The organism is Agromyces excoecariae, assembly GCF_051715505.1.
Classification (GTDB): Bacteria; Actinomycetota; Actinomycetes; order Actinomycetales; family Microbacteriaceae; genus Agromyces.
The window spans coordinates 54,063-109,813 of sequence record NZ_JBPSLA010000009.1; the positions used below are offsets into that span (position 1 = coordinate 54,063).

Annotated in this window: 53 protein-coding genes, 2 tRNA genes and 1 pseudogene (1 of these 56 only partly in view); 18 read left to right on the top strand and 38 right to left on the bottom strand. The window is 71.5% G+C overall.

The window, feature by feature from the left end; translation table 11 throughout:
- On the top strand, positions 1-215 hold the 3' portion of the coding sequence (locus ACSJD1_RS09705; RefSeq protein WP_438855106.1) for a CPBP family intramembrane glutamic endopeptidase. The gene continues 568 nt to the left of window position 1, outside the view; only the last 215 of its 783 coding nucleotides appear in the window; its start codon lies beyond the left edge, outside the window; the stop codon is at positions 213-215.
- A gap of 357 nt (positions 216-572) precedes the next feature.
- On the opposite strand, the gene ACSJD1_RS09710 is transcribed toward ACSJD1_RS09705, so the two are convergent.
- From ACSJD1_RS09710 to ACSJD1_RS09725, 4 genes are all read right to left on the bottom strand, one after another.
- Positions 573-908, bottom strand: a complete 336-nt coding sequence (locus ACSJD1_RS09710; protein WP_438855107.1) for a hypothetical protein — start codon at positions 906-908, stop codon at positions 573-575.
- A 63-nt stretch (positions 909-971) separates the two neighbouring features.
- The gene (locus tag ACSJD1_RS09715) at positions 972-1,385 is read right to left on the bottom strand and encodes a hypothetical protein (RefSeq protein ID WP_438855108.1); all 414 of its coding nucleotides are present in this window, start codon (positions 1,383-1,385) and stop codon (positions 972-974) included.
- A gap of 62 nt (positions 1,386-1,447) precedes the next feature.
- The gene (locus tag ACSJD1_RS09720; protein ID WP_438855109.1) at positions 1,448-2,431 is read right to left on the bottom strand and encodes an Abi family protein; all 984 of its coding nucleotides are present in this window, start codon (positions 2,429-2,431) and stop codon (positions 1,448-1,450) included.
- Positions 2,432-2,582: 151 nt separating this feature from the next.
- Positions 2,583-3,257, bottom strand: a complete 675-nt coding sequence (locus ACSJD1_RS09725) for a hypothetical protein (RefSeq protein ID WP_438855110.1) — start codon at positions 3,255-3,257, stop codon at positions 2,583-2,585.
- A gap of 708 nt (positions 3,258-3,965) precedes the next feature.
- Between ACSJD1_RS09725 and ACSJD1_RS09730 the strand changes: the two genes are divergently transcribed.
- Positions 3,966-5,099, top strand: a complete 1,134-nt coding sequence (locus ACSJD1_RS09730) for a tyrosine-type recombinase/integrase (protein ID WP_438855111.1) — start codon at positions 3,966-3,968, stop codon at positions 5,097-5,099.
- Positions 5,100-5,140: 41 nt separating this feature from the next.
- Here ACSJD1_RS09730 and ACSJD1_RS09735 read toward each other — a convergent pair.
- The 7 genes from ACSJD1_RS09735 to hisS form a co-directional block, all read right to left on the bottom strand.
- A tRNA-Leu gene (locus ACSJD1_RS09735) sits at positions 5,141-5,214 on the bottom strand.
- Between the two features lie 45 nt (positions 5,215-5,259).
- Complete coding sequence (locus ACSJD1_RS09740) at positions 5,260-6,681, bottom strand: NAD(P)/FAD-dependent oxidoreductase (protein WP_438855112.1); 1,422 nt, start codon at positions 6,679-6,681, stop codon at positions 5,260-5,262.
- Between the two features lie 37 nt (positions 6,682-6,718).
- Positions 6,719-8,038: a S8 family serine peptidase gene (locus ACSJD1_RS09745; RefSeq protein ID WP_438855113.1), complete on the bottom strand. Its 1,320-nt coding sequence runs from the start codon at positions 8,036-8,038 to the stop codon at positions 6,719-6,721.
- A complete protein-coding gene (locus ACSJD1_RS09750; protein ID WP_438855114.1) occupies positions 8,035-8,571 on the bottom strand; it encodes a DUF501 domain-containing protein in 537 nt (178 codons plus the stop codon). Before ACSJD1_RS09750 ends, ACSJD1_RS09745 begins: the two co-directional genes overlap by 4 nt.
- Positions 8,568-9,257: an FtsB family cell division protein gene (locus ACSJD1_RS09755; RefSeq protein ID WP_438855115.1), complete on the bottom strand. Its 690-nt coding sequence runs from the start codon at positions 9,255-9,257 to the stop codon at positions 8,568-8,570. The genes ACSJD1_RS09750 and ACSJD1_RS09755 overlap by 4 nt, the downstream gene beginning before the upstream one ends.
- A gap of 74 nt (positions 9,258-9,331) precedes the next feature.
- Positions 9,332-10,612 (bottom strand): phosphopyruvate hydratase, encoded by a 1,281-nt coding sequence (gene eno, locus ACSJD1_RS09760; RefSeq protein ID WP_438855116.1) that lies wholly within the window; start codon positions 10,610-10,612, stop codon positions 9,332-9,334.
- 109 nt (positions 10,613-10,721) lie between these two features.
- Positions 10,722-11,984, bottom strand: a complete 1,263-nt coding sequence (gene hisS, locus ACSJD1_RS09765; RefSeq protein WP_438855117.1) for a histidine--tRNA ligase — start codon at positions 11,982-11,984, stop codon at positions 10,722-10,724.
- Positions 11,985-12,163: 179 nt separating this feature from the next.
- Between hisS and ACSJD1_RS09770 the strand changes: the two genes are divergently transcribed.
- Complete coding sequence (locus ACSJD1_RS09770; RefSeq protein ID WP_438855118.1) at positions 12,164-13,087, top strand: ABC transporter ATP-binding protein; 924 nt, start codon at positions 12,164-12,166, stop codon at positions 13,085-13,087.
- A complete protein-coding gene (locus ACSJD1_RS09775; RefSeq protein ID WP_438855119.1) occupies positions 13,084-14,163 on the top strand; it encodes an ABC transporter permease in 1,080 nt (359 codons plus the stop codon). The genes ACSJD1_RS09770 and ACSJD1_RS09775 overlap by 4 nt, the downstream gene beginning before the upstream one ends.
- 47 nt (positions 14,164-14,210) lie before the next feature.
- On the opposite strand, the gene ACSJD1_RS09780 is transcribed toward ACSJD1_RS09775, so the two are convergent.
- A complete protein-coding gene (locus ACSJD1_RS09780) occupies positions 14,211-14,921 on the bottom strand; it encodes a MazG family protein (protein WP_438855120.1) in 711 nt (236 codons plus the stop codon).
- 171 nt (positions 14,922-15,092) lie between these two features.
- Here ACSJD1_RS09780 and nhaB point away from each other — a divergent pair, with 171 nt between their 5' ends.
- Positions 15,093-16,625: a sodium/proton antiporter NhaB gene (gene nhaB / locus ACSJD1_RS09785; RefSeq protein WP_438855121.1), complete on the top strand. Its 1,533-nt coding sequence runs from the start codon at positions 15,093-15,095 to the stop codon at positions 16,623-16,625.
- A gap of 169 nt (positions 16,626-16,794) precedes the next feature.
- The gene (locus ACSJD1_RS09790; protein WP_438855122.1) at positions 16,795-17,994 is read left to right on the top strand and encodes a Na+/H+ antiporter NhaA; all 1,200 of its coding nucleotides are present in this window, start codon (positions 16,795-16,797) and stop codon (positions 17,992-17,994) included.
- Between the two features lie 75 nt (positions 17,995-18,069).
- Here ACSJD1_RS09790 and ACSJD1_RS09795 read toward each other — a convergent pair whose 3' ends face one another.
- Positions 18,070-18,744: a LysE family translocator gene (locus ACSJD1_RS09795; protein ID WP_438855123.1), complete on the bottom strand. Its 675-nt coding sequence runs from the start codon at positions 18,742-18,744 to the stop codon at positions 18,070-18,072.
- A 22-nt stretch (positions 18,745-18,766) separates the two neighbouring features.
- On the bottom strand, positions 18,767-22,444 hold the full coding sequence (gene mfd, locus ACSJD1_RS09800) for a transcription-repair coupling factor (protein WP_438855124.1): 3,678 nt from the start codon (positions 22,442-22,444) through the stop codon (positions 18,767-18,769).
- Between the two features lie 135 nt (positions 22,445-22,579).
- Between mfd and ACSJD1_RS09805 the strand changes: the two genes are divergently transcribed.
- Both ACSJD1_RS09805 and ACSJD1_RS09810 read left to right on the top strand, forming a co-directional pair.
- Positions 22,580-23,287 carry an RNase H family protein gene (locus ACSJD1_RS09805; RefSeq protein ID WP_438855125.1) on the top strand — a complete coding sequence of 236 codons (708 nt, stop codon included), beginning with the start codon at positions 22,580-22,582 and terminating at the stop codon, positions 23,285-23,287.
- Between the two features lie 17 nt (positions 23,288-23,304).
- Positions 23,305-23,805 carry a hypothetical protein gene (locus ACSJD1_RS09810; protein ID WP_438855126.1) on the top strand — a complete coding sequence of 167 codons (501 nt, stop codon included), beginning with the start codon at positions 23,305-23,307 and terminating at the stop codon, positions 23,803-23,805.
- A gap of 207 nt (positions 23,806-24,012) precedes the next feature.
- On the opposite strand, the pseudogene ACSJD1_RS09815 reads toward ACSJD1_RS09810, so the two are convergent.
- The 4 genes and pseudogenes from ACSJD1_RS09815 to ACSJD1_RS09830 form a co-directional block, all read right to left on the bottom strand.
- A pseudogene (locus tag ACSJD1_RS09815) lies at positions 24,013-24,318 on the bottom strand (MerR family transcriptional regulator); the annotation flags it as partial.
- Entirely contained in the window at positions 24,318-24,788 is a 471-nt protein-coding gene (locus tag ACSJD1_RS09820; RefSeq protein WP_438855127.1) for a hypothetical protein, read from the bottom strand. The gene ACSJD1_RS09820 and the pseudogene ACSJD1_RS09815, both read right to left, overlap by 1 nt.
- Positions 24,789-24,835: 47 nt before the next feature.
- Positions 24,836-25,465, bottom strand: a complete 630-nt coding sequence (gene pth / locus ACSJD1_RS09825) for an aminoacyl-tRNA hydrolase (protein ID WP_438855128.1) — start codon at positions 25,463-25,465, stop codon at positions 24,836-24,838.
- A gap of 106 nt (positions 25,466-25,571) precedes the next feature.
- On the bottom strand, positions 25,572-26,207 hold the full coding sequence (locus ACSJD1_RS09830; RefSeq protein WP_438855129.1) for a 50S ribosomal protein L25/general stress protein Ctc: 636 nt from the start codon (positions 26,205-26,207) through the stop codon (positions 25,572-25,574).
- Positions 26,208-26,444: 237 nt separating this feature from the next.
- Between ACSJD1_RS09830 and ACSJD1_RS09835 the strand changes: the two genes are divergently transcribed.
- On the top strand, positions 26,445-27,305 hold the full coding sequence (locus tag ACSJD1_RS09835) for a UbiA family prenyltransferase (protein WP_438855130.1): 861 nt from the start codon (positions 26,445-26,447) through the stop codon (positions 27,303-27,305).
- A gap of 24 nt (positions 27,306-27,329) precedes the next feature.
- Here ACSJD1_RS09835 and ACSJD1_RS09840 read toward each other — a convergent pair whose 3' ends face one another.
- On the bottom strand, positions 27,330-28,064 hold the full coding sequence (locus ACSJD1_RS09840) for a hemerythrin domain-containing protein (RefSeq protein WP_438855131.1): 735 nt from the start codon (positions 28,062-28,064) through the stop codon (positions 27,330-27,332).
- 208 nt (positions 28,065-28,272) lie between these two features.
- On the opposite strand from ACSJD1_RS09840, the gene ACSJD1_RS09845 reads away from it, so the two are divergent.
- The 6 genes from ACSJD1_RS09845 (at position 28,273) to ACSJD1_RS09870 (ending at position 32,206) form a co-directional block, all read left to right on the top strand.
- Positions 28,273-28,740: an SRPBCC family protein gene (locus ACSJD1_RS09845; RefSeq protein WP_438855132.1), complete on the top strand. Its 468-nt coding sequence runs from the start codon at positions 28,273-28,275 to the stop codon at positions 28,738-28,740.
- A 30-nt stretch (positions 28,741-28,770) separates the two neighbouring features.
- Positions 28,771-29,490: a FadR/GntR family transcriptional regulator gene (locus tag ACSJD1_RS09850; RefSeq protein ID WP_438855133.1), complete on the top strand. Its 720-nt coding sequence runs from the start codon at positions 28,771-28,773 to the stop codon at positions 29,488-29,490.
- A gap of 159 nt (positions 29,491-29,649) precedes the next feature.
- Entirely contained in the window at positions 29,650-31,119 is a 1,470-nt protein-coding gene (gndA, locus tag ACSJD1_RS09855; protein ID WP_438855134.1) for an NADP-dependent phosphogluconate dehydrogenase, read from the top strand.
- A 42-nt stretch (positions 31,120-31,161) separates the two neighbouring features.
- Entirely contained in the window at positions 31,162-31,518 is a 357-nt protein-coding gene (locus ACSJD1_RS09860; protein ID WP_438855135.1) for a YidH family protein, read from the top strand.
- Entirely contained in the window at positions 31,515-31,844 is a 330-nt protein-coding gene (locus ACSJD1_RS09865) for a DUF202 domain-containing protein (RefSeq protein ID WP_438855136.1), read from the top strand. The genes ACSJD1_RS09860 and ACSJD1_RS09865 overlap by 4 nt, the downstream gene beginning before the upstream one ends.
- A complete protein-coding gene (locus tag ACSJD1_RS09870) occupies positions 31,814-32,206 on the top strand; it encodes a hypothetical protein (RefSeq protein WP_438855137.1) in 393 nt (130 codons plus the stop codon). The genes ACSJD1_RS09865 and ACSJD1_RS09870 overlap by 31 nt, the downstream gene beginning before the upstream one ends.
- Here ACSJD1_RS09870 and ACSJD1_RS09875 read toward each other — a convergent pair.
- From ACSJD1_RS09875 to ACSJD1_RS09890, 4 genes are all read right to left on the bottom strand, one after another.
- A complete protein-coding gene (locus ACSJD1_RS09875; RefSeq protein ID WP_438855138.1) occupies positions 32,203-33,933 on the bottom strand; it encodes a long-chain-fatty-acid--CoA ligase in 1,731 nt (576 codons plus the stop codon). The genes ACSJD1_RS09870 and ACSJD1_RS09875 overlap by 4 nt on opposite strands.
- Positions 33,933-34,910, bottom strand: coding sequence for a ribose-phosphate diphosphokinase (locus tag ACSJD1_RS09880; protein WP_155051504.1), 978 nt, complete (start codon positions 34,908-34,910; stop codon positions 33,933-33,935). Before ACSJD1_RS09880 ends, ACSJD1_RS09875 begins: the two co-directional genes overlap by 1 nt.
- 33 nt (positions 34,911-34,943) lie before the next feature.
- On the bottom strand, positions 34,944-36,404 hold the full coding sequence (glmU, locus tag ACSJD1_RS09885) for a bifunctional UDP-N-acetylglucosamine diphosphorylase/glucosamine-1-phosphate N-acetyltransferase GlmU (protein ID WP_438855139.1): 1,461 nt from the start codon (positions 36,402-36,404) through the stop codon (positions 34,944-34,946).
- Between the two features lies 1 nt (position 36,405).
- Positions 36,406-36,477: transfer RNA gene (locus tag ACSJD1_RS09890), tRNA-Gln, on the bottom strand.
- 145 nt (positions 36,478-36,622) lie between these two features.
- Between ACSJD1_RS09890 and ACSJD1_RS09895 the strand changes: the two genes are divergently transcribed.
- Positions 36,623-37,120 (top strand): MarR family winged helix-turn-helix transcriptional regulator, encoded by a 498-nt coding sequence (locus ACSJD1_RS09895; RefSeq protein ID WP_438855140.1) that lies wholly within the window; start codon positions 36,623-36,625, stop codon positions 37,118-37,120.
- Between the two features lie 46 nt (positions 37,121-37,166).
- On the opposite strand, the gene ACSJD1_RS09900 is transcribed toward ACSJD1_RS09895, so the two are convergent.
- From ACSJD1_RS09900 to rsmI, 11 genes are all read right to left on the bottom strand, one after another.
- Positions 37,167-37,826, bottom strand: a complete 660-nt coding sequence (locus tag ACSJD1_RS09900; protein ID WP_438855141.1) for a methionine ABC transporter permease — start codon at positions 37,824-37,826, stop codon at positions 37,167-37,169.
- Positions 37,826-38,854, bottom strand: coding sequence for a methionine ABC transporter ATP-binding protein (locus ACSJD1_RS09905; RefSeq protein WP_438855142.1), 1,029 nt, complete (start codon positions 38,852-38,854; stop codon positions 37,826-37,828). Before ACSJD1_RS09905 ends, ACSJD1_RS09900 begins: the two co-directional genes overlap by 1 nt.
- A 90-nt stretch (positions 38,855-38,944) precedes the next feature.
- Positions 38,945-39,832, bottom strand: coding sequence for a MetQ/NlpA family ABC transporter substrate-binding protein (locus ACSJD1_RS09910; RefSeq protein WP_438855143.1), 888 nt, complete (start codon positions 39,830-39,832; stop codon positions 38,945-38,947).
- A 186-nt stretch (positions 39,833-40,018) separates the two neighbouring features.
- Positions 40,019-41,920, bottom strand: coding sequence for an ABC-F family ATP-binding cassette domain-containing protein (locus ACSJD1_RS09915; RefSeq protein ID WP_438855144.1), 1,902 nt, complete (start codon positions 41,918-41,920; stop codon positions 40,019-40,021).
- 157 nt (positions 41,921-42,077) lie between these two features.
- Entirely contained in the window at positions 42,078-43,025 is a 948-nt protein-coding gene (locus ACSJD1_RS09920; RefSeq protein ID WP_438855145.1) for an endonuclease domain-containing protein, read from the bottom strand.
- 224 nt (positions 43,026-43,249) lie between these two features.
- Positions 43,250-44,209: a 4-(cytidine 5'-diphospho)-2-C-methyl-D-erythritol kinase gene (locus tag ACSJD1_RS09925; RefSeq protein ID WP_438855146.1), complete on the bottom strand. Its 960-nt coding sequence runs from the start codon at positions 44,207-44,209 to the stop codon at positions 43,250-43,252.
- Between the two features lie 54 nt (positions 44,210-44,263).
- Positions 44,264-45,163, bottom strand: a complete 900-nt coding sequence (gene rsmA / locus ACSJD1_RS09930) for a 16S rRNA (adenine(1518)-N(6)/adenine(1519)-N(6))-dimethyltransferase RsmA (RefSeq protein WP_438855147.1) — start codon at positions 45,161-45,163, stop codon at positions 44,264-44,266.
- A gap of 67 nt (positions 45,164-45,230) precedes the next feature.
- Positions 45,231-46,133, bottom strand: coding sequence for a TatD family hydrolase (locus ACSJD1_RS09935; protein WP_438855148.1), 903 nt, complete (start codon positions 46,131-46,133; stop codon positions 45,231-45,233).
- Positions 46,130-47,695: a methionine--tRNA ligase gene (metG, locus tag ACSJD1_RS09940; RefSeq protein WP_438855149.1), complete on the bottom strand. Its 1,566-nt coding sequence runs from the start codon at positions 47,693-47,695 to the stop codon at positions 46,130-46,132. Before metG ends, ACSJD1_RS09935 begins: the two co-directional genes overlap by 4 nt.
- Positions 47,696-47,770: 75 nt before the next feature.
- Positions 47,771-48,910: an NADP-dependent oxidoreductase gene (locus ACSJD1_RS09945; RefSeq protein WP_438855150.1), complete on the bottom strand. Its 1,140-nt coding sequence runs from the start codon at positions 48,908-48,910 to the stop codon at positions 47,771-47,773.
- A 158-nt stretch (positions 48,911-49,068) separates the two neighbouring features.
- Complete coding sequence (gene rsmI / locus ACSJD1_RS09950) at positions 49,069-49,896, bottom strand: 16S rRNA (cytidine(1402)-2'-O)-methyltransferase (RefSeq protein ID WP_438855151.1); 828 nt, start codon at positions 49,894-49,896, stop codon at positions 49,069-49,071.
- Between the two features lie 52 nt (positions 49,897-49,948).
- Here rsmI and ACSJD1_RS09955 point away from each other — a divergent pair, with 52 nt between their 5' ends.
- Together ACSJD1_RS09955 and ACSJD1_RS09960 are read left to right on the top strand one after the other, a co-directional pair.
- Positions 49,949-51,655, top strand: coding sequence for a dolichyl-phosphate-mannose--protein mannosyltransferase (locus tag ACSJD1_RS09955; protein WP_438855152.1), 1,707 nt, complete (start codon positions 49,949-49,951; stop codon positions 51,653-51,655).
- Positions 51,656-51,756: 101 nt separating this feature from the next.
- A complete protein-coding gene (locus tag ACSJD1_RS09960) occupies positions 51,757-52,725 on the top strand; it encodes a YeiH family protein (protein WP_438855179.1) in 969 nt (322 codons plus the stop codon).
- A 114-nt stretch (positions 52,726-52,839) separates the two neighbouring features.
- Here the strand turns inward: ACSJD1_RS09960 and ACSJD1_RS09965 are convergent, their stop codons facing one another.
- The 4 genes from ACSJD1_RS09965 to ACSJD1_RS09980 are packed head-to-tail and all read right to left on the bottom strand — an operon-like array spanning position 52,840 to position 55,545.
- The gene (locus ACSJD1_RS09965) at positions 52,840-53,895 is read right to left on the bottom strand and encodes an NAD(P)-dependent alcohol dehydrogenase (RefSeq protein WP_438855153.1); all 1,056 of its coding nucleotides are present in this window, start codon (positions 53,893-53,895) and stop codon (positions 52,840-52,842) included.
- Entirely contained in the window at positions 53,892-54,890 is a 999-nt protein-coding gene (locus ACSJD1_RS09970; RefSeq protein WP_438855180.1) for an NAD(P)-dependent alcohol dehydrogenase, read from the bottom strand. The genes ACSJD1_RS09965 and ACSJD1_RS09970 overlap by 4 nt, the downstream gene beginning before the upstream one ends.
- Positions 54,890-55,120 carry a helix-turn-helix transcriptional regulator gene (locus tag ACSJD1_RS09975; protein WP_438855154.1) on the bottom strand — a complete coding sequence of 77 codons (231 nt, stop codon included), beginning with the start codon at positions 55,118-55,120 and terminating at the stop codon, positions 54,890-54,892. The genes ACSJD1_RS09970 and ACSJD1_RS09975 overlap by 1 nt, the downstream gene beginning before the upstream one ends.
- Positions 55,114-55,545, bottom strand: a complete 432-nt coding sequence (locus ACSJD1_RS09980) for a hypothetical protein (RefSeq protein ID WP_438855155.1) — start codon at positions 55,543-55,545, stop codon at positions 55,114-55,116. The genes ACSJD1_RS09975 and ACSJD1_RS09980 overlap by 7 nt, the downstream gene beginning before the upstream one ends.
- Between the last annotated feature and the right edge of the window lie 206 nt (positions 55,546-55,751).

Consider the following 55,751-nt stretch of genomic DNA (forward strand, 5'->3'; position numbering starts at 1 on the left):
TCACGCTGCGGCTGGTGGGGAACCTCGTCGTCCCGATCCTGCTGCACGCCCTCGTCGACTTCTCGATCCTCGGCCAGGTCGGCGATGGAGGAGCGCTGAACTCCACCGCCGCGATCGCTCAACTCGTCATGTACGTCATCACGGGCATCGCCGCCGTCGTGATCCTCGTCTCCAGCATCCGGAACCGGAAGAAGGCGGACGCGACCGTCTCCTGAGCGTTCGTGAAGGCACTCCCCAGCGCAATGCGTTCGAGACCCATTCCGAGCGGCCGGAGTGCCCGGGCGTGTGCGTCTCCGCTGCCCCTGGGGTGAGAAGAACGGTGCTCCCGCTGGGATTCGAACCCGAAACTGTTCCGCGGCGATATGCGGCTAGTGCTGGAGAACCCCGGAATTCCGGCTCACATGAGGGGGTCCTGGATTCGCAGGATCCACCTCGTTCACGAGCGGTTGTTGCCATTCTGTTGCCACCGGCGAGGCCGGAATCGATCCCTCGGTGCGACGCGAGGAGATCCCGAGCGTCGCGACGCGAAACCACAGACCGCATCGTCGAGCCCAAGCGCTGCGTGAGGGGAATCAGTACCTCTCCAGGGACCGATCCCAGATCACTGCCTTCCGATACGGGCCATCGCCTTCCGCATCGAACTGCGGTTCATCGAACCGCACCGAGTACTCGAGTTCATCAGCCCGCGCCCGCGAATTCCGGATATGCCGTGGTGCGATCGTGGCGTCAACCACTCCGGTGAACACTTCGCGCCACGGACCGTCCCAGGACTCGTCCTTCATGACCCGCACGCGAGCGCCGGGTCGCATCGCCGCATTCGGCCACTCGTCGTGCAGTGGCTGATCCTCGACCGCCTCGATGGCTCGGCGATCCGATGCCTCCTGCTGTGCGAACCCATCGTCGTCCATTCAGCCAAGGTAGCTGAGTTCTTCGCGGCCATCCGCACGCGGCACTGGCCGCGTGCGTGTAGTTCACCGCCGCATTCCCGCCAAGGAGATTCGGTCGGGCGCTGGCAACTGGCCCGGAAGCGTGGCGCCGTAACCGGTGTACTCGATCCCGCCAAGAAGCTCGAGTCCGTCCTTCTCGCGGATCGTGTACAAGAAGACGCTGTCGTTGGTGCCTCGGATCGCCGCGTCGACGCGCACGATCATGCCCCGCCCACGGACCTTCGTGAAGTCGATCGAGGGACACCCGCATACGCACATGCCAAGCACCATCGCTTGTCGAGCCTGTTCTCGGAGCGCGGCCACTCCATCGAAGTCGACACTCAACAAGCGGGCCAAGACAGAGCGCTCGAGCTCGGTCAGCGGTCTCGGCTCCGCGTCGCAGGTCGTCATGTCGGTCATGCTCGCACGAACTTCCACCGTCTCTCCCGGTTCGCGCACGGACGATCCTTGATCGAAACGCTGGCGGACTATTCGGTCGCGCGATTTTCTCTGCGCGAGGATTATTGCCAGATTTCGAGGTCTCGCCATCCGCGAGGCATGCCCAGCGCGGTGGTATCGAAGTTGTCGCGGGCCGGGAACTGTTCCATGAGGCGTTTCAGGTCCGCGACCCAGCTGTCCCGTTGCTCGATCGCTCCGAGCAGGTATGCGATGACCGCGAGGGCGTTGTAGACCCCGAATACGGACTTCGCCGTCGTCTCGTCGCGAAGATGGTCGAGGAGTGGAACCTGTCCGGGTCGTGGGCGTGCGGGTGCGGAAACCAGCTTCCTGTTGAAGAGGCGAGCGTGGTGCGCAGCCACGTTGCGAACGTAGTTCACGCTGGCCATCCAGCTCGTCATGATCTTCTTCGACGGCACCGCGTACGCCTCGGCGATCTCGGACGCGAGATTCCGGTTGAGGCCGGCATAGAGGCGCGCGATGTGCCCCATCTCAAGGATCTCGGTGAGCGCCCAGATCGGCATCCGGCCGTCGTACTTGTCTCGGAAATGAGCTACGAACGCCTCGTCAGAGCTGTCCTGACGCGCCTGAACGCGGGAGAGCCACTCAGCGTGCTTGCTGGTCGGTGTGCCCGTGTCCGGGTCGGTGGAGATCTCGGTGAAGCTTTCGACGAATGACGCTTGGTCCAAGTGAGCGAAGGGCGAAACCTTGCCGAGCTGGTATCCGAGCTGCATTCGCAGCGATACCTCGATGCGTTCGACGCCGTCGAGCACCAGCAGCCGGAGACTGCGATCGAAATCGATGAGCGACGCGGCGTGCTCGAGACTTGTGCCCGGCCGATACCGGTTGTGAATCCGGACCCGGACGGTTCCGTCTCCATGTTCAACCCGCTCCGACTCGCGGAATGGATAGAGATAGCCGGTGAGGCGGTAGTAGCCGACCGCACGAAGCAGTGCCGCGGCATGCGCCGTGGAGGCGACCACCACGCCCCGGTCCTGCAGCTTGTCGATCTGCTCGGCGATGGAGAGCCACGGCTTGCCGTACTCCACCACGCACCTCCAGAGGAAAGAAAATCAGCCCGAGCCAGAAGGCGAGCGGGCTGATCGTGATGAAGTCAGGCTAGCACGCCGTGCCGACATCGGGGCCGGACCGGGATCCTCCAGCGAGAGGGGAGCTTGGAGAGATCGTCGCGCGAGCGAGCTACCCGGGGACCAAGCCCCTCGTGACGACCGAGATCCCGCGTCGTTGCAGGCTCGCCTCGATCGCTTGGCGTAGCTGTGTTCGACCGAGCGCCCCGCCAGTTGACCAGACGGGCGCGAGCGGGCCGCCGGCTCTGGCCGACATGGAGAGCTCGAAGCAGCGGTCGTGGGTGAAGAGCACGGCGCCGACTGCGTTGCCGAACTGCTTGAGCGCGACCGCGTCGATCTCTTCCGCACGCCACCTGCCGAGCAGCGACCCGTGGCGATCGAACGCGACGATGCAGTCCTCCGTGACGACCAGGTACGTCCCTGCGAACGGTGTCGCACCCATCACGAACAGGTCGCCGCCGTTGTCGGCCGCAATGATCCCCAGCCTTCGATGCAGGTTGGGGAGAAGCATGAGTGCCGCTCCCACCAGGAGACCCACGCTCAGCATGAGGAGCCCCGGAGCAGGTATCCCGACGATGACGGTGACGTCGCCGTCGGAGAGGGCGAACCAGAGGAAGACGACGATGGCGAGGATGAACAACGCGGCCCACAAGAACCCGATACAGGTGCGCCATCCCCGGTCGGTTCTGGCGAACAGCCGCTCTGGGTCGATCTCGTACCTGGAACCTGCGCTGATCTCCTCGCACGATCCAGCGATCAGACCGGAGACGACGTCAGCGGTCAACATTTCTCACCGGCTCCGGGGTATGCCACCACTGAACCCTAGTTCGAGACCGGACGCGTCGGCCCCGCCAATCCGTCGTCCCTGTTCTCCCAGGCTGATTCCTCGTCCACGGTCCATGCTTCAACTCTCGCGCACCTGGATTCCGATCCACGTCTTTCCCTGGCCCGCCGCCTCTGCTTCACTTCCCAACCTCCCCCGGGAAGACGAAGGATGACTGGGGGAGGTTGGGAAGCGGGCGAAGCCCGGCAGAGGCGGCGGGACTGGGAAAGAGGTGGGCCAAGCGTTCGTCCACCTATTCGCGGCCGGTGAACAGCCAAGTGCCCTTCGCCGACGGCGAGGACCGGCGTCGCGCCGGGTCGATCGCGGACGCGCGATCGCCGCTCGACCAGCGCCCGCGTTCGTCGAGGCGGCCGCCTGTGGAGAACTCCCCCGCGCACTCCTCGCAGGGGGTCAGTCACCGTCCCCCTCAGGGGTACGGCCACCGACCCCCTTAGGGGGTCAGTCAGCGTACCTGCAGGGGGACACTACGCGTACCCCTTAAAGAAGCAGGAAGGAACAGGAAGAACAGCAAGAGAACCAGTACGCGCGAGCGCGAGAATATCCGGGCATCGCGAGCTCGACGGCGGTGGGCCAACAGCGGGATGGATAGCCTGAAGTCCGTGCACAAGGTCTCAGGGATGACGTCGATGATGAGCGAGATCGGTCGCTGCCGTGGGTAGCATCCACGCCTACGCCGTCGCCGGCGGCCGGCGATATCGCGTGCTCTTCCGCAAGCCGGACAGGACGCAAGGGCAGAAGCGGGGCTTCAAGACCAAGCGCGACGCAGAGCTCTTCCTCGCCGAGGTCGAGGTCTCCAAGGCGCGCGGTGAGTTCATCGATGCAACGGCCGCACGGGTCACCGTGGGTGCGCTGGGCGCCGAGTGGCTGGCGTCGCAGCAGCACGTGCTCAAGCCGTCGGCATTCGCGCCGCTCGAGTCGTCGTGGCGGCTGCACGTGGCGCCCGTGTGGTCCGAGCGAGCCGTCGGCAGCCTCCGGCACACCGAGATCCAGGCCTGGGTCTCCGACCTGAGCCGGTCGATGAGCGCGACGAGCGTGCTTCGGGCCCACGGCATCCTCGCCGGAACGCTGGATGGCGCGGTGAAGGATCGGCGGATCGCCGCGAATCCCGCTCGCGGGCTCACGCTCCCCCGCAAGACGGGCAAGCCGAAGGTCTACCTCACCCACACGCAGGTGCAGCTCCTTGCCGAGGCATCCGCGCACCCGACCCTCGTGCAGTTCCTGGCCTACACCGGCCTGCGCTGGGGTGAGGCAACGGGACTGCGAGTCAAGCACCTCGATGCCCTGCGGCGGCGCGTGAAGGTCGAGGAGAACGCCGTCAAGGTGAACGGGGTCATCCACGTCGGCACGCCCAAGACGCATGCCACGCGCTCCGTGCCGTACCCCGCGTTCCTGTCGGAGCCCCTCGCCCGGATGTGCGAGGACAAGCACCGCGACGGCATCCTGTTCGGCGACGGCGCGACCCACATGGTGCTGCCGCACTCGCAGCGCGGATGGTTCACCGCGGCCGTACGACGCGCCCAGACGGCCGATCCGGACTTCCCGCGGCTCACGCCCCATGACCTACGTCATACGGCCGCGAGCTTGGCGATCAGCGCCGGCGCGAACGTCAAGGCAGTGCAGCGGATGCTGGGGCACGCCTCGGCGGCGATGACGCTCGACGTGTACGCCGAGCTGTTCGACGACGATCTCGAGGCCGTCTCGACCGCCCTCGATCAGGCCCGATCGGCCGCGGTTGTTGCCAATCCGTTGCCACGGGCCGATCCGTCGCCGGTCTCGATGCCCTGAATTCCGCGAAATCACGCGGATCTCGCGGAGGGATGGCACGGTGCTCCCGCTGGGATTCGAACCCAGACTGAGGCGAGTTTAAGTCGCCTGCCTCTGCCGATTGGGCTACGGGAGCGCGGTGCCGACCCGAAGGCCGGCACCGCGTCACAGCATAGGCGCCCTACTTCGCGGCGACGGCCTTGGGTGCCGGCTTCGAGGACTTCGCGACGGGCTTCTTGCCCTCCGGCTTCGCCGGGGCGGCCGGGGCGGCGACCTCGCCGGCCGGCTTCGGACGGGCGGCGAACCGCTCGAACTCGGCGCGGGGGTTCTGAACGGCGCTGAGCGAGACGATGTCGCGGCCGAGCCAGAAGTTGTTCCACCAGCCCCAGAACACGCGGAACTTGCGCTCCCAGGTGGGCATCGCGAGGCCGTGGTAGCCACGGTGCGCGAACCAGGCGAGGAGGCCCGTGATCGCGATCTTGCCCGACTGGAACGCGCCGGAGCCGATACCGAGACCGGCGACCGCGCCCAGGTTCTTGTGGATGTAGTCCTTCGGCTCCTCGCCGCGGAGGACCGCCACGATGTTCTTCGCCATGAGCTTGCCCTGACGCACGGCGTGCTGGGCGTTCGGCACGCAGTAGCCGCCGACCCCGCCGCCGGTGAGGTCGGGGACCGCGGCGATGTCGCCGGCCGCCCAGGCGTCGGGAACGATGTCGTCCTCGTCGCCCACCCGCAGGTCGGGGCGCGCCTTGATGCGGCCGCGCTCCTCGACGGGCAGGTCGCTCGTGCGCACGATGGCCGGATTCGCCATGACACCTGCGGTCCACACGATGAGGTCGGTCTCGAAGGTCTCGCCGGTCGAGAGCTCGATCCGGCCGTCGACCGCGCTCGTGAGCTGCGTGTCGAGGTGGATCTCGGCGCCGCGCTGAGCCAGGTGCTTGATGACCCAGTGGCTCGTCGGCAGCGACACCTCGGGCATGATGCGGCCCATCGCCTCGATGAGGTGGAAGTGGGTGTCGTCGAACGAGAGCTGCGGGTAGAACTCGAGCAGCGCGCTCGCGAAGGAGCGGAGCTCGGCGAACACCTCGATGCCGGCGAAGCCGCCGCCGACCACGACGACGGTGAGCAGGCGATCACGCTCGGGGCCGGCCGGCAGGTTCGCGGCCTTGTCGAAGTTCGTGAGCAGGCGGTCGCGGATCGCGACGGCCTCTTCGATCGTCTTGAGGCCGTACGCCCGGTCGGCGACGCCGGGGATCGGGAAGGTGCGCGAGACGGCACCGCCGGTGACCACGACGACGTCGTAGTCGAACTGCCACGGCTCGCCCGCCTCGGGCGTGATGGTCGCGGTCTTCGACGCGTGGTCGATGCCGGTCACCTTCGCCGTGATGACGTTGGTCTTCTTCAGGTGACGACGCAGCGACACCACCGAGTGGCGGGCCTCGATCGAACCCGCGGCCACCTCGGGGAGGAAGGGCTGGTAGGTCATGTACGGCAGCGGGTCGACGACGGTCACCTCGGCTTCGCCGGGTCGCAGCCACTTCTCGAGCTTCCACGCCGTGTAGAACCCCGCATAGCCGCCACCGACGATCAGAATCTTGGGCACGGTGAATGGACTCCTTGGATCTGTGATGCCTGCGTGCCTACGCGTCGGACCGCGTGGAACGCCTGATGTGCCGAGTGGCGCCGATGCCCAACAGCGCTGCTAGCGTACCAAACCCGGCGACCAGCGAGAGCGGCACCGTGATATAAGACAATGTCCACGGCGTCGGCAGCAGGGTCTTCGCGCTGTCGGCACGGGGCGGCGGCGGGTCGGCGATCGGCACGATCTCCTGGTCGTCCGTGCTCTCCGAGCCCTCCTGGTCCGGGAGGTCGGCGCGCCGATGGACTCGGATCCACTCCTCGAGGCTGCCCAGCGGATTCTGCTCCACCGCCTCGACCTCGGCCGTGAGCGCCGCGACCGGATCGATGATGCCGTACCCGTACAACGGCCCGGGCACCTCCTCGCCCTTGGGGTCGGCGGTGCGGATGACGCGGTTGATCACGTTCGCGGCATCCAGCTCGGGATACTCGGCGCGCACGAGCGCGACGAGCCCCGACACGAGCGGTGCCGCGGCACTGGTCCCGGACCATACGACGTGGCTGCCGTCGGGGAGCACGCCCACGAGGTCCTCGCTCGGTGCGGCGACGGCGATCGTGATGCCCTGGGAGCTCGCGTCGAAGCTCGCATTCTGGTCGCGGTCCACGCCGGCGACGGCGAGCACGCCCGGGATGGTCGCGGGCGCGCCGACCTGGGTGGTCCCCGACCCGCGGTTGCCTGCCGCCGCGACGACCACCACATCGTGCTCGAACGCGTAGAGGAATGCCTCGTCCCAGCTCTCCGGCCAGTCCGGGGTGTTCCGCGTGAGCGACATGTTGATCACGTCGGCCCCGTTGTCGACGGCCCACACGACGGCCTCGGCGATCTGCTCGTCGTTGGTCTTCTCGGCCCCGGTCTCGAGGCCGAAGGCGACCGATGCCGTCAGCAGGTCGGCGTCGGGTGCGACGCCGATCACGCCGTTGCCCTCGCCGGTGCCTCGACCGGCGAGCAGCGACGCGACCATCGTGCCGTGCTCATCCTCCTCGCCGACGGGCGTCTGGCCGTCGGGCGAGCCGATGCCCGAGACATCCGTACCCCCGATCACGACGCCCTGCAGCTCGGCGACGTCGCCGTTCACGCCGGTGTCGATGATCGCGACGGTCACGCCGTCGCCGCGCGACGTCGTCCACGCCTGCGTGAAGCCGTAGTCGGTGAGCCAGTACTCGAGGTCCCTGACCGTGTCGGCCTGAGCCGGCGCGGCCCCGGAGAGCGCGAGCACTCCGACGACGAGTGCGCCGACGCCTGCACGGACGACCTGCCGGCGGCGCGCGAGCCTCGACGACCGCTCAGGTCGCCGGACGCGGCGGCTGCGCGTCGGACTCACGCGGGCGCCTCCTCGACGTCGTCGACGCCGTAGTCGGGACACCGGCAGACATCGGGCGACCAGGTCGACCGCTCGAGCGCGAGGTCGCCGATCGGGTTCACCCCGGGGCCGGCGGCGAGTGCGTGACCGGCGAGCGCGTGCAGGCACTTGACCCGGGTCGGCATGCCGCCCGCCGACACGCCGGCGATCTCGTCGACCACGCCGAACATCGCCCGGTCGGCGAGGTACTGCTCGTGCGCGCCGCGATACGCCTCACGGAGCTCCGGATCCTCGGCGAGCAGCCCGGTGAACTCGACCATGAGCTGCGCCGCCTCGAGGAACGACATCGCGGCCGTCGCCACCGGATGCGTCAGGTAGTAGAAGGTCGGGAACGGCGTGCCGTCCGAGAGCCGCGGGCGCGTCGAGACGACCGTGGGCGCTCCGCACACGCAGCGCGCCGCGATGCCCACGACGTCGCGCGCGGGTCGGCCGAGCTGCGCCGACACGATCCGCAGGTCGCGGTCGGTCACGGGTTCGAACGGCGGGCGGGTCATCGGTTCCCCTCGTCGGCGGGCTGGTCGGACGGATCGGGTTCGGTGCCGGCCGGCTCGGGCGCCGTCGCCGCGCCATCCGTCGCACTCGGAGCGAGCCCGGCGGTCATCACCGATCGGAGCATGGTCTGCATCCAGTCGCCTCGCGCCTCGGTCACCTCGGCGGACACCGCGCGGTCTGCGGAGACCGCGGCGGCCGGATCGCGGTCGTCGATGACGAGGTAGCTGATCTCGCCCGGAAGCACGTAGTACAGACGCTCGCGGGCCTGGGTCACGATGAAGGTCTCGTCGTTCCATCGCTCGCGTTCGTCGGTGAGGCGCGCGACCTCGGCCTCCTGGCGGGCAACGTCGGCCTTCAACTCGGCGATCTGCTGTCGCTGCGCCGCGTACGCCGCGATGCTCGGCGCGAGCACGACCACGGCGAGCACGAGGACGCCCATCATGATGATCGAGAACCCCGAGAACCGGATGCCGGCGAGCCAGGTCTCCGCGACCTGGCGGATCGACGGACGCGGCGCGCGCTTGGAACCGGCGGGCTTGGAACCGGCGGGCTCCGAACGCGTGGGCCTCGAGTTCGCGCGCGGCGGCTTGCCCGCCTTCGGCGTCGCCGACGCCCGGCTCGCGACCGTCGGGTTCGCGACACCGGAATCCGTTCGCCCAGGACGGGAGGGACGACGTGCAGCGTTCATCGTCCTCCTCACCTCCTGGAAACGACCGACGGGGGCGGCCACCGGCCACCCCCGTCGTGCGTCTCAGGTACGCGTCACGCCGTGAAGCGCGGGAATGCCGAGCGGCCCGCGTACTCCGCGGCCTCGCCGAGCTCTTCTTCGATCCTCAGAAGCTGATTGTACTTGGCCACTCGCTCGGACCTGGCGGGCGCGCCCGTCTTGATCTGACCGCAGTCGGTCGCGACGGCGAGGTCGGCGATCGTCGTGTCCTCGGTCTCGCCCGAACGGTGCGAGAGCACGGCGGTGTAGCCGGCGCGCTGCGCGAGCTTGACCGCGTCGAGCGTCTCGGTGAGCGTGCCGATCTGGTTCACCTTCACGAGGATCGAGTTGCCGGCGTGCTTCGCGATGCCGTCGGCGAGGCGCGCCGGGTTGGTGACGAACAGGTCGTCGCCGACGAGCTGCAGCTTCGAACCGAGCTCGGAGGTGAGCGTCGCCCAGCCCTCCCAGTCGTCCTCGGCCAGCGGGTCCTCGATGGAGACGAGCGGGTACGCGGCGGCGAGCTCGGCGTAGTACGCGCTCATCTCGGCTGCGGTGCGATCCTGTCCCTCGAAGCGGTAGACGCCGTTCTCGAAGAACTCGGTCGACGCGACGTCGAGGCCGAGCGCGATGTCGGTGCCGAGCGTGAAGCCGGCCGTGCCGATCGCCTCGGCGATGAGGTCGAGCGCCGCGCGGTTGTTCTCGAGGTCGGGGGCGAAGCCGCCCTCGTCGCCGAGGCCCGTCGAGAGGCCCTTCGACTTCAGCAGGCTCTTCAGCGCGTGGTACGTCTCGACGCCCCAGCGGAGGCCCTCGGAGTAGGTGGGCGCGCCCACCGGGAGGACCATGAACTCCTGGATGTCGACGCCGGTGTCGGCGTGCGCGCCGCCGTTGATGATGTTCATCATCGGAACGGGGAGCACGTGCGCGTTCGGGCCGCCGAGGTAGCGGAAGAGCGGCAGGTCGGCCGAGTCGGCCGCGGCCTTCGCGACCGCGAGGCTGACGCCGAGGATCGCGTTGGCGCCGAGACGGCTCTTGTTGTCGGTGCCGTCGGCCTCGATGAGGGCGGCGTCGACGACGCGCTGGTCGGCGGCGTCGAGGTCTTCGATGGCCGGGCCGAGCTCGTCGAGCACGGCGTCGACGGCCTTCTGCACGCCCTTGCCGAGGTAGCGGTCGGCCTCGCCGTCGCGCAGCTCGTACGCCTCGAACGCGCCGGTCGACGCCCCCGAGGGCACCGCGGCCCGCGAGACGGTCCCGTCGTCGAGGAGGACCTCGACCTCGACCGTGGGGTTGCCGCGCGAATCCAGGATCTCCCGTGCGCCGACAGCTTCGATGAATGCCACAGTGAACTCCTCTGTGATGGGGATGTGCGAGGACGACTCCGTCGTTGCCCGCACGACAGTCTAGGACCCCGGTTCCGAGGGCCGCTCGCGTATGTCGGCGCAGCCGGCGCTACTCGCCGAGGTCGCGGAAGGCGAGCGACGCGGCATCCGTCGTCTCGGCGTCGACGGGCGCCCAGGCGTCGAAGCCGTCCGCGGTCACGCGCTCGAGCAGCCCCCGGAGGTTCTTCACGCGCCGCTCGAACCGCACGCGCATGCCGGATGCCACGAGCTCGTGCTTGAGCGCGAGCAGCGAGGCCGGCTCGAGGTCGGCGTCGTGCACGAGCACGACCGAGCGCGGACGGCCCTCGTCGCGTACGGCGAGCAGGTCGACGATGCGCTCGAAGCCGATCGAGAACCCGCACGCGGGCACCTCGTGCCCGAGGAAGCGGCCGATCATGTGGTCGTAGCGTCCGCCGCCGCCGAGCGAGTAGCCGTGGTCGGGGTGCGCGATCTCGAAGATCGTGCCGGTGTAGTAGCCCATGCCGCGCACGAGCGTCGGGTCGAAGTCGACGGGGGTGCCCGGCACGGCGGCGCGGAGCGCCATGAGCTCCCGGTAGGCGTCGAGGTCGAGCCAGGCGGGCGGCGGCACGACGCCGTCGGCGAGGTGCCAGTCTGCGGTCGCGAGCTGGCGCAGCTCGTCCGCGACGTCCGCCCTTTCGACGCCCAGCGTCGCGAGCTCGGCCGCGACGCCGTCGGGCCCGATCTTGTCGAGCTTGTCGATCGTGATGAGCGCTCGCTCGCGGAGCTCGTCGGGCACGCCCCACGAGCCCAGGATGCCGGCGAGGATGCGCCGGTCGTTCAGGCGGATGCGGCAGCCCTCGAGCCCGAGCGCGTCGAGCGCGCCGACGGTCGCGGTCAGCAGCTCGAGCTCGGCGAGCGGCCCGGCCTCGCCGATGATGTCGATGTCGCACTGCACGAACTGCCGGTACCGGCCCTTCTGCGGGCGCTCGGCGCGCCACACGGGCGCGATCTGGATGGCGCGGAAGACCGGCGGCAGCGCGGCGCGGTGCGTCGCGTAGAACCGGGCGAGCGGCACGGTGAGGTCGTAGCGCAGGCCGAGGTCGGCGAGCGAGAGGGCGTCGCCGGATGCGGCGGCCGCCGCCAGGTCGTCTGCGGTGATGCCTCGCTTCATGACGGCGAACGCGAGTTTCTCGTTGTCGCCGCCGAGGCCGGCGTGCAGCCGGGCCGAGTCCTCCATGACGGGGGTCTCGATCTCGTCGAACCCATGGGTCGCGTACACCCCGCGGATCACCGAGAGCGCGTGCTCGCGGCGGGCCTTCTCGGCGGGCAGGAAGTCGCGCATGCCGCGCGGGGGCGTCACGGTCTGGGCCATGCGCTCCATTCTTCCAGCAGCGGATGCCCCGCCCGAACGCGGCGCGGAACGCTCGGTCGCCCGCCGGCTCCACCGTTCCGGACGGAGTTCTCCACATGCTGGCGATCCGCGGCCACACCCGGTCGCGGCCTCGCTAGGCTCGCGTCTCGTCGGCGCCGCGCCGACCCGAGGGAGGTCGGATGGCGGGCATCGAGGTTTCCGGGGTTTCTCGCGCGTTCGGCGACGTGCGCGCCGTTCGGAACCCGACATTCACGGTCGAGCCCGGCCACGTGGCGGGACTCATCGGGCCGAACGGCGCGGGCAAGACCACGCTGCTGCTCATGCTCGCCTCGCTGCTCCGGCCCGACGCGGGCACGATCCGCATCGCGGGCTTCGACCCGGCGGCCGATCCGGCCGAGGTCCGGGCCCGCATGGGCTGGATGCCCGACCTGCTCGGCTCATGGGCCTCGCTCACGGTGCGGGAGGCGCTCGTGATCAGTGCCCGCATGTACGGTCGCTCGACGGCCACCGCGAGGTCGCGTGCCGACGAACTCATCGAGCTCGTCGACCTCGACGAGCTCGCGGATCGCCCCACCCGAGTGCTCTCGCGCGGGCAGAAGCAGCGACTGAGCCTCGCCCGCGCCCTGGTCCACGACCCGGAGGTCCTGCTGCTCGACGAGCCCGCCTCGGGCCTCGATCCGGTCGCGCGGGCCGGGCTCAGGGCGCTCGTCCGCCGTCTCGCATCCGAGGGCCGGACGGTGCTCGTCTCGAGCCACGTCCTGGCCGAGCTCGAGGAGATGGCCGACCAGGCCGTCTACCTCTCCCGCGGCGTGACGGCGGCCGCCGACGAGATCGCCCGCGCGGCAGGCACCGCGCGCGACTGGCGGCTGCGATCGCTCGACCTCGAACGACTCCGGACGGCGCTCGACGCGGCCGGGTGGGGCGAGGTGGCCCGCATCGACAACCTGGGCGCCGTCGTCCCGCTCGCGTCGGAGGCCGACGCCGCGCAGCTCATCGCCCACCTCATCGGGTCCGGGGTGCCGGTCTCGTCGTTCGCCCCCGCGGTCGGCGACCTCGAGCACGTGTTCCTCGATCTCAGCCGCAACGGGGAGGAGGACGCATGACCGGCTTCCTGCAGGGCCTCTGGCTCGTCGTGACGCTCGACCTGCGCCAGCGTGTGCGCACCGTCGCCTGGTACGTGCTCCTCGGCGTGTTCGTGGTGCTCGTCGCCGGCGTCACCGTGCTGCTGGTGCTGGCGACGAACGCGTTCCTCGACGGCGGCGGCGGGGTCTTCTCGTCGATCGTCTTCTTCGTGCTGCTGCTCGGCACGCTCGTCTCCCCCGCGCTCAGCGCGAACGCGATCAACGGCGAGCGCGACGCGGGCACGCTCGCCACGACACAGGTGACGCTCGTCACGACGACCCAGATCGTGCTCGGCAAGTGGATCGCGGCGTGGATCACGGCGCTCGCGTTCCTCGCGGCGGCCCTGCCCTTCCTCATCTTCGCGGTCGCGCTCGGCGAGGTGCCGGCCCCGACGATCCTCGTCTCGACGCTCGTCACGGCGCTCGAGCTCGGGGTGGTCGCCGCGATCGGCGTCGGGCTCTCCGGCCTGTTGAACCGCCCGCTCTTCTCGGTCGCGGTGACCTACCTCCTCGTCGCCGCGCTCTCGATCGGCACGCTCATCGCGTTCGGCCTCGGCGGCGCGTCGGTGCAGTCCGAGGTGCGCAGCACGAACCACTACGTCGACTGGACGGCGGTCGAGCGCGACGGCGTGCCGCCCGGGGAGGAACCGCCCTGCCTCCCGCCGCAGACGTGGAGCTACGACGTGCCGCGGTTCGACCACGTGTGGGGCTTCCTCGCCGCGAACCCGTACGTCGTCGTGGCGGATTCCGCGCCGGCCGGCTTCGACTCGCACGGCACGCCGACCGACCTGTTCACGTGGATCGCGGTCGGCGTGCGCCAGGCCCAGCACGCTCCCGAGCTCGAGGTCGAGTTCGACGAGTGCGCGAACTGGACCCCCAGCGGCGCGGTCATCGACGACGACACGGAGACGGCGGAGGCCGTCTACGAGCGCTCGGTGCCGTCGTGGTTCGTCGGCCTCGCCATCCACCTCCTGCTGGCGGCCGCCGCACTCGCATGGGCGATACGGCGCACGGCGACGCCGGCGCATCGAATCCCGCGGGGCAGCCGCATCGCCTGATCCGCCGCCCCGCACGGCCGGACGTGCGTGCGGGGTCCCGATTCGATTCAGGCCTCGGCGGCCCGAACGTCCTCCTGCACCGCCCGGATCGCGCCGCGAAGCGCGCGCTCGGCGTCGAGCCCCTGTGCTCGTGCGGAGGCGACCAGGGCCATGAGGGTGTCGCCGAGCTCGGCCTCGGTGGACGGCGCGGACGAGGCATCCGTCGCCGCCCTGGTCACGCCGACCTTCTCGGCCTTGCCGAGCAGCTTCTGCGCGAGCGCGAGCGCGGGCATGCCCTGCGGGACGCCGTCGAGCACGCTCGTGCGGTGCGGCTTCTCGCTGGCCTTCAGGTCGTCCCAGAAGGCGACGACGTCGGCCGCGGTCTCGGCCTCGCGGTCGCCGAAGACGTGCGGATGACGCGCCACCATCTTCGCGGTCATGTGGCGGGCGACGTCGTCGATGTCGAAGTCCTCGCCCGGCGTGTGCGCGGCGAGGTCGGCGTGGAAGAGCACCTGGTAGAGCACGTCGCCGAGCTCCTCGATCATCTCCTCGCGACTGCCCGACTCGATCGCGTCGATCAACTCCCAGCACTCCTCCACGAGGTACTGCACGAGCGACTCGTGGGTCTGGTCGGCGTCCCAGGGGCACCCGCCGGGCGCGCGCAGGAGGGCGACGGTCTCGACGAGCTCCGCCAGTCCGGTCGCGGTGCCGCCGGGCACGATCGGCGCCCGCTCCGCGGCATCCGCCCTCATGCCGCCGCCCGCTCGAGCCTCGCCCATGCGTCCTCCCCAGTCCGTGCTCCGTGACGCGCGACGGTGCCGCGGGCCACGCTGCCATGCTAGGCGCCGATAGGATCGTCCACGGAGTGCCGGGAAGTCTGGTCGGCCGATCCGCGCCCACTGCGCGGTCGCACGTGAAACCCGGCGACCTCGTCGCCAGACAGGGGACCCATGGACGCCCAGACGGGCCGGACTCCCGTGACGGTCCGGCAGTTCGCCGGCGCAGCCGCACGCAACTTCCTCGGCGACGCGCCGCGCTGGTACAAGGCGACCATCGTCGCATTCCTCATCGCCAACCCGCTCGTGCTCCTCGCGTTCGGGCCGTTCGTGACCGGATGGCTCTTCGTCGCCGAGTTCATCTTCACGCTGGCGATGGCGCTGACCTGCTATCCGCTCCAGCCCGGCGGGCTCCTGGCGATCGAGGCGGTCGTCATCGGCATGACGAGCGCCGAGAGCGTGTACCACGAGACGACGCAGAACTTCGCGGTCATCCTGCTGTTGATCTTCATGGTCGCGGGCATCTACTTCATCCGCGAGCTGCTCCTCGTCGTCTTCACCAAGCTGCTCGTCGCCGTGCGCTCGAAGGTGCTGCTCTCGCTCACGTTCGTCGTCGCCGCCGCCGTGCTCTCGGCCTTCCTCGACGCGCTCACCGTGATCGCGGTCGTCATCGCGGTGGCGACCGGCCTGTACTCCGTGTACCACCGGTTCGCGTCCGATCGCGGCTTCGACGACGACCACGACCACGAGGACGACGAGCTCGTCAACGACCCGCACCGCGGTGACCTCGAGCGGTTCCGGCTCTTCCTGCAGAACCTGATGATGCACGCCGCCGTCGGCACCGCCCTCGGCGGGCTCGCCACCCTCGTCGGCGAACCGCAGAACCTCGTCATCGGCGAGCTGCTCGGCTGGGGCTTCATGGACTTCTTCGTCCACATGCTGCCCATCTCGCTCCCCGTCTTCGTCGTCGGCCTCGGCACGACGCTCCTCCTCGAGCGCACGCGCTGGTTCGGGTACGGCGCCGAGCTGCCGGCATCCGTCCGCGAGGTCATGGAGCGCTGGGACCGCCGCGAGTCCGCGCGGCACGACCCGCGTCGCCGCGCCCGCCTGGTGGTTCAGGGCGTCACGGCGCTGCTGCTGGTCGCCGCGCTCGCGTTCCACCTCGCCGAGGTCGGCCTCATCGGGCTCATGGTGATCGTGCTCGTCACGGCCTTCAACGGCGTCATCAGCGAGCACCGGCTCGGGCGGGCCTTCCAGGACGCGCTGCCGTTCGCGGCACTGCTCGTCACGTTCTTCGCGATCGTCGCGATGATCAACGACCAGGGGCTCTTCACGCCCCTCATCGAGTTCGACCTCGCGCAGCAGGGTCAGCAGCAGCTGACCTTCCTGTTCCTGCTGACCGGCGCGCTCTCGGCGATCAGCGACAACGTGTTCGTCGCCACGGTCTACATCACCGAGGTCGCGAGCGCCTTCGACGCCGGCGTGATCACGCGCGCCCAGTACGAGGCGCTCGCGGTGACGGTCAACGCGGGCACGAACGTGCCGAGCATCGCCACGCCGAACGGGCAGGCGGCGTTCCTGTTCCTGCTGACGTCGGCGCTCGCGCCGCTCATCCGGCTCGGGTACGTGCGGATGCTGTGGATGGCCCTGCCGTACACGATCACCCTGACCACGACGGCGCTGCTCGCGATCACCTACCTGCTCTGAGCCCCGCCCCTCCCGCCCGTCCGGTCCGCTCCGGGCCGGAACGGCGGGTCGGATAGGCTGGAGTGCGAGCGGCCGGCGGAACGCCGCGCGCTCGACGACCACGACGCCGTCCGTCACGAACCCGGAGGAGCGCCGACGACTCCCCCGGCGCCGTCCGACCTGGAGCCACATGAACCTCCTCCGTTCCGAACGCCTCGCCTCCGTGCTGCTGCTCACCGCCGCCGTGCTCGGACTCGTCATCGCGAACCTGCCGTTCGGTCCATCCGTGATCGCGCTGATGGACGTGCACATCGACATGCCGTGGATCGGCCTCGACCTGTCGACCGACCACTGGATCAGCGACGGCCTGCTCGCGATCTTCTTCTTCGTCGTGGCGGTCGAGCTGAAGCGCGAGCTCGTGATCGGCGAACTGAACTCGTTCTCGAAGGCGCTGCTGCCCACGATCGCGGCCATCGGCGGCGTCATCGTGCCGGCGCTCATCTACCTGGCGTTCACCGTCGGCACCGACACCACCGAGGGCTGGCCGATCCCGACCGCAACCGACATCGCCTTCGCCCTCGGCGTCCTCGCGGTGTTCGGACGCTGGATCCCGACGCGCGTGCGCGTCTTCCTGCTGGCGCTGGCCGTCATCGACGACCTCATCGCGATCCTCCTCATCGCGTTCTTCTTCACCGCCGATGCAGACCTGGCGTCGCTCGGATTCGCCGCGATCGCCGCCGCGCTCTTCGGTGCGGTGAGCCGGCTGCTGAAGCCGCGCGCCGAGTGGATCCTCAAGCGTCGTCCGCAGTGGCCCGTGATGGTCGCCCTCTGGGTGCTCGCCGTGCTCACGTGGTACTTCGTCTACCAGTCGGGCGTGCACGCGACCATCGCGGGCGTCGTGCTCGGCCTGGTCATGGCCAGGCGCCCCGCCGGTCGTGCGGCGCACGACCTCGAACCGGTCTCGAACGGCGTCGTGTTGCCGCTGTTCGCCTTCTCGGCGGCGATGGTCGTCATCCCCTACGTGCACCCGCGCGAGTTCGACCCCGCGTTCTGGGGCATCCTCGTGGGGCTGCCGGTCGGCAAGATCGTGGGCATCATCGTCGCGGGTGGCCTGGGGCTGCTCGTCGCACGTAGACGGTCGGGCGTTCCGCTCACGATCGGCGACCTGGCGACGGTCGGCGCGCTCGGCGGCATCGGCTTCACGGTGTCCCTGCTCATGAACGAACTGGCGTTCGTGGGGAAGCCGGAGGTCATCGACCTCGGCACCCTGGCCGTCCTCCTCGGCTCCGGCATCTCGATGGTCGTCTCCGCGATCCTCGTGTCGGTGCGCTCGCGCCAGTACCGTGCCGCCGGCGCACAGCCCGGCACGGGCGGTGCGTTCGCACACTGATCCGGGCGGCGTCGGAGGTTCGCTCCAGACGTTGCCGAGCGTGGAACCCCGGCCGGGCGGGTCGCGGTCGCGCGCTCAGTGCACGAACGCGAGCAGACCTCCGATCGCGATGAAGAGCACTCCGAACGTCACGTCGATCGTCCGCTGTCCCCTCCGCGACCGGGTGAACCGCCGCATGCCGTGCGCGGCGATCGCGAAGAAGCCCCACATCACGATGACGTCCACCGCGACCACCGTGGCGGCGACGATCGCGTACTGGGGCGGCAGCGGCAAGTCGGGTCGGATGAACTGCGGCAGGAACGCGAGGAAGAACACGATCGCCTTGGGATTGAGCAGGTTCACCCACATCCCCCTCCGGAACATCGACCAGCGCGACTCGGCCGGAGGCGGCGATGTCGCGGCGTTCGGACCGTCGACGGAATCGACGTCGGGCTCGTCGGGCTCGTCGTCCTCACCGGGGTCGACGGGCTTGCGCAGGATCTGCCGCACCCCGAGGTAGACGAGGTACGCGGCTCCGGCGTAGCGGATGACCTCGAAGGTCACGGGCGAGTTCGCCACCAGCACCCCCACGCCGAGCGCGACGATCGCGATGTGCACGACCAGCGCGGCCTGCTGGCCGAGGATGCCCCAGATGGAGCGGCGGAAGCCGTGGCTCAGCGCGTTTCCCATCGTGTTGATCGCCCCGGCACCGGGGGTGAAGCTGATCGCGAAGCACGCGGCGAGCAGCGTGATCCAGAGCGAGAACGGCACCGCGACGGCCCTCGGTCACGCGTCAGCCGGCGGTCGCCGGCGTGCCTTCGGCCGGTGCGACCGGCTGCTCGGTCGGGAAGATCACGCCGATCAGGTTCGACACCCACTCGATGAGGTCGGCGTCTCCCGGTGCCTCGCCGCCAGGCGTCGGGAACGGCACCAGGATCACGTCGTTCTGCGGGAACAGCTTCGCGCCCGGGTACATGCGCTCGAGCCTCACGCGACGCGAGTCGGGGAGCTTCGCGGGCGCGATGCGCAGCTTCGACCCCGTTGCGATGACGTCGGAGAGCCCGGCGAGCTGCGCGGTTCGGCGCAGGCGCGAGACCGCGACGAGGTGCTCGACCGACTCGGGCAGGTCGCCGTACCGGTCGACGAGTTCCTCGACGACGAGGTCGATCTGGCCGTCCTTGGCGGCCGGCCCGCTTGCGGCCGAGAGCTTCTGGTAGGCCTCGAGCCGCAGTCGCTCGCTGTCGACGTAGTCTTCGGGGATGTGCGCATCGACCGGCAGCTCGAGCCGCAGCTCGGTCTGGCCCTCGGCGACCTCGCCGCGGAACGCGTTCACGGCCTCGCCGATCATGCGCAGGTAGAGGTCGAAGCCGACGCCCGCGATGTGCCCGGCCTGCTCGGCGCCGAGCAGGTTGCCGGCGCCGCGGATCTCGAGGTCCTTCAGCGCGACCTGCATGCCGCTGCCGAGCTCGTTGTTCGCCGCGATCGTCGACAGCCGGTCGTGCGCGGTCTCGGAGAGCGGCTTGGCCGGGTCGTACAGGAAGTAGGCGTAGGCGCGCTCCCGACCACGGCCCACGCGGCCCCGGAGCTGGTGCAACTGCGAGAGGCCGTACTTGTCGGCACGGTCGATGATGATCGTGTTCGCGTTGGAGATGTCGAGGCCGGTCTCGATGATGGTCGTCGAGACGAGCACGTCGAACTTGCGCTCCCAGAAGTCGACGACGATCTGCTCGAGCACGTGCTCGTTGAGCTGGCCGTGCGCGACCGCGATGCGGGCTTCGGGCACGAGTTCGGCGAGCTGCGCCGCGACGCGGTTGATCGAGGAGACCCGGTTGTGCACGAAGAACACCTGGCCCTCGCGGAGCATCTCGCGGCGGATGGCGGCGGCGACCTGTTGGTCGGTGTAGGGCCCGACGAACGTGAGGATCGGGTGGCGGTCCTCCGGTGGCGTGGCCAGGGTCGACATCTCGCGGATCCCGGTGACGGCCATCTCGAGCGTGCGCGGGATCGGCGTGGCGCTCATGGCGAGGATGTCGACGTTCGTCTTGAGCCTCTTCAGCGCGTCCTTGTGCTCGACGCCGAAGCGCTGCTCCTCGTCGATGATCAGCAGGCCCAGGTCCTTGAACGCGATGTCCTCGGTCAGGATCCGGTGCGTGCCGATCACCATGTCGACCGTGCCGTCGGCGAGGCCGGCGATGGTCTCGCGCACCTCCTTGTCGGTCTGGAACCGGCTGAGCGCGCGCACGTGGACCGGGAACCCGGCGAAGCGCTCCGAGAACGTCTCGACGTGCTGCCGGACCAGGAGGGTGGTGGGCACGAGCATCGCCACCTGCTTGCCGTCCTGGATCGCCTTGAACGCCGCACGCACGGCGACCTCGGTCTTGCCGAAGCCGACATCGCCCGCGAGCAGCCGGTCCATCGGGATCGGCCGCTCCATGTCGGCCTTCACCTCGTCGATCGTCTGCAGCTGGTCGGGCGTCTCGGCGAAGGGGAACGCCTCCTCGAGTTCGTGCTGCCAGGGCGTGTCCTGACCGAACGCGTGGCCCTTGGCCGCCATCCGCGCCGAGTACAGCTTCACGAGCTCCACGGCGATGTCGCGGACGGCCTTGCGTGCGCGCGACTTCGCCTGCGACCAGTCGCTGCCGCCCATCTTCGACAGGCTCGGCGCCTCGCCGCCGACGTAGCGGCTGAGCAGGTCGAGCTGGTCCATCGGCACGTAGAGGCGGTCGCCGGCCTGGCCGCGCTTCGACGGCGCGTACTCGAGCACGACGTACTCGCGCACCGTCTTCGGCGCCTGCTGGATGCCGGCGGTTCGGCTCGGTCCGGTCGGCCGGGAGCCGGCCGCCACCTCGCGCTGCACGAGCTCGACGAAGCGCCCGATGCCGTGCGTGGAGTGCACGACGTAGTCGCCGGCCTTGAGCTGGAGCGGGTCGACGACGTTGCGACGGCGGCTCGCGAGCTTCTTGACCTGACGCGTGTCGTATCCGGCCGAACGACCGTAGAACTCGGCCTCGGCGATGAGCCCGACCTTGGCCTCGGGCACTTCGAACCCGGCCGCGGCCTGTGCCTGCACGAGGAACGCGACGCCGGGTTCGAGCTCGTCGGGCACGGAGTCGACGATGCGGCCGGCGAGCCCGTGCTCGGCGAGCACGTCGCGCGCGCGCTCGACGAGGCCGTGCCCGGCGGCCGCGACGACGAGGCTCCAGCCGTCGCGGAGCCGTTCGCCGACGTGCGCGACCGCGCCCTCGACGTTGCCCTGGAAGCTCGGCACGGTGGTGGCTGCGACGCGGACGTAGGAGGCATCCGCCCCGCCTGCCGTCTCGCCGACGGCCTCGGCCGCGTCGCCCTGGTCGAAGCTCGAGAAGGTCCACCACACGCGGTCGGGGTCGGCTGCCCCCGGCGCGCTGAACAGCACCGATTCGCGCAGCGCGCGGAGGGTCAGGAAGTCGCCGGCGGCGAGGTCGATCGGGGCTGCGGCGCCCGCCGTCGCGGCGTCCCACGCTGCCGCGAGGAACTCGCGGTTCGTCTCGCCGAGGCTGACCGCGCGACCCGCGACGCGCTCGGGCCCGACGACCGCCACCGCGGCGCCCTCGGGCAGGTAGGACGTGACCGGCACGAGCCGCTCGAGCAGGGCCGGTGCGAGCGATTCCATGCCCTCGACGGGGATGCCCTCGGCGATGCGCTCGAGCATGCCCGAGAGGTTGGGGAACTCGTGCACCATCTCGCGAGCGCGTTGGCGCACGGGTTCGGTGAGGAGCAGCTCGCGGCTCGGCGCGAGGAGGACCCGCTCGACCCGATCGGGCAGCGAGCGCTGGTCGGCGACCGAGAACGCCCGGAGTTCCTCGACCTCGTCGCCGAAGAAGTCGACGCGGACCGGGTGGTCGGCCGTCGGCGGGAACACGTCGAGGATGCCGCCGCGCACGGCGAACTCTCCCCGGCGCGACACCATGTCGACGCGCGCGTAGGCGAGGTCGACCAGGCGCACGGCGATGTCGGAGAGGTCGTGCCCGCGACCGCCCTCGACGAGCTCGAGGGGGGCGAGGTCGGCGAGGTTGTCGGCGACGGGCTGCAGTGCGGCGCGCACCGATGCGACAACGACCAGCGGATGCCTCGTGCCCTCGCCGCTCCACGCCGCGATCCGCCGGATCGCGTGCAGGCGGCGGCCGACCGTTTCGGCGCTCGGGCTGAGCCGCTCGTGCGGGAGCGTCTCCCAGGCTGGGAACTCGAGGATCTCGGCGTCGTCGAGGTACGGCGCGAGCGAACTGCGCAACGCCTCGCCCTCGCGGCTCGTCGCCGTGACGACGAAGAGCACCGGCGGGTGGCCGTTCGCGGCGCGTCGGCCGAGCAGGCCGGCGAGGAGCGGCGCGTCGAGCCCTGCGGGCGCTGAGAAGTCGGCGTTCCGCTCGGCCTCCGCGAGGGCTCGATCGATCGTGGAGGCGCGCGAAAGCGCCGTGTTCAAGCCCTGCAGGATCACCGGAGCAGTCTACGCGCGCCCCCTGACACCGCCGCCGGACGTGCGGACGGAGGCGCCGCACGGCGGCCGGGTGCCTGCCGGTCGGCGGCCGCCGATAGCATGGTCGCCGCCCACTCCCTCAGGAAGGACCACCGCATGATCATCGCCGCCGCCGACGGCTCCGCCCTCGGCAACCCCGGCCCGGCGGGCTGGGCCTGGTACGTCTCCGACGACTGCTGGGCGGCGGGCGGATGGCCCCGCGCGACGAACAACCAGGGCGAGCTGACCGCGGTGCTCGAGCTGTTCCGCGCGACCGCCCACCTCGACGACGAGCTGCTCGTGCAGTGCGACAGCCAGTACGTGATCAACTCCGTCACGAAGTGGATGGCCGGCTGGAAGCGCAAGGGCTGGCGCAAGGCCGACGGCTCCCCCGTGCTGAACCGCGAGCTGCTCGAGCAGCTCGACGCCGCGATCGCCGGGCGCCGCTACCGCTTCGAGTGGGTCCGCGGCCACGTCGGCCACCCGATGAACGAGGCCGCCGACGAGCGGGCCCGCGCCGTCGCCGAGGCGTACCGCCGCGGCGGCGACATCCCGGTCGGGCCGGGCTGGCTGGGCGACTGCGAGCCGGCGCCGCAGAACGCGGCCGGTGCGCCGCCCGCCACGACCACGGAGCCCCCGGTTCCCGCGGCGGCCGTCATCGCCGATCGGGAGTCCGAGGACGCCGCCCTCTTCGACTTCGACGAGCCCGAGGCCGATTGGCGCACGCTCTCGCTCGAACTGACCACCGAGGAGCACACCCGCCTGGTCGAGCGCGCTCGCGCGGCCGGGCTCACCCCGGAGGAGTTCCTCCGCGGCCTCATCTGATGGGACAGCGTCGCGCCATGACCCCTCGTTCCGGGCGGAAGCGCCCCGGACTCACCCTCATCTCGGCCCTGGCCGTCGCAGTGCTGCTGCTCGGCGTGTGGATCGCCACGCGGCTCGTGCCCGACCCGAGGCCCGCCTCGACGACGGCTGCCGAGGGCGAACTCACCGAGGTGTTCGACGAGATCGAAGGGACCATCCCGGAGGACCTCGTGCTCGCCTCGACGCAGACGAGCGAGGAGGTCGCGTGCGTCACCGGCGAGGGCGGCCGACAGGTGAACGTTCGACGGGTGGTCGACCTCGATCCCGACCTCGATCGAGTGGCGTGGGTCAATGCGCTCGGCAGGGAGTTCACGTCCGAGGACGGTTGGGAGTATCGCGGACCGGAGTACCGCACCGAGCCGCTCCGGGCGAAGCTGGTCGATCGACGGCTCCTCGTGACCCAGATCACGGCCAGCATCGAGAGCGGGTCGCCGCGCATCATCCTCCGGTCGACGAGCCGGTGCACGGCCCCGGACTGAGCCGGACGGCCCCGACCAGCACGAGCACGGTGATGACGCGGCGCCGATCACGCCCGCGACGATCATCTCCATCGACGCCTCCTCCGAACTGCGCTCACGGTGGTAGTGCCGGGTGTCCGCTCGCGGGCTCGCCGGCTTCGGGCGCGCCGAGCGCGTCGATGACCGGCATCGACCGGGCTCGGGCGGCCGCTCGGAGAGGTCGACGAGCGCGGCGCGCACGCGCTGGAGGTCCGCGATGCGATCGTCGAGGTCGTCGATCCGCGCCGCGACGAGGCCGGCGACCTCGGGCGGCATCCCGCGGTCGGAGAGATCGAGGAACCCGGCGATGTCGGTGAGGGTGAAGCCGAGCGCCTTGGCGCGCCCGATGAATCTCATGCGCGCCGCCGTCGAGGCCGCGTAGCGTCGGTACCCCGCACGGCTGCGCTCCGGCTCGGCGATGAGGCCGCGACGTTCGTAGAACCGGACGGTGCTCACGGGCACGCCCGCGGCGGCGGCGAGTTCCGACGTGTGCATCACCGAACGGCCCTGACGACCCCGATCGCCTGCAGGAACGCCCAGATCGCCTCCGGCACCAGGAACACCACGATCACGGGGCTCGCCCCGCCCAGGAGCGCCGTCACCATCCACGTCGAGAAGGCTACGCGGCCGACGGTGTCGATCGCGATCAACGACGCGAAGGGGTACCGGATGCGCGCGACCGCCCACATGGTGACGGCCGTGCCCATCATCGCCGTGAGCATGAGCTCGAACGGTCCGAGGACGGGCGGCGGGCTGCCGGGGAGCCCCAGCGCGACGTGCGCGGCGCGCAGGGATCCGAGCACGGCGGCCGCAGTCCACGGGGTCGCGAAGCCCAGGGTCACGACGAGGTCGTAGATCGCCCCGGCCCGGCCGAGCGGAACGCGGCGCTCGGCTCGCGGCGACGCCGGCGCTGGCGGCGCGGGCCGTTCGGGGGACGGACGAGTGGGGACGGTCTCAGTGGTCATGACGTCATGCTCGAGCCTGCACTGCGGTGCAGGGTCAAGTCGACGCGCTACGCCGGCGAGTGGAACCGCTGCTGCGCCGCCACGAGCCCGTGCTCGACGACGGCCTCGACCGCGTCGGCGGCATCCGCGAGCAGGTTCGGGAGCGCGTCGCGCTCGGGCCCGGCGAAGTCGCGCAGCACGTAGTCCGCAGCATCCATGCGACCCGGCGGACGCCCGACGCCGACGCGAACCCGGGTGAAGTCGGGCGATCCAGCAGCCTTCTGGATGTCGCGCAGGCCGTTGTGGCCGCCGTGGCCGCCGCCGCGCTTCAGTCGCACGGTGTCGAACGGGATGTCGAGCTCGTCGTGGACGACGATGAGGCGATCGACGCCGAGCGAGTAGAACTTCAGCAGCGCCGAGACCGGCCCTCCCGAGGTGTTCATGTAGCTGTTCGGCTTCGCGAGCACGAGCTTCGGCCGGCCCGGGCCGAGGAACCCCTCGGCGACGCGCGATGGCGTCTTGTGGCTCTTGAAGGTCGCGCCGATGCGCGACGCGAGTTCGTCGGCGACCATCTGGCCGACGTTGTGCCGGTTGCCGGCGTACTGCGCGCCGGGGTTGCCGAGGCCGACCACGAGCCAGGTGTTGTCGGACACGGCCTCGTCCTTCCGGCGGTGCAGGAGGCGGTCGATGAGGTTCACGGATGCCTCCGGGCAGGGTGGGTGGGAACGGCGGAGGGCCCGCGGCCCCGCGATCCGAGCGTACCCGGATGCGGCGCCGCGGACCCTCGCGACGAAGCGGGATCGACTACTCGGCCGACTCGCCCTCGGCGGCCTCCTCGGCGGGAGCGGCCGCGGCGGCCTCCTCGCCCTCGGCGGCCTCGGGCTCCTCGCCCAGGTCGACCTTCTGCGGCACGTGCACGTTGATGACGAGCATCTCGGGGTCGCTGACCAGCGTGGCACCCTTGGGCAGCTCGACATCGCTCGCGAGCAGCTTGGTGCCCTCCTCGAGGCCCTCGACGCTCACGACGACGTTCTCGGGGATGTGGGTCGCCTCGACCTCGAGCGACAGCGTGACCGCGTCGAGGTCGGCGATGGTGCCGGCCGCGGGCTCGCCCTCGACGTGCACCGGAACCTCGACCTGGACCTTCTCGCCGCGCTTGACGACGATGAGGTCGATGTGCTCGATGATCTGGTGCACCGGGTCCTTCTGCACGTCCTTGACGAGCGCGAGCTGGCTCTTGCCCTCGATCTGGAGGTCGAGCACGGCGTTCGCCTTGCGGATGAGCAGCGCGGTCTGGTGGCCGGGCAGCGTCACGTGCTTGGGGTCGGTGCCGTGGCCGTAGAGCACGGCGGGGATCTTGTCGAGGGCGCGGATCTTGCGGGCAGCGCCCTTGCCGAACGACTCGCGCAGTTCGGCGACGACCTTGTTGTCTTCGTCCATGGTGATGGCTCCTTGCGGGCTCGCGGCCCAGAGTGGGTTTTCCGTTGTGTCAACTCGAACGCCCGGGGCCGCGCGCGCAGCCAGCGTGAGGAACAGCCGTGAGTCTGGTTCCACCGCGTCGATAACGGATGCCGCACCGGGACGAGCCCGGCTCCGGCGGCATCCCTCGCCGAAGTTCAATGGGCCAGTCTACCGGATGCCGCAGCCGAAACGGTGCGATGTGAGAGCATCGTGCCTGTGAGCACCCCGGGGGCCCTGTGGCGGTCGTCGCACCCCGGACCGACGACGATCGTCACCGCGCTCGCGCTGGCGCTCGGCTGGTCGGCCGAGCTCGATCCGGCCCGCATCGTGCTGCTCGCGCTGGCGGTGTTCGCGGGCCAGCTCTCGGTCGGGATCTCCAACGACGCGATCGACGCCCCACGCGATCGGCTCGCGTCGAGACCGGACAAGCCGATCGCGCGCGGCGAGGTCGGACGCCGCGTCGCGTGGACTGCGGCGCTCGCCGCCCTGGCATCCGCCCTGGTGCTCTCGGCACTGCTGAGCTGGGCGACCCTCGCCGCCCACGCGCTCGCCCTCGGGTCGGCGTGGGCGTACAACGCGCGGCTCAAGTCGACGGCGGCCTCGATCGTGCCGTTCCTCGTGAGCTTCGGGATCTTCCCGAGCCTCGCAACGCTGTCGGCACCCCAGCCCGCCCTCGCGCCGCCCTGGGCCTGGGTCGCCGGCGCCGCGTTCGGCGCGGCGGTGCACCTGACGAACGTGCTGCCCGACCTCGAGCAGGACGCCGCGACCGGGGTCCGGGGCCTTCCGCACCGCTGGGGTCCGAGGGTGGCGACGTCCGTCGCCGTCGGTGCCGTCCTCGTGGGCGCCGTGGCCGCCCTCGTCGGGTCGTCAGGGGGCGACGCGTCACGCGTCTCCACGTTCTCGTGGGTGTGCTTCGCCGGGGTCGTGGTGGTCGCGACGGCGACGCTCACCGCGGCGTTCCTGCGACCCCCGTCGCGCATGCTCTTCCGCCTGGTGATGCTGGCGGCGCTGCTCATGGCCGCCGAGGTCCTCGGGGCCGGCCAGGTGCTCGCCGCAGGCCGGGTGCTCGGGGCCTGACCCGATCGGGAGCGCCGGCGGCGCTCAGAACATCGACGGCACGGGTCGATCCGGGTAGAGTTCCAGCATCGCCCGGTCGTACCTGCGCTTCATCAGGAGGAGGTAGAGCAGGCGGATCGGAGCCGGGACGTTCGCGTGGTACCACTCCTCGCGCTCGGCCTCGGGGACGCTCGCGAGCAGCAGGCCGAGTTGCAGCGAGAGGACGTCCCTCGGGAACTCCCTGCGGCGCGCCAGCAGCGTCGCGCGCGTGTGCGCCTCGAGCTGGTCCCACTCCTGCTGCGACATCACCGCGCCCGCGACCGGGAGGATCTCGTCCTCCTCCTGGCCGAGGTGCACCAGGAGCGTGTCCCGGAGGACCTCGATGTCGCCGGCGAACGCGTCTCGGAGCCCGGCGTCGGCGGTCTCGAGCCACGGGTCGAGCTGGGGCTCGATCCGGGCGAGCTGCGATGCCACCTCGGCGTGCTGCGCTCGCATGAGTTCGACGTGCACCGCGCAGGCGGGGTCGCGCGCGGCGAGCCGGTCCCACAGCACGGTGTCCTCGGTGCGGTGGTGCAGGTGCAGGGCGAAGAAGTCGAGCTTCGCGTAGATCCCGACCACGGCGGCGCGCTCGACGTCGCCCACCGGCACCTCACGGACCAGCAGCGGGAGCTCGCGGTACAGCCATCTGAAGATGCGATGGACGAGGATCATGCCCGACGTGTCGCACCCCGCGACCTGGCCGTCCGGGAGTGCCCCGGATGACGGCAGCTTCTCGGCCATCTCCACCCCCGTACTCGCCACGGACGAACGGGTGCATGCCGCAGCCCGCGGCGAACAACCGGATTCTACACCGGGCCGATTCCGCCCTCCCGGGCCGTTCGGTACACTCGCGCCCGTGGAGGAGCACGCTCCCGCGGATGGGAGCCGGAGCGTCGAACGTCGGCCGGGGTCGAGGACGAGACCGCGCCGATGGGAGCGCCACGTCGTCGTGGACGCGACCGTGCGCCATCCGGTCGAGGCGGTGTTCCCCTACCTCGCCGACCCGATGCGGTGGCACGAGTTCGCGCCGGCGGTCGCGTTCCGCCGGCAGCTCGACGACGGTCCGATCCGGGTCGGGACGCGATGGATGTCGACGGATCGGATCGGACCGTTCCGTGCGCACTTCATCGACACGCTCGAGCTCCTCGAGGAGGACCGGCGCGTGGTCTGGCTCTCCTCCGACCCGTGGAATGCGCGCGTCGAGTACGCGTGCACGGCCTCCGGCTCGGTGACGCGGATCAGGGCGGACTACCGGGGCGACCTCGGCGGCGCGCTGCGCTGGCAGGCGGGCTGGCTCCCGCGGTGGGCGACGCACTGGATCCTCGCCGGCGACTTCCGCCGACTGGATCGCCTCCTCACCCGGCGGGCCCGTGCCGCGCAGCGGTGGGAGCGGCGGCACGGCGTCGCGTCGCGGTGATCGCGCGGAGCCCGCCGTTATGCTCGCGGCATGGCTTCCCGACTGCACGATCTCGCCGTCGAGCACCTCGGCTCGCGGATCGTGTCGGGCGAGCTCGAACCCGGTGCGGTGCTGCGCACCGAAGTGCTCGAGGCCGACCTGCGGGTCTCCCGGTCGGTCGTGCGCGAGGCCGTTCGAGTGGCGCAGTCGCTGGGCCTCGTCGAGTCGGTGCGGCGCGTCGGGATCCGGGTGCTGCCGATGCCGTCGTGGAACCTGTTCGATCCGTCGGTGATCCGCTGGCGGCTCGAGTCCGAGCGGAAGGGGGCGCAGCTGCGCTCGCTCACCGAACTCCGCACGGCCGTGGAGCCGGTCGCGGCAGAGCTCGCGGCGCGGTTCGCCCCGCTCGAGCGGGGCGCCGAGCTCATGGGGATCGCCGCGGCCATGCGTGCGGCCGGACGCGAGGGCGACGCCGAGGCGTTCCTCGCCCACGACGTCGAGTTCCACCGAGCGGTGCTCCGGGCGTCGGGCAACGAGATGTTCGCGGCACTCGGCGACGCGGTCGGCGAAGTGCTGCGGGGACGCACGTCCAGCGGACTCATGCCCGCGCACCCCAGCGAGGAGGCCATGCAGTGGCACGTCGACGTCGCCGACGCGATCCTCGCAGGTCGGGCGGATGCCGCGCGCGCGGCCATGCTCCGCGTGCTGGGTCGCACGGCCGACGACGTCGAACGCACCTGGCGCGACATCCCGAGGGCCCAGCCGACGACCTGATCGCGGCCGCGGCGGCGTGAACCGATCCAGCGCCGTCATACGGCGCCATCCGTTTTAAATCATACGTATTCGATGCGATACTGATTTTCGTCTGATTCTTGACGGCGGCCGCGCTGCTAGCGTGGTCCCGGAAACCGCACCGACGCAGGAGCCATGAGCATGCCCGAGAGCACCACCACCGCCAGCGCCAACATCGGAGTCGTCGGCCTCGCCGTCATGGGCTCCAACCTGGCCCGCAACCTCGCCAGCCGCGAGGGCAACACCGTCGCGGTCTTCAACCGGTCCCCCGAGCGCACGCACACGCTCACGGGCGAGCACCCCGAGGCCGGCTTCGTCGCCTCCGAGAGCTACGACGCCTTCGTGGCCTCCCTCGCCAAGCCCCGCACGGCGATCATCATGGTCCAGGCGGGCCGGGGCACCGACGCCGTGATCTCCGAGCTCGTCTCGCGCTTCGAGCCGGGCGACATCATCGTCGACGGCGGCAACGCGAACTTCCACGACACGATCCGCCGCGAGGCCGAGATCAAGCCGACCGGCATCCACTTCGTCGGCGCCGGAATCTCCGGCGGCGAGGAGGGCGCGCTGCACGGCCCGTCGATCATGCCGGGCGGCTCGGCCGAGTCGTACGAGACGCTCGGCCCGATCCTCGCGTCGATCGCGGCGGTCGCCGAGGGCGAGCCCTGCGTCACGCACATCGGCACCGACGGCGCCGGCCACTTCGTCAAGATGGTGCACAACGGCATCGAGTACGCCGACATGCAGCTCATCGCCGAGGCCTACGACCTCATCCGCCGCGGCACCGGCAAGTCGCCCTCCGAGATCGCCGACGTCTTCGCCGAGTGGAACACGGGCGAGCTCGAGAGCTACCTCATCGAGATCACCGCCGAGGTGCTGCGCCAGACGGATGCCGCGACCGGGCAGCCGCTGGTCGACGTGATCCTGGACGAGGCCGGCGCCAAGGGCACCGGGGCCTGGACCGTGCAGAACGCGCTCGACCTCGGCGTGCCCGTCTCCGGCATCGCCGAGGCCGTGTTCGCCCGGTCGCTGAGCTCGAAGCGCGCCCAGCGCGAGGCCGCTGTCGACCTCCCCGGCCCCGACGAGGCCTGGTCGGTCGCCCCGGAGGACGCGGACGCGTTCATCGAGGACGTCCGCAAGGCGCTGTACGCGTCGAAGATCATCGCCTACTCGCAGGGCTTCGACGAGATCATCGCCGGCGCCGAGCAGTACGGCTGGGACGTGCACAAGGGCGACGTCGCGAAGATCTGGCGCGCGGGCTGCATCATCCGCGCCCGCTTCCTCAACCGCATCGCCGACGCGTACGCCGAGGACCCGAGCCTCGTCGCGCTCGCCGTCGCGCCGTACTTCCGCGACGCCATCGCGAGCGGGCAGGGCGCCTGGCGCCGCGTCGTCGCGACCGCCGCGCAGGCGGGCATCCCGACCCCGGCGTTCTCGTCGTCGCTGGCCTACTACGACGGGCTCCGCGCCGACCGCCTCCCCGCAGCGCTCGTCCAGGGCCAGCGCGACTTCTTCGGCGCGCACACCTACAAGCGCGTCGACCGGCCCGGGGTGTTCCACACGCTCTGGTCCGGGGATCGCAGCGAGATCGAGACCACGCCCTCGTCGCACTGACCGATACTGGACGGACGGATCCCACGCGAGGAAGGAGGGCCGGTGCGCGAACCAGCCTGGCGCCGTGACGGCGACGACCCGGACTACCGGTTCACCCTCGCCAACGAACGCACCTTCCTCGCGTGGATCCGCACCGCACTCGCGCTGCTCGCGGGCGCGGTGCTGCTCGACCAGTTCGCCACGGCGCTCGAGCCGCGCGTGGCCGTGCTGGTCCTCGCGGTCGTCCTCGCGATCGCGGCCGCGGTGCTCAGCGTCGGGGCGTACACGCGCTGGCGCGCCAACGAGATCGCGATGCGCCGGAACGGCCCGCTCCCGTTCAGCTGGGTGCTGCCCCTCATCTCCGGCATCGGCCTGCTCGCAGCGGCCGTGCTCGCGGTCCTGTTCGTGGTGACGTCATGACGGACGCCGCGGCGCGCGACCCGGGCCTGCAGCCCGAGCGGACCGCGCTCGCGTGGTCGCGCACGTCGTTCGCCGTCGCCGTGAACGCGCTCCTCGTCCTCCGCGAAGGACTCATCAGCGAGAAGACCTGGCTCGTCGCCGCATCCGTGGTCCTCCTGGCCGGCGCGGCCGCCATCCTCGCCGTCGGCTGGCACCGGCGGCGGTCGCTCGCCGCGGCGGGCACCCCGCTCCCGCTCCCGCTCCCCCTGGCCTGGGCCGTGCTCGGTGCCACGCTCCTCGCCTGCGCGGCGGCGACGTGGTCGATGCTCGCGAGTTCGCCGTGGTGAGCTACGACGGGCCCTCGAGCGGGTGGGAGGAGTCCGGCGGCCTCGACGACGGACCCGTCGTGGGCGCGCGCCGCAGGCGCGCGATCCGCATCGCCGTGGTGCTCGCGCTCGGTGCGATGGTGCTGCCGCTCGTGCTCTCGGCGTACGGCGTGGCCCGATCGGCGGCCGCGAACGCCTGCGCCGCCTACGTCGCCGACCTCAGCCGGCTCGACGAGTCGCGCGTCGAGTTCGATCTCTTCGCGCGGGGCGGGCCGGGATGGCTCTGCATCGCGATCGCGCCGTCGGGCACGAACACGGTGCTCGGCAACCTCGGGCCGATGCCCGCGTTCCCGAAGCCGGCGGCGCCGGGGCGCGACGCCTAGTCGGTCGACGCCTCGCCCGTGTCTCCCGACTCGGCCTGCAACCGCTCGCGCACCTGCCGCCGGATCACCTTGCCGATGAGCGAGCGCGGCAGGTCGTCGACCGCGACGACGCGTCGGGGCACCTTGTAGGGTGTCAGCCGGTCGCGCACCGCGGTGCGGATGCCCTCGGCATCGAGCGCGGCGCCGGGCTGGAGCACGACGGCGGCGACGACCTGCTCCCCCGAACGCTCGTCGGGCAGGCCCACGACGGCGCAGTCCGCGACATCCGGGTGCTGGCGGATCGCGTCCTCGACCTCGCTCGGCGCGACGTTGAAGCCGCCCGTGATGATGAGCTCCTTGATCCGGTCGACGATCCGCACGAAGCCGTCGGCGTCGATCGTGACGATGTCACCGGTGCGGAACCACGGCGCACCGCCGGCGGGATCGTCGACGAAGACGGCCGCCGTCTCCTCGGGCTTGTTCCAGTAGCCGCCGAACACCTGCGGTCCGCGCACGACGAGTTCGCCGCGCTCTCCAGCCGGCACGTCGTGCATCGGCTCGTCGGGGTCGACCACGCGGCACTCGGTGTCGGGCAGCGGCAGGCCGACGGTCCCCGCCTTGCGGGTGGGCGCGACCGGGTTCGCCATGAGCACGGGTGAGCACTCGGACAGCCCGTAGCCCTCGACGAGGTAGCCGCCGGTCTTCTCCTCCCACGGCTCGACGACTGATGCCGACAGCGGCATGGCCCCCGAGATCGCGATGCTGATGCCCTCGAGCGAGACGCCCTGCTCGGCGGCGGCAGCGGTGAGTCGCTCGTAGATCGGCGGCACCGCGGGCAGGAACGTCGGCGGATGCTTCCTCACGACCTTCAAGACGAGGTCGGGGTCGAACCGGGGGAAGAGCACGAGCCGCGAACCCATGCTCATCGCGAACGTGAGGCACAGCGTCAGCCCATACGCGTGGAACATCGGCAGCACCGCGTACACGACCGACGTGCCGCGCTCGATGTCGGGCACCCAGGCCCGCGCCTGCGCGGCGTTCGCGAGCAGGTTGGCGTGCGTGAGCGCGGCGCCCTTCGGGCTGCCCGTCGTGCCGCTCGTGTACTGGATGAGCGCCACGTCGCCGACGCGCGGGGCATGGATGTGCGCGCCGATGCGCTCGGATGCCACGAGCTCCCGCCACGGCACCGTGCCCTGCACGCTCGTGGTGAGCGCCGCCCGCGACTCGCGCGCCTTCGCGATCGGGAGCCGGAGCGCCAGGCGCGTCGCGAACGGCATGGCCCGGGTGAGGTCGACCGACACGATGTGGCGCATCGCGAGGTCGTCGGGGAAGTCCTGGATCGCGCTGACGACCTTGTCCCATGCGATCACGACCCGCGCACCGTGGTCCTCGAACTGGTGCCTGAGCTCGCGCGGCGTGTACAGCGGGTTGTGCTCGACGACGATCGCTCCGAGGCGCAGGACCGCGTAGAACGCGACGATGTGCTGCGGACAGTTCGGCAGGACGATCGCGACCGGCTCGCCGGCCTGCACGCCGAGTCGGCGCAGGCCCTCCGCAGCGCGATCGATCTGCTCGCCCAGCTCCGCGTACGACGTGACGCGACCGAAGAACTCGAGCGCGGGGCGATCCGGGTACTGCTCGACCGTGTGGTGGATGAGGTCGATCAGCGACCCCTCCGGCGCAGGGAGCGAATGCGGGACGCCCGGTGCGTAGCTCGCGAGCCAGGGCCTGGCCGCGGCATCCGTCATCAGGCCGCCCCGTCGAACATGCTCGTGACGGAGCCGTCCTCGAAGACCTCGTGGATGGCGCGGGCCAGGAGCGGCGCGATGGGCAGGACCGTGAGGCGATCCCAGCGCTTCTCCTCGGGCAGCGGCAGGGTGTCGGTGACGACGACGCGGTCGATGAAGTCGGACTGGAGGATCTCGGTCGCCGGGTTCGAGAACACCGCATGGGTGGCCGCGACCACGACGCCGGTGGCGCCGTTCGCCTTGAGCGCCTCGGCGGCCTTCACGATGGTGCGACCGGTGTCGATGAGGTCGTCGACGAGGAGGCACACGCGCCCGGCGACGTCGCCGACGATCTCGTGCACCGAGACCTGGTTCGGCACCAGGGGGTCGCGGCGCTTGTGGATGATCGCGAGCGGCACGCCGAGCTTGTCGGACCAGATGTCGGCGACGCGCACCCGTCCCATGTCGGGCGAGACGACCGTGAGGGTCTCGGGATCGAGCGAGTTCTTGAACTCCTCGAGGAGGACGGGCATCGCGAAGAGGTGGTCGACGGGCCCGTCGAAGAAGCCCTGGATCTGCGCCGCGTGCAGGTCGATGGACATGATCCGGTCGGCGCCGGCCGCCTTGTAGAGGTCGGCGACGAGGCGCGCCGAGATCGGCTCGCGGCCCCGGCCCTTCTTGTCCTGGCGGGCGTACGGGTAGAACGGGGAGACGACGGTGATGCGCTTCGCCGACGCGCGCTTCAGGGCGTCGACCATGATGAGCTGCTCCATGAGCCACTCGTTGATCGGCGCCGCGTGCGACTGGATCACGAAGGCGTCGGACCCGCGCACGCTCTCGTCGTAGCGCGCGTAGAGCTCGCCGTTGGCGAAGGTGCGCGCATCGGTCGGGACCAGCTCGCTGCCGAGCTCGGCGGCGATGTGCTTCGCGAGCGCCGGATGCGCGCGCCCCGACACGAGGACGAGCCGCTTGGATCCGGTGGTCTCGATTCCCGACATGGTCACAGTCCTTCCCACCGGCCTGGCCGGGTCCTATTCGGCTTCGCGCTCATCGCCCTCGTCGGTCTCGCCCGCCTCGAGCGCAGCCGCGGCCGCCTGAGCTGCCGCGGTTCCGGCACGATGCTGCTGGACCCATCCGTCGATGTTGCGTTGCGGGGCGACGTTCACGCCGAGCGCACCGGCCGGCACGTCCTTGCGGACGACCGTGCCTGCCCCCGTGTACGCCCCGTCCCCAATCGTAACGGGCGCGACGAACACGCCGTGCGACCCGGTCCGCACGTGCGAGCCGATCGTGGTGCGGTGCTTGTTCACGCCGTCGTAGTTGGCCGTGATCGAGCCCGCGCCGACGTTCGAACCCTCGCCGATCTCGGTGTCGCCGATGTACGACAGGTGCGGGACCTTGCTGCCCTGGCCGATGTGCGCGTTCTTCGTCTCGACGAAGGTTCCGATCTTGCCGTCGGCGTCGAGCACGGTGCCCGGGCGCAGGTACGCGAACGGGCCGACCGATGCGTCGGCACCGATCACGGCCAGCGTGCCATCCGTTCGCTTGACCTCTGCCCGTTCGCCCACCTCGCAGTCGACGAGGGTCGTGTCGGGGCCCACGATCGCTCCGGTCGCGATCGCGGTCGCTCCCTTGAGCTGGGTGCCGGGGCGGATGGTGACGTCGGGCTCGATGCGCACGGCGAGGTCGATCCAGGTCGTCGCCGGGTCCTCGACGGTCACGCCGTTCAGCTGCCAGCCGCGCACGATGAGCGCGTTGAGTCGCGCGGCGGTCTCGGAGAGCTGTGCGCGGTCGTTGACGCCCGCAACGAGCCACGCCTCGGAGACCGGGCGCGCCTTGACCTCGGAGCCCGCCTCACGGAGCAGCGCGATGATGTCGGTCAGGTACTTCTCGCCCTGCGCGTTCTCGGTCGTGAGGTTCGCGAGCTGGTCGCGCAGCGCGCTCGCGCCGAAGGCGTAGACGCCGGCGTTGATCTCGTCGATGGCGAGCTCGTCCTCGGTGGCGTCCTTCTGCTCGACGATGCGGTCGAAGGCGCCCTCGGCATTGCGGACGATGCGTCCGTACCCGCTCGGGTCGTCGTAGCGAGCGGAGAGCACGGACGCCGAGAGCCCGTCGGCGCGATGGCGCTCGAGCAGCTCGGCCAGCGTCGAGGCGTTCAGCAGCGGCACGTCGCCGTTCAGCACGAGGACGTCGCCCTCGAAGTCGTCGGGCAGCGCGGCGACCGCCTGCTCCACGGCACGTCCGGTACCGGGGATCTCGTCCTGGTCGACGATCACCGCCTCGGGCAGCTCGACCTGGATCGCGTCGGCGACGAGGTCGCGCTCATGGCGGACGACCGCCACGACGTGCTTCGCGTCGAGCGCGCGGGCGGTCGCGAGCACGTGGGCGATGATGGGCGCACCCGCGAGCGGGTGCAGGATCTTCGGCGTGGCCGACTTCATGCGGGTGCCCTGACCCGCGGCGAGCACGATGATGGCGAGGTTGTTGTCCATGCTCCGCCACCAGGATTCGAACCTGGTCCTCACAGCTCCAAAGGCTGTCGTGCTGCCGTTACACCATGGCGGACCGCGCCCGGGCTCAGGCTGCGAGGCCTGCGGACGCCGCCCCCAAGTCTGCCACGCGGCATCCGTCGGCCCGAACGCCAGGGGGTCCGCTCCGCCCGGCGGTCCGGCCGGACGGCCGGATCGCGCACCGGTGGGATACTGGCCGCATGACGACCGGCGACCAGGACGAGGTGGACCGGATCGTCGACGACTGGGAGCGCGAGCGCCCCGACCTCGACTTCGCGCCGTTGCAGGTGTTCTCGCGGGTCGGCCGCCTCGCGAAGCTCCTCGACCGGGCCCGCAAGCAGGCGTTCGAGCGATCCGAGCTCGAGTCGTGGGAGTTCGACGTGCTCTCGGCGCTCCGCCGGGCGGGCGCGCCGTTCCGGCTGCCGCCGAAGGCGCTGCTCGCCCAGACGCTCGTCTCGAGCGGCACCATGACCAATCGCATCGACCGGCTCGTCGCACGTGGGCTCGTGACCCGGCAGACCGATCCGCACGACGGCCGAGGCATCCTCGTCGAGATGACCTCGGCCGGCGTCACGCGCGTGGACGCCGCGATCACGCGGCTGGTCGACGCCGAGGCGGAACTCCTCGCGGGCCTGCCGCCCGCCGAGCAGCGACGTCTCGCCGCACTCCTGCGGAAGCTCTCGCTCGGCTTCGCCTGAGCCGGACGGAGAGCGCGCCCGACGGCCTCGGGGCGCGCGCCCGCCGCTATCGCCCGAGCACTCGCCGGGCGAGCCGGTTGCCGACGACCTGCACGACCTGCACGAACACCACGATGAGCAGCACCGCCGCCCAGGTCACGACCGGCTCGAACTGCCGGAAGCCGTACAGCTGCGCGAAGTATCCGAGGCCGCCGCCGCCGATGAGGCCCGCCATGGCGGACATGTCGATCACGGCGATGACGATGAACGTGTAGCCGAGGATCAGCGGGCCGAGCGCCTCGGGCACGACCACCGTGCCGAGGATCCGCACGGGGCCGGCCCCCATCGATCGCGCGGCCTCGATGACACCGGGCCGCACGGTGACGAGGTTCTGCTCGACGATGCGTCCGATCGCGAACGCCGCCGCGAGCGAGAGCGCGAAGATCGCGGCGTCCGTGCCGATGCCGACGCCGATGACCGCGCGGGTGAGCGGCTGCACCGCCGCGATGAAGATGATGAACGGGATCGGGCGGAAGAAGTTGATCACGACGTTCAGCACGTTGTTGACCACGGCGTTCGGCAGCAGGCCGCCGCGCCGGGTCGCGTACAGCCCGAGGCCGAGCACGAAGCCGCCTGCGCCGCCGAACAGCATCGTGAGCGCGACCATGTAGAGCGTCTCGCCGGCGGCGGCCCAGAACTCCGGGCCCAGTTCGAGGAGCCGATCCATCAGCGCACCTCCGTGACGTCGGCGTGCTCCGCGACCGCGACGAGCGCGCGATCGATCGCGCCGTCGTCGCCGCGCACCGCGAGCGTCAGGTGACCGAACGCACGGCCGCGGATGTCGTTGATGCCGCCGTAGACGAGCTCGAACTCGAGCCCTGCCTCGGCGAGGTCGAGGAACACGCGCGCCTGCGACGCATCCCCGTCCCGGAAGGAGCAGGTCACGATGCGCCCGTCGTGCCGTTCCCTCAGCACCGCGAGCTCGGCCGGCGACGGCACGCCCTTGACCACCGTGCCGACGAACCTCTGCGACGACGGATGCCGCGGGGCGGAGAACACCTCGAAGACGTCGCCGTGCTCGATGACCCGCCCGCGGTCCATCACGGCGACCTTCGTCGCGATCGACTGGATCACGTCCATCTCGTGCGTGATCACGATGATGGTCACGCCCTGTTCCTCGTTCACGCGCTTGAGGAGGGCGAGCACCTCCTGGGTCGTCTCCGGGTCGAGCGCGCTCGTCGCCTCGTCCGCGAGGAGGATGCGCGGGCGCGTCGCGAGCGCGCGGGCGATGCCGACGCGCTGCTTCTGTCCGCCCGAGAGCTGGTCGGGTCGCGCTCCGGCCTTGTCGGTGAGGCCGACGAACGCGAGCAGCTCGTCGACGCGGGCGCGGATGTCGGCCTTCGACCACCCGGCGACCTTGAGCGGGTACGCGACGTTGCCGCGCACGGTCTTCGCCTCGAAGAGCTCGAACTGCTGGAAGATCATCCCGATGCCGAGGCGGATGCCGCGGAGCTCTCGCTCGCGCAGGCCCGTGATCTCGCGGCCGTCGATCCGGATCGAGCCGCTCGTCGCGGGTTCGAGCGCGTTGACCAGCCGCACGAGCGTGGACTTGCCGGCGCCCGAGTAGCCGATGATGCCGTAGACGTCGCCCGCGTCGATCTCGAGCGAGACGTCGTCGACCGCGGTGACGGCCTCGGCCGCGCGGCTCGCGGCCGGATAGGACTTGCTGACGTGCTCGAGGGTCACGAGCGCCATGCGGTACCTCCTCCACGCACGCGCGTGCGGGTGGCGGCGCCCGATCGGGGCGCGCCACCCGCGCGCGTGCGGGTTCGTGTCGTGGTCGGGTCAGCCCTGGGCGCGGGTGTCGTCCTCGACCGTGGCGAGCGAGCCGACGAGCTCGTCGGCCGGCGTGGTGAGTGCCACCGCGGTGTCGCCCGACGACTCGAGCAGGCCCGCCTGCACCTCGGGGTCCGTCTGGAAGATCTCGACCAGCTTCAGGTACGTCGCGTCGTCGGCGTCCTCGGCACGTGCCGCGAAGATGTTCACGTAGGGCAGCGCGTTCGGGTCGCTCGGGTCGTCCTTCGCGATCGCGTCGGCGAAGGTGAGGCCGGCGTCCTCCACGAAGTCGTTGTTGATGATCGCCGCGGCGACGTCGGGCAGGCTCGTGGGGGTCAGCGACGCCTCGAGCGGGGTGACCTCCACCTTGGAGTTCGCCTGGTCGATGTCGTCGACGGTCGAGAAGATCGAGCCGCCGCCCTCGAGCTCGATGAGGCCGGCCGACTGCAGCACGAGGAGCGCACGGGCCAGGTTCGAGGGGTCGTCGGGGACGGCGACGGTCTCGCCCGCGGGGATGTCGTCGACCGAGTCGTACTTCAGCGAGTACAGGCCGAGCGGGTAGATCGCGGTCGCGCCGACCGGCACGAGGTCGGCGTCGGCCGACACGTTGTAGTCGGCGAGGTAGACGATGTGCTGGAACTGGTTGAGGTCGAGTTCGCCCTCGGTGAGCGCCGGGTTCGGCTGGGTGTAGTCGGCGAAGTCGATGAGCTCGATCTCGATGCCGGCCTCGGCGGCGGCCTCCTCGAAGGCGGGCCACTGCGGGTCGGACTTGCCGACGACGCCGATGCGGACGACGTCGTCGCCCTCGGCCGCCCCCGCCGACGAGCAGGCCGCGAGGCCGAGGACGAGCGGGGCTGCGGCGAGCGCGGCGATGAGCTTGGTGGTGGTGCGGGGCATGGCGGAGTTCCTTTTCGGTCGGCGCGCGCGCTCAGATGCTGGTGGCGATGGTGCCTGGACACGACGAACCCCACCGCTGGTGGCGGTGGGGCCTCGTTGCCGCGATCGCGGGCGCATCCCAACGGTAGGCGAAGGATCTGCGCCCGATCGACCGTCCGGTCATCGAGCGTCACAGATCCTGCGATCTCAGCCTTCGAGCTGCTCGGATACTTCGAGCCAACGCGTCTCGAGCTCGGCCACCGCGTCCTCGAGGGCGCGCAGGTCGTCGCCGAGCGCGCCGAGGCCCACGTAGTCCGACTGGTCGTGGCGGGCGAGCTTCTCGTGCTGCTCGGCGATCTGCGCCTGCAGCTTCTCGAGCCGCCGATCGATCGATGCCAGCTCCTTCTCGGCCGCGCGCCGGTCGGCGCCCGTGAGGGCGGGCGCGGATGCCGCGGCGCCGTCGTGACCGGGCGATGCGCTCGTCCTCGCGCCGCCACCCGACGTGGCTGCCGAGCCGGTCGGGCGTGACGCCGCCGCGGATGCCGCTGCCGCGGCATCCGTCGCCTGCTGCCGACGCAGCTCGAGGTACTGCTCGACGCCGCGCGGGAGGTCGCGCAGGTGACCGTCGAGGATCGCGACCTGGCGGTCGGTGACGCGCTCCACGAGGTAGCGGTCGTGACTGACGACGAGCAGGGTGCCCGGCCACGCGTCGAGGAGGTCCTCAATCGCGGCGAGCATGTCGGTGTCGAGGTCGTTCGTCGGCTCGTCGAGGATCAGCACGTTCGGCTCCTGCAGCAGGATGAGCAGGAGCTGCAGCCGACGCTTCTGGCCGCCGGAGAGGTCCTTGACCGGAGTCGCGAGCTGCTGGCTCGTGAAGCCGAGCCGTTCGAGCAACTGGCCGGGCGTGAGCTCGACGGCCTTCGATCCCGAGCCGAACACGTAGCTCGTCTTCTGCGCGGCGACGACCGCGCTCACGCGGTCTTCCGTCCATTCCGCGAGCTCGGCGAGCTCCTGGCTGAGCACCGCGATCTTCACCGTCTTGCCGCGCTTGACCCGACCGGTCGTCGGTTCGACCTCGCCGGTGACGAGCTTCAGCAGCGTCGACTTGCCGGCGCCGTTCACGCCGAGGATGCCGGTGCGCTCCCCCGGCGCGATGCGCCACTCGAGCTCGTGCAGGACGGTCCGGGTGTCGGGCGCGCCGGGCGCGGCATCCCGCACCGGGTACTCGACGGTCACGTCGAGCAGGTCGACGACGTCCTTGCCGAGCCGCGAGACCGCGAGGCGGTTGAGCTCGACGGGGTTGCGCACGGGCGGCTCGTCCTCGATGAGCTGGTTCGCGGCCTCGATCCGGAACTTCGGCTTGGAGGTGCGCGCCGGCGCCCCGCGGCGCAGCCAGGCGAGCTCCTTGCGCATCAGGTTCTGGCGCTTGGCCTCGGATGCCGCGGCCATCCGGTCGCGCTCGACGCGCTGCAGCACGTAGGCGGCGTACCCGCCCTCGAAGGGCTCGACGATGCGGTCGTGCACCTCCCACGTCGCCGTGCACACCTCGTCGAGGAACCAGCGGTCGTGCGTCACGACGACGAGCGCGCCGTCGTCGGCCGCCCAACGCCCCCTCACGTGGCGTGCCAGCCACGCGATGCCCTCGACGTCGAGGTGGTTCGTCGGCTCGTCGAGGAACAGCACGTCCCAGTCGCCGACGAGGAGCGCCGCGAGCCCGACCCGGCGTCGCTGGCCACCCGACAGGTCGCCGACGCGACCCCGCCACGGCACGTCGGCGAGGAGTCCCGCGATCACGTCGCGCACCTTCGCGTCGCCGGCCCACACGTGCTCCTCGATACCCCCGACCACCGCATCGGCGACCGTGATCGCCGGGTCGATCGCATCGGCCTGGTCGAGCATGCCGATCCGGACACCGCGCCGCACCGTCACGCGGCCGCCGTCGGGCTCGAGCCGCCCCGACAGCAACTTCAGCAGCGTCGACTTGCCGTCGCCGTTGCGCCCCACGATGCCGATCCGATCGCCCTCGTCGATGCCGAGGGTGACCTCGTCGAAGACGGTGCGCGTGGGGAACTCGAGGTGCAGGCGCTCGGCGCCGAGGAGGTGTGCCATGTCGCGCTCAACCCTACTTCGCCGCGCGCCGCGCGCCCGCGGCGCCGGCGTCGGCCGCTGAGCCCGTTGTCCCGCTGTCCCGAGGTCCGCACTCGGATCGAGAGGATGTCATCCGCACCGCGCTGATGGAGCAGCGGTGCAGATGACATCCGCTCGATCACCCGCCGCCCGAGCGGCTCGCTTCGAGTCGCCGCCGCACGCGGTCGGCGAACGCCGCCGAGTCGCGCAGTTCCCCGTCCGCGCTCACGTCGTCCGAGGTCGCCTGGACGATCACCCAGCCCGCATCGGCGAGCCGCTCGATCCGGCGGATGTCGCGGCGCCACTGTGCGCCGGATCGATGGCGGTCGCTCTGGTACTCGATCCCGACCCGACGATCGGGATACGCGAGGTCGATCATCGCGATGAGTTCGCCGCGTCCGTCCAGGACCCGGTGATTGGGGACCGGCTCGGGAAGACCCGCCCGGACGAGGTCGAGGCGGAGCAGCGTCTCCCTCCGTGACAGGGCACCCCAGCGAGCGGCGGCCAGGGCTCGACGGAGCGCGTCCAGCCCGCGTCGCCCTGGGTGTGCGGCGAGCGCCGACTCGAGCTGGCCCCGGTCGCAGAGCGGCAGGCGTCCGTCGAACGGCTCCGACCCGGTGATCAGGTATTCCGCAGCGGCGACGAGGTCGTCGATGGCGAGCGACGCACCCAGCTGGATCCAGGCACTCGCCGGATCGACCACGCGCAATCCGCCATGGACGATGACCTGCACGGTCTCGAAGGAGATGACATGTCCTCTGACGCCGGCGGCGGTGGGTCGCGCCGAGCCACGGGGCACCGCCACGTGCAGGAGCGGGCGCACCGACGCGCCTTCGGCGACCGGTCCCGGGTGAGCGATCTCGGCGCCCCTCGGCACGGGGATGCCCCACAGCGCGGCGGCCGTCACATGACTGAAGACCTGTCGGCGGGGCATCCGCTTGGCGTACGCCTCGGCGAGTTCGCGGATCGAGGGCTCCGCACCGACGTGCCGGCGCACGCCATGGAACGTCCGCTCGAGGTCGGGGGCGGCGAGTCGACGCCACCGCACGCCGTTGCGGGTCGCCTCCGCTCGAGTGAAGGATGGCACAGCGCGGAGGCTCCACGGAAGCCCATCGGATCTGCTCACGGTCCCCAGCGTCCAGGGTCGCGGGGCGGCCCGCCGCCGCCTGTCCACAGTCGGCGGCCTGGGCGCGCTTCGAGAGAATGCCATCAGCACCGGCCGTGAGGCCGAGCGGTGCAGATGACATCCTCTCGCCGGAGGCGCAGAACGACGCGGCGCGGCCGGAGCAGCGCAGTCGGAGCAGCGCGCCCTCAGAAGGGCAGCACGCGCGCCCCGTGCACGGGCCCGTGCACGTGCAGTGCGGTGAGGCCCGCCGCCGAGAGCGCGACCTGCAGTTCGAGCGCGCTGTCGGCGTCGTCGACGAGGAACGCGACCGTGGGCCCCGAGCCCGAGACGAGGCCGGCGAGGGCGCCGTTCTGCTCGCCGAGGTCGATGACCTGCGCGAGCCGCCCCGCGAGCCCGACGGCCGCCGTCTGCAGGTCGTTGTGGAGCGCGTCGGCCAGCCGCCGAGGGTCGCCCGCGCGGAGCGCCTGCAGCACGGACGCGTCGACCGTCGGCGAGTCGAGGGCCGTTCGGGCACCGTGGTGTCCGTCGCGCCACTCCGGGTCGAGGCCCGCATCGCGCCGGCGGTCGAGCTCGCCGTACACCGCCGGCGTCGACAGCCCGAAGTCGGCGATGGCGAGCACCCAGTGGAACGAGCCCGTCGCGAGCGCCGGACTCAGTCGATCGCCGCGGCCGGTGCCGATCGCCGTGCCGCCCGTGAGCGCGAACGGCACATCGGCACCGAGCGAGGCGGCGATCGCGTGCAGTTCCTCCTTCGGCAGCGCAGTGCCCCAGAGGGCGTCGCACGCGACGAGCGTGCCGGCGGCATCGGCCGACCCGCCGCCCATGCCGCCCGCGATGGGCACGTGCTTGTCGATCTCGAGGCGCACGCCTCCGGGCACGCCCGCGTGTCGGGCGAGCAGCTTTGCGGCGCGGATCGCGAGGTTCGAGGCGTCCGTCGGCAGGCTCGAGGTGTCGACCGAACCGCCGAACGCGACCGAGAACTCGTCGTCGGGCCAGGCGCGGACGTCCTCGTAGAGCGAGACGGCCTGATAGGCCGTGGCGACGTCGTGGTAGCCGTCGTCGTCGAGCGCGCCGACCCGCATGAAGAGGTTGATCTTCCCCGGGGCTCGGACGTGCACTGCCGCGTCGGTCGCCGGGAACGTCATGCGACCAACGCTAGCCGACGGGCGCGGGCCGATGGCGCATGGTCGGGGGACGAGTCAGGCGACGGATGCCGCGGCGCGCGCGATCCGCAGGAAGTCCTCGACGGTCAGCTGCTCGCCGCGCGCCTGCGGGTCGACGTCCGCGGCCAGGAGCACGGCGCTCGCCGTGGCGGCGGAGCCGCCGAGCACGCCGGAGAGCGACTGGCGGAGCATCTTGCGGCGCTGCTGGAATGCGGCGTCGACGATCGCGAACACGGCGGTGCGCTCCTCCTCGGTGCCGGGCGGGTCGCCGGGGGCGTCGCCGCGCTCGAACCCGACGAGCACGGAGTCGACGTTCGGGACGGGCCAGAACACCATGCGCGACACCTGCCCCGCGGTGCGCCACTCGCCGTACCATCCCGCCTTCACGCTCGGCGCACCGTACACCTTGGACCCGGGCTCGGCGGCGAGCCGGTGACCGACCTCGGCCTGCACCATGACGATGCCCGAGGTCAGCGACGGGAAGTGCTCGAGCAGGTGCAGCAGCACCGGAACGGAGACGTTGTACGGCAGGTTCGCGACGAGTCGCGTCGGCTCGCCGGGGAGCTCCGTCACCCGGAGCGCGTCCTCGCGGACGACCGTGAGCGACGTGCCCGGCTGCATGAGCCGGACGGTGTGCGGCAGCTGGGCGGCGAGGCGGGCGTCGATCTCGACGGCGATCACCTCGGCGCCCGCCTCCAGGAGCCCGAGCGTGAGCGAACCGAGCCCGGGGCCGATCTCGAGCACGGTCTCGCCGCGCTGCACGCCGGCGGTCTGCACGATGCGGCGGACGGTGTTGGCGTCGTGAACGAAGTTCTGCCCGAGCTTCTTGGTCGGCGTGACGGCGAGGAGCTCGGCGAGGTCGCGGATCTCGGCCGGGCCGAGCAGGCGCGGCGTGACCGCGCCGCCGCCGTCGGCCTCGTGGCGATGCGCGTTCACGCCCTGCTCCCCCGCACGCTCCCGATGCTGCGGCAGACGGCCGCGGTCGCGTGAACGGCGCGCCGCATCATGCCGAACCCGCATCGAGCCCGTCGGCCCACGAGCCGTACGCCCGCTCGGTGTTCGCGGCGACCCGAGCGCACAGCTCGTCGAGGTCGGCGCCGAGCGTCTCGGCCATGAATCGCATGGTGTGCGGCACCAGGTACGGGGCGTTCGGGCGCCCGCGGAGCGGGACGGGCGTGAGGTAGGGCGCGTCGGTCTCGACGAGGACCCGGTCGAGCGGCACGACGCGGAGCGCCGCACGCAGGTTCTCGGCGTTCTTGAAGGTCACGTTGCCCGCGAACGAGCAGTACCACCCGGCGTCGGCGGCGAGCCGTGCGAGCTCCTCGCCACCCGAGAAGCAGTGGAAGACCGTCGTCTCGGGAGCGCCGACCCGGCGGAGCGTCGCGACGACCTCGTCGTGCGCGTCGCGGTCGTGGATCTGCAGCGCGATGCCGTGGCGCTCGGCGATCTCGATGTGCGCCTCGAAGGAGCGGAACTGCGCATCGCGGCCGTCGTCGCCGGTACGGTAGAAGTCGAGCCCGGTCTCGCCCACGGCGCGCACGCGCGGCTGGGCCGCGAGTTCGTCGATGACCGAGATCGCCGCATCGAGCTCGCCGCGCGCGTCGAGCTCGGGCGCCTCGTTCGGGTGCAGGGCGACTGCGGCGAGCAGTCGGGGCTCGCGCGCCGCGATCTCGGCCGACCAGCGGCTGGTCGCGACGTCCGTGCCGACCTGCACGGCCCCGGCGACGCCGACGGATGCCGCGCGCTCCAGGTGCTCGTGCGCCGTGAGCGGCAGCGCCCCGTCGGCGATCTCGAGGTGCGTGTGGTTGTCGTAGACGGCCACCGCGAGCGGCTCCGGCGGCGGCGGGTAATCGACGGAGCGGCCCCCGTCGGACCGGGTGCGGAGGTGGTCGGCGCCAGCCGTCACTCGGTGGCCTCCACGCGCGGGAACAGCGGCTCGAGCGCCGAGGTGCGCGTACCGACGGTCCACTCGTGCGCACGGTCGATGCGCTGCTCCTGCACGGTGCCGGGCGCGCCGAGCGCGGTCCAGAGCTTCGCGGTCGCCTTCGGGAGGACCGGCGAGAGCAGCACGGCGAGCGTGCCGACGCCGTGGTACGCGGTCTCGAGGACGGCCTCGAGGCGCGCGCGCTTGGTGTCGTCCTTCGCGAGGACCCAGGGCTCCTGCTCGGTGATGTACCCGTTCAGCGCGTCGACGAGCTTCCACGTGGCGGCGATCGCCTCGTGGATCTGCAGCCGGTCGATCGCCTGCCACGCGGCATCCGTCGCCTCGGCCTCGATGCGCCGGATCGCCTCGTCGGCGTCGGTGCGCGCCGCCTCGGTGCCCGTCGGCACCTCGCCGCCGCAGTAGCGGCCGACCATCGCGATGACGCGCGAGGCGAGGTTGCCGAAGCCGTTGGCGAGCTCGGCCTGGTAGCGCGCGGCGAGGTCCTCCCACGAGAACGAGCCGTCCTGGCCGAACGAGATCGCGGAGAGGAAGTAGTAGCGGAACGCGTCGGAGCCGAACGTGTCGGTGATCTGCGACGGCGCGATGCCGGTGAGCTTCGACTTCGACATCTTCTCGCCGCCGACGAGCAGCCAGCCGTGGCCGAACACGCCGGTCGGCACGTCGAGGCCGGCGGCCATCAGCATGGCCGGCCAGATGACGGCGTGGAAGCGGAGGATGTCCTTGCCCACGAGGTGCTGCGCCGGCCAGCGCTCGGCGAACCGCTCGTCGTCCTCGCCGTAGCCGACGGCGGTGATGTAGTTGAGGAGCGCGTCGAACCAGACGTAGACGACGTGCGTCTCGTCCCACGGGACCTTCACGCCCCAGTCGAACGTCGACCGCGAGATCGAGAGGTCGTCGAGTCCGCGGCGCACGAAGCTCACGACCTCGTTGCGCGCCGACTCGGGCTGCACGAAGTCGGGTCGCTCCTCGTAGAGGGCGAGGAGCTTGTCGGCGAAGGCCGACATGCGGAAGAAGTAGTTCTTCTCGTGCAGCAGCTCGACGGGCTTCGAGTGGATGGCGCAGACCAGCTGGCCCTCGTACTCGCCCGTGCCGTCGACGAGCTCGGACTGCTGCTTGTACTCCTCGCAGCCGACGCAGTAGTAGCCCTCGTACTCGCCCGTGTAGATCCAGCCCTCGTCGAAGAGGTGCTGGAGGAACTTCTGCACGTTGCGCTCGTGGCGCTCGTCCGTCGTGCGGATGAAGTCGTCGTTGGCGACGTCGACGGTGTCGAGCAGCGGCTTCCACGCCTCGGCGACGAGCTTGTCGGCCCACTCCTGCGGGCTCACGCCGTTGGCGGTCGCGGTCCGGAGGATCTTCTGCCCGTGCTCGTCGGTCCCGGTGAGCATCCACGTGTCGCGACCCGCCTGGCGGTTCCACCGGGCGAGCACGTCGGCGGCCACCTCCGTGTACGCGTGGCCGATGTGCGGCACGTCGTTGACGTAGAAGATGGGGGTCGTGATGTAGAACGAAGAGGCGTCGGCCATGCCGACAATCCTACGGGCGCGCAACGGTGCGCGACGCCCGAGCGGATGCCGCCCTCCGGTCTCCGTCGGCGGGCCTCAGGCTGCGCTGGGGCCCCTGTCGGCACCCGCGCCGTCATCGCCGTCGGCGGGGCCCTCGCCGCCCCGCGGGCCCCGGACGGAGTGAGCCTCCGCGCGGCGCTGCCGCGCGCGTCCGTCGGCGAGCACCGGCGGGATCTGCTCCTCGACCTGCATCCGCTCGTGCGGGGTCGGGACGCCGATCGTCAGGTCCTGCTCGCGCAGCCCCTTGACGGCGCGCACCTTCTGCCCCGGGTAGTCGACGACCTTCATGCCGATCACGATCTTCCCCGCCGAGTCGCGGTGGTCGAGCTCCCGGTAGGCGTCGGCGACGTCGGCGAGCGGGAACACGTCGGCGATCGGCAGGCGCACCTGGCGGTCGGCGACGAGCTGTGCGATGCGACCGAGCGCGATCGTGTCGCCGGCCCAGAGCTTGACGGCGTCGTGGTCCTCGACCGCGGCCCAGTCGGTCGTGGTGAACACCCGCGATGCCGGTACGCCGAGCTCCGCGGCCTCCGCCGTCTGCCCGCCGAGGAAGTCGAGGAACGCGGTGACCTGGCGGTCGGTCAGCCTCCGCACCCGCGTGGCGAGGTCGGGGCCGTAGGCGAGCGGCTCGATCCCGAACTGGCGGACGAAGTCGAACCTGGACTCGGCGGTCGTTCCGATCACCTCGGCGCCGCGCGCTCGCGCGAGCTGGGCGGCGAGGCATCCGATCCCGCCCGCGGCGGCGGTCACCACGACGAGGTCGCGCGGACCGAGGTTCAGCCCATCGACGGCAGCGAGCGCGGTGGTTCCCGCGACGTACAGCGATCCGGCGACCTCCCACGAGAGCGACACGGGCTTGGGGAGCAGTTGGACCTCGGGCACGAGGACGTAGGCCGCCTGAGCGCCGCGCGCGACCCACCCCATGACCTCGTCGCCGCGGCGGAACCGCGTCACGCCGTCGCCGACGGCGTCGACGACGCCCGCGAGGTCGCGACCCTGGCCCGAGGGGAACTCGACCGGCCAGTGATCCTGCCGGTCACCGCGACGCACCGCGGTCTCGACGGGTGAGATCCCGCTCGCGAAGACCTCGACGAGCACCTCGCCGGGACCGGGCTTCGGGACCGGGACCTCGACGACCTCGAGCACCTCGGGCCCGCCGAATGATTCGAATACCACTGCCCTTGCCATCGTCCCCACCCCCGCGTCGGTCCTTCTCCCTTCAGGGTCCTCCCGCTGAATGGGAGGCGGATGGGAGCCGGCTGTGACTTGGATGCATGCGCACGCATGGAGTTCCGCCATGCGCCGGACGCGTGGCGGAGGAACCGCGCGAGCGGCTACCGCTCGGCCCTGGCCGCCAGCGCGGCCTCGTACAGGTCGCGCTTGCCGAGCCCCGTCTCGCCGGCGACGAGCGCCGCGGCATCCTTCAACCGGGTACCGGATGCCGCGAGCGCGACGACTCTCGCGACCGCCTCGCCCGCGTCGGCGACGGCCGCCTCGGCGGCACCGCCCACCACGATGCAGATCTCACCGCGCACGCCGGCCTCGGCCCACGTGGCGAGCTCGGCGAGGGGGCCGCGCCGGACCTCCTCGTGGAGCTTCGTGAGCTCACGGCACACGGCGGCGGGCCGATCGGCGCCGAAGGCCTCGGCGAGCGCGGCGAGGCTCGCGGCCAACCGCGAGGGCGCCTCGAAGAAGACGAGCGTGCGCCGGTCGCCTGCGAGCTCCGCGAGCCGGCGCGACCGTTCCCCCGCCTTGCGCGGCAGGAAGCCCTCGAACGCGAAGCGATCGGTGGGCAGCCCCGACACGGCGAGCGCGGTCACGACCGCGCTCGGGCCCGGGATGGCCGTGACGTCGACGCCCGCGGCCACCGCGGCCTGCACGAGCGGGAAGCCCGGATCGGACACCGTCGGCATGCCGGCGTCGCTCAGCACGAGCACGTCGCCCGTGCTCGCGAGCTCGACCAGGTCGCCGGCGCGAGCCCGTTCGTTGTGCTCGTGCAGGGCGATGAGCCGGGGCCGGTTCGCGATGCCGAGCGCGGCGAGGAGTCGCTGCGTCACGCGCGTGTCCTCGGAGGCGACGACCTCGGCGTCCTCGAGGGCCTGGCGCAGCCGGGTCGACGCGTCGCCGAGGTTGCCGATGGGCGTCGCCGCGAGGATGATCACCGCTCCAGTCTGGCGCACGGGCGCCGCGGGGCGCGCGGTTACAGTGGAGCGCATGGGTCTCCACGGGGTCGACGCGGGCGCGCGCGACGAGCGCGAGGCGGCCCCGATCGGGAGCGACGGCGACGGAATCTCGCCTGCGGGCGAGCCGAAGGCATCCGTCGCCGCGCCCGCACACGCGCCCGCGCCCGCACCGGTGCCCGTCGGCACCCGACTCGACTCGTGGTGGTCGAACCTGCTGCGCACGCCGCGCCGTCGAGCGTTGTGGACCTGGGGCGGCCCGATCGCCGTGACGCTCCTCGCCGCGGTGCTGCGGTTCTGGAACCTCGGGCACCCGCAGGCGATCGTGTTCGACGAGACGTACTACGTGAAGGACGCGTGGACGCTCCTCGCGAACGGCTACGAGTCGGCGTGGCCCGAGGGCGCGAACGAGGACTTCGCGAACGGCGACACCGACGTGTTCTCCGACGACCCCGCGTACGTCGTGCACCCACCGCTCGGCAAGTGGATGATCGGGCTCGGCATGGCCCTCTTCGGCGCCGACAGCGCGTTCTGGTGGCGCGCGTCGACGGCCCTCGCCGGCACGGTCGCGGTGTTCCTCATGACCATGGTCGGACGCCGGCTCTTCGGCTCGACCCTCGTCGCCGTCATCGCCGGGTTCCTGCTCGCGATCGACGGCAATGCCATCGTCATGAGCCGGGTCGCACTGCTCGACAACTGGGTCATGCTCTTCTGCCTGCTCGGCTTCTGGTTCGTGCTGCTCGACCGGGCGTCGACCGAATCGCGGTTGCGCGAGCGCATCGACTCTCTGCGCGCGGGCGGGGGCGACCCGCACTGGGGTCCGGTCATCTGGGGCCGGCCGTGGGTGGTCGCGGCCGGCGTGGCGTTCGGCGCCGCGACCGCGGTGAAGTGGTCGGGCCTCTACTTCATCGCCGCCTTCGGCCTCTACCTCGTCCTCGTCGATGCGATGGCGCGGCGGCGGGCCGGGCTCGGCTTCTGGATCGAGGGCGCCCTGTTCAAGCAGGCGCCCGCGACCTTCGTGCTGCTCGTGCCCGTCGCGTTCACGGTGTACCTGGCCTCGTGGACGGGATGGCTCGTGACCGACGGCGGCTACTACCGCGGCTGGGCCGACGAGCCGGACAACGCGGCGACCGGCTTCTGGTCGTGGGTCCCCCACTCCCTGCAGAGCCTCTGGCACTACCACCAGGCGGCGTACGGCTACCACGTCGGCGTCGCCTCGCCGCACCCCTGGCAGGCCAACCCCCTCACCTGGCCGATCGCGTGGCGACCGACGAACATGTACTTCGCCTCGACGGCCGACGGCTCGGACGGGTGCGGGCAGGCCGAGTGCTGGTCGTCGATCATGGGCATCCCGAACCCGATCATCTGGTGGGCCGCGACGCTCGCCACCGTCTACCTCGTCTACCGGTTCGCCCGGTACCGCGAGTGGACGGCCGGGCTCATCCTCGTCGGCGTCGCCGCCGGGTACCTGCCGTGGCTCATGTACCTCGGCCGCACGGTGTTCCAGTTCTACACGATCGCCTACGAGCCCTACGTGCTGCTCGCGCTCACCGCAGTGATCGGACTCGTCCTCGGGCGCCCCGGCGACCCCAGGTGGCGGCGACAGCAGGGCATCGCGACGGTCGGGGTGTTCCTCGGCGTCGCGGTCGCGGTCTCGATCTTCTTCCTCCCCCTCTGGACGGCCGTGCCGGTCACGCCCGACTTCCGGCAGCTGCACTTCTGGCTGCCGGGATGGGGATGAGCGGCGCGGCAGCCGGCGGGGCGGGCGGCGCGGACCCCGGCGGCGGCGGCGCCGGGAGCGAGCGACCGGTCGGCCGCACGGCGCCCGGGTGGCGCGAGCGGATGCCGGGCCTCGCCGTCGCGGCGGCCGCCGCCGCCGCCGCCTGGCTGGTGCACCTCGCGTTCCCGACCGTGCCGCTCCTCACGGTCGCCGTCGCCGCCGGCATCGTCGCCGGGCAGCTCCCGCCGTTGCGCCCGGCCCTGGACGGCGCCCTGAGGCCCGGGCTCGGCTTCTCCGCGCGCGCGCTCCTCCGCACCGGCATCGTCCTGCTCGGCCTGAAGCTGAGCCTCGCCGACATCGCGGGGCTCGGCTGGATCACGATCGCGACCACCGTCGCGGTGGTCGTGCTCACCTTCTTCGGCACGTTCGCGCTGGGTCGGGCGATGCGCCTGCCCGGCCACGAACCGCTCCTCGTCGCGAGCGGCTTCGCGATCTGCGGCGCCTCGGCGATCGGCGCGATGGCCGCCACCGTGCGGGCGCGCGACGACGAGCAGGCCCGCCCGGTCGCGCTCGTGACGCTGTGCGGCACGCTCGCGATCGCCGTGCTGCCGGCGCTGTGGCATCCGCTCGGCCTCTCGGCCACCCAGTTCGGTCACTGGGTCGGAGCGGGGGTGCACGACGTCGGCCAGGTGGTCGCGACCGCGCAGATCGCGGGCGCGTCGGCGCTCGCCGTCGCGGTGGTCGTGAAGCTCACGCGCGTGCTGCTGCTCGCCCCGATGGTCGCGATCGCCGCGGGCGTCGAGCGACGGCGTTCGACGGATGCCGCAGGCGAGCGCCCCGCGATCGTGCCCCTGTTCATCGTGGGCTTCCTCGTCGCGGTGCTCGTGCGCACGTTCCTGCCCGTGCCCGATGCGGTCCTCGAGGCGGCCGACCTCGTGCAGACGACGCTCCTCGCGATGGCGCTGTTCGCGCTCGGCGCGTCGATCCGGGTGGCGACGCTGCTGCACACCGGATGGCGGGCGCTCGTCACCGGGCTGGCGTCGTGGGTGCTCGTCGCGGCGCTCGCGTACGGCGCGGTGCTGCTCGGCTGAGCGGCCGCGTCGCGGGCGATGACCGCGCGTGCGGCCCGGGGCGCCGTGCGGCCGTGCGGCGGTGCGCCGGTCTCGCGCGACCGCGGCTCCGCCGCACCGCCCATCCCCTGCGCGTCAGGTCCGCTCGGGACGTGCGCCGCTCCGGGCGGCGCCGGCGTCCGCGGCCGCGCGAGCCGCGGCATCCGCCTCGTCGTCGCCGCGCACGCGGATCGCCACCTTGCCCCGGACGCGGCCCGACGCGAGCCGCGCGACCGCCTCGGGCGCCCGGTCGAACGGGAACACCTCGTCGACGACGGGTCGCAGCTCCCCCGCCTCGGCGTGCGCGCGGAGCGCGTCGAGGTCGTCACCGCTTCGGCGGGCCGCGAGCGGCTTCAGCCGGCGCCGGGTGAACGGGGAGCGGAGCGTCGCGGCGATGATGCGCGGAAGCGGGCCGAAGGTGCGCGAGCCCGTGCCGGCCGAGAGCACGAGCGTGCCGCGAGGAGCGAGGGTGCGCATGAGCGCGCCGAGCGACTGCGCGGCGACGAGGTCGATGACGACGTCGTACCTCGCATCGCCCGCAGTGGGGTCCTCGGTGCGGTGGTCGATCACGCGGCTCGCGCCGGCCGCGCGCACGTGGTCGGCCTTGGCACCGCTCGCCACGCCCGCGACGGTCGCGCCCATCGCGACCGCGAGCTGCACCGCGTACGTCCCGACTCCTCCCGACGCGCCGATGACGAGCACGTGGTCCCCTGGGCCGACGCGAGCGAGCCGGAGCGCCTGCAGCGCGGTCGTCCCGGAGACCGGGATGACGGCCGCGTGCACGTCGTCGAGGTTCGCGGGCGCACGCCGCACGAAGCGGGCATCGACGACGGCGGTCTCGGCGAAGCCCGCCTGGTCGGACTCCGCGAAGACGCGGTCGCCGACCCCGAGGGTCGTCACGCCGTCGCCGACCGCGATGACGGTGCCGGCGATGTCGCGTCCGACGACCGGCTGCTTCGGATGCTTCCAGCCGAACGCGGCACGGATGAGGCGGGGCTCGCCGCGCATGATCCACACGTCGCCGGCGTGCACGCCCGCGGCGTGCACCGCGATCGCGACCCGACCGGGGCCGGGCGGGCCCGGGTCGGGGACGTCGGTGACGGCCAGTACCTCGGGGCCGCCGTAGCCGTTCTGGACGAGTGCGCGCATCATGCCCCCTGGTACTCGGGCACGGGGGCGACGACCACCGTGCCGGCCTTGTGTCCGGTGTCGACGAGACGGTGCGCCTCGGCGATCGCGTCGAGCGGCACGACGCGTTCGATGACGGGCGCGAACGCGCCGGATGCGGCGAGCGCCGCGAGTTCCTCGAGGTCGGGGCGCTTGGCCTCGACCGAGCGCAGTCCGGTGAACATGATCACCGCTCGGCGACGACCGAGTCGGGACGTCAGCCGTTGGGCCATGATCGCCCACGACGGCACGGTCGTCAGGTACCGACCGCCGGGAGCGAGCACGGCGCGGGCCCGTCGGAAGGTCGACTTCCCGACGGCGTCGAAGACCACGTCGAAGGGCGCGCCGGATGCGCCGGGCCGGATCGGGTCCTCGTGCGTGTAGTCGATCACCCTGGCCGCACCCAGCCCCGCGACGAGGCCGACGTGCGAGGGCCCGCAGACCGCGGTGACCTCGGCGCCGAGGTGGACGGCGAGCTGCACCCCTGCCGCGCCGACCGCACCCGATGCGCCGTTGACGAGCACCCGGCTGCCCGCGCCGACCCGGCCGCCGTCGCGGAGGAACGGCAGTGCGGTCATCGCCCCGTCGCAGATGGCCACCGCCGCCTCGAGCGACACGCCGTCGGGCAGGGGCACCACGGCGCCGTCCTCGCGGACGACCACGGCCTCGGCATGCGCACCGCCGTCGACGCCCGTGGCGCCGAACACGCGGTCGCCCACGGCGAAGCGCGCGACGCCGGGCCCGACCGCGTCGACGACGCCGGCGAAGTCGGATCCGAGCACGGGGTTGCGCGGACGCCGCAGTCCGAAGGCGAGCCTCGCGAACCAGGGCGTACCCGACCGCCCCGCGGCATCCGCCGCCCCGACCGACGCGGCGTGCACGAGCACTCGGACCTCGCCCGGGCCGGGCTCCGGCCGCTCGCGCTCCTCGACCCCGACGACCTCGGGGGCACCGTAGCGGTGATACGCGGCGATCCTCATCACGCCGACACCTCCTCATGGGGGTACTGGAAGACCTCGTCGAGCGGCACCCCGAACACCCGAGCGATCTGGAAGGCCATCTCGAGCGAGGGCGAGTAGCGGCCCTGCTCGATGGCGATGACGGTCTGGCGGGTGACGCCGAGGCGCTCGGCGAGCTCGGCCTGCGTCATCTCGCCGTGGCGGAAGCGCAGCGATCGGATGTCGTTCGTGACCCGCGTGGGCTTCACCATGCGGGCACCCCCCGGCGGTACATCACGAGCTTCGCGACGCTCGACAGGATGCCGGCGAGCACGAATCCGAGGTAGATCGCGTTCGCGATCCAGAACCAGTGCACCTGCAGCATCGCGAGGATCAGCGCCCCCACGCCGGCCGCCACGATGAGCGAGTTGCCGACCTGCTCGCCGGCGCGATCGATCTGCTTGTCGCGCACGTCGGCACGGTGGCTCTCGCTCGGCGTGATGATCTCGAGCAGGATCCGCCCGACGATGCCGGCGACGATCGCGCCGCCGATGGTCCAGAGCATGGGGATCGCGTAGTCGACCTCGTCGACCGGCGTGCCCGCGGCGAGCTGCGCGAGCACGAGCCACAGGTAGACCCCGTAGACCACGATCGTGACCACGAGGAACGACCACGTGCCCTTCTCCTCGTACGACATCCGCTCCCACTCCCTGCGATGTGAAGAATGTTTGACATGGTCAGTGTCAACCATTCTCGACACCATGTCAAGCATTCTTTACACAGCGGATGGCGCGGCTCGCGCGCGCTCGCACGCGAGCCGCTCCGCCGATGCCCGGCCCATTCGACGCAGACGAACTCGGCGACGCCCCAGCCGCAGCCGCAGCCGCCCAGTGGGCCCGGCCG

What these genes read in the sequence shown, in the direction of transcription:
- ACSJD1_RS09725 (WP_438855110.1), bottom strand. Translation starts at nt 3,257, where the DNA reads ATGTTGACCGCTGACGTCGTCTCCGGTCTGATCGCTGGATCGTGCGAG.
- ACSJD1_RS09775 (WP_438855119.1), top strand. Translation starts at nt 13,084, where the DNA reads ATGACCGGCTTCCTGCAGGGCCTCTGGCTCGTCGTGACGCTCGACCTG.
- ACSJD1_RS09805 (WP_438855125.1), top strand. Translation starts at nt 22,580, where the DNA reads ATGATCATCGCCGCCGCCGACGGCTCCGCCCTCGGCAACCCCGGCCCG.
- ACSJD1_RS09790 (WP_438855122.1), top strand. Translation starts at nt 16,795, where the DNA reads ATGAACCTCCTCCGTTCCGAACGCCTCGCCTCCGTGCTGCTGCTCACC.
- ACSJD1_RS09955 (WP_438855152.1), top strand. Translation starts at nt 49,949, where the DNA reads ATGGGTCTCCACGGGGTCGACGCGGGCGCGCGCGACGAGCGCGAGGCG.
- ACSJD1_RS09840 (WP_438855131.1), bottom strand. Translation starts at nt 28,064, where the DNA reads ATGGCCGAGAAGCTGCCGTCATCCGGGGCACTCCCGGACGGCCAGGTC.
- ACSJD1_RS09915 (WP_438855144.1), bottom strand. Translation starts at nt 41,920, where the DNA reads ATGGCACACCTCCTCGGCGCCGAGCGCCTGCACCTCGAGTTCCCCACG.
- ACSJD1_RS09850 (WP_438855133.1), top strand. Translation starts at nt 28,771, where the DNA reads ATGGCTTCCCGACTGCACGATCTCGCCGTCGAGCACCTCGGCTCGCGG.
- glmU (WP_438855139.1), bottom strand. Translation starts at nt 36,404, where the DNA reads ATGGACAACAACCTCGCCATCATCGTGCTCGCCGCGGGTCAGGGCACC.
- nhaB (WP_438855121.1), top strand. Translation starts at nt 15,093, where the DNA reads ATGGACGCCCAGACGGGCCGGACTCCCGTGACGGTCCGGCAGTTCGCC.
- ACSJD1_RS09910 (WP_438855143.1), bottom strand. Translation starts at nt 39,832, where the DNA reads ATGCCCCGCACCACCACCAAGCTCATCGCCGCGCTCGCCGCAGCCCCG.
- ACSJD1_RS09830 (WP_438855129.1), bottom strand. Translation starts at nt 26,207, where the DNA reads ATGGACGAAGACAACAAGGTCGTCGCCGAACTGCGCGAGTCGTTCGGC.
- ACSJD1_RS09750 (WP_438855114.1), bottom strand. Translation starts at nt 8,571, where the DNA reads ATGACCCGCCCGCCGTTCGAACCCGTGACCGACCGCGACCTGCGGATC.
- ACSJD1_RS09975 (WP_438855154.1), bottom strand. Translation starts at nt 55,120, where the DNA reads ATGGTGAAGCCCACGCGGGTCACGAACGACATCCGATCGCTGCGCTTC.
- metG (WP_438855149.1), bottom strand. Translation starts at nt 47,695, where the DNA reads ATGGCCGACGCCTCTTCGTTCTACATCACGACCCCCATCTTCTACGTC.
- ACSJD1_RS09900 (WP_438855141.1), bottom strand. Translation starts at nt 37,826, where the DNA reads ATGGATCGGCTCCTCGAACTGGGCCCGGAGTTCTGGGCCGCCGCCGGC.
- gndA (WP_438855134.1), top strand. Translation starts at nt 29,650, where the DNA reads ATGCCCGAGAGCACCACCACCGCCAGCGCCAACATCGGAGTCGTCGGC.
- ACSJD1_RS09970 (WP_438855180.1), bottom strand. Translation starts at nt 54,890, where the DNA reads ATGAGGATCGCCGCGTATCACCGCTACGGTGCCCCCGAGGTCGTCGGG.
- ACSJD1_RS09810 (WP_438855126.1), top strand. Translation starts at nt 23,305, where the DNA reads ATGACCCCTCGTTCCGGGCGGAAGCGCCCCGGACTCACCCTCATCTCG.
- ACSJD1_RS09875 (WP_438855138.1), bottom strand. Translation starts at nt 33,933, where the DNA reads ATGACGGATGCCGCGGCCAGGCCCTGGCTCGCGAGCTACGCACCGGGC.
- ACSJD1_RS09895 (WP_438855140.1), top strand. Translation starts at nt 36,623, where the DNA reads ATGACGACCGGCGACCAGGACGAGGTGGACCGGATCGTCGACGACTGG.
- hisS (WP_438855117.1), bottom strand. Translation starts at nt 11,984, where the DNA reads ATGGCCCAGACCGTGACGCCCCCGCGCGGCATGCGCGACTTCCTGCCC.
- ACSJD1_RS09960 (WP_438855179.1), top strand. Translation starts at nt 51,757, where the DNA reads ATGCCGGGCCTCGCCGTCGCGGCGGCCGCCGCCGCCGCCGCCTGGCTG.
- ACSJD1_RS09880 (WP_155051504.1), bottom strand. Translation starts at nt 34,910, where the DNA reads ATGTCGGGAATCGAGACCACCGGATCCAAGCGGCTCGTCCTCGTGTCG.
- ACSJD1_RS09820 (WP_438855127.1), bottom strand. Translation starts at nt 24,788, where the DNA reads ATGACCACTGAGACCGTCCCCACTCGTCCGTCCCCCGAACGGCCCGCG.
- ACSJD1_RS09865 (WP_438855136.1), top strand. Translation starts at nt 31,515, where the DNA reads ATGACGGACGCCGCGGCGCGCGACCCGGGCCTGCAGCCCGAGCGGACC.
- ACSJD1_RS09710 (WP_438855107.1), bottom strand. Translation starts at nt 908, where the DNA reads ATGGACGACGATGGGTTCGCACAGCAGGAGGCATCGGATCGCCGAGCC.
- ACSJD1_RS09980 (WP_438855155.1), bottom strand. Translation starts at nt 55,545, where the DNA reads ATGTCGTACGAGGAGAAGGGCACGTGGTCGTTCCTCGTGGTCACGATC.
- ACSJD1_RS09965 (WP_438855153.1), bottom strand. Translation starts at nt 53,895, where the DNA reads ATGATGCGCGCACTCGTCCAGAACGGCTACGGCGGCCCCGAGGTACTG.
- ACSJD1_RS09905 (WP_438855142.1), bottom strand. Translation starts at nt 38,854, where the DNA reads ATGGCGCTCGTGACCCTCGAGCACGTCAGCAAGTCCTATCCGGCCGCG.
- ACSJD1_RS09925 (WP_438855146.1), bottom strand. Translation starts at nt 44,209, where the DNA reads ATGACGTTCCCGGCGACCGACGCGGCAGTGCACGTCCGAGCCCCGGGG.
- ACSJD1_RS09770 (WP_438855118.1), top strand. Translation starts at nt 12,164, where the DNA reads ATGGCGGGCATCGAGGTTTCCGGGGTTTCTCGCGCGTTCGGCGACGTG.
- ACSJD1_RS09780 (WP_438855120.1), bottom strand. Translation starts at nt 14,921, where the DNA reads ATGGGCGAGGCTCGAGCGGGCGGCGGCATGAGGGCGGATGCCGCGGAG.
- ACSJD1_RS09755 (WP_438855115.1), bottom strand. Translation starts at nt 9,257, where the DNA reads ATGAACGCTGCACGTCGTCCCTCCCGTCCTGGGCGAACGGATTCCGGT.